The organism is Clostridium weizhouense (assembly GCF_019431045.1).
Classification (GTDB): Bacteria; Bacillota; Clostridia; order Clostridiales; family Clostridiaceae; genus Clostridium; species Clostridium weizhouense.
Genome location: NZ_JAHXPT010000006.1, coordinates 115344 through 173014, shown reverse-complemented (window position 1 = coordinate 173014; position 57671 = coordinate 115344). Strand labels below are relative to the sequence as shown.

Genomic DNA, 57671 nt, shown 5'->3' with positions numbered 1-57671 from the left:
ATACCATCTATTATCAACACTAACCCATCCAGTTACAATCAATCCATTATATAAAATTTGCCACTTACCATCTGATAACTGCTTCCATTTTATATTAGCTGAAGTATATTTATTATAATTTGTATCTGTTCCTATCATTCTTAGGTTGCCATTATTTCCTTGGAAATTACCCATTTCATCATTATTACCTAATATACTTCCCCCTGTGATTAAATTGTTAGAAGTAATATCTCCATTAATGTCATCATTTGTATTAATTGCATTGTCATCAAAACCAGAATTTACAACAGCCCCATTAATTGGTGTTTTACTCAAAACATAATCTGAGCAATGTGTAATTATAAATACTGCTTTGCCATCTTTAACATTAACATTAGATGAAACTAATTCTAACACATTTTTTGAAGGATTATAGTAATATAAATATCTATCACTTCCATCAAATTCTTCCCCAACTTTAATCTCTACTTTTGCTTTTCCTGGTAAGATACCATTATAGTTAAAATAAATATTAGCAGTATCTGCACCATTTGTTAGTCTATTAATTTTTGATGCATTTGAAGAATTATTCTCTACTTTTGAGTTAAAATTCGTCTTCATTTTAGATATATTAATTAAATCATTGGTATCAAAATTCCATGTACAATTACCTGATTCTATAACCAAACTCTTATAAGAATATTCCTTAACCAATAGAAACATCTCTTTATCAACATTTGGACTATATGAAGCATTAACATACATTTTTTCTTCACTTAATTCATCTGAATCAATTTTACCATTATCAAAATCATCATCAAAATCACTTTTCTTTGAACTTGAAGAAGAGCTTGAATACTTTTCATCAATAGAAGATGTCCTATCACTTGTTTTAGTTTCGTTTAAACTCCCTGATAATGTCACCCTTACTTTTATATAACAATCCTCATCAGATCTTTTAAGTTTATATTCACTATCAGTTGCTCCTGATATTTCTTTATATTCCCCATCTCTTTTACTTGATCTTAACCATTGATAGGATGTCTTAGGTTTAACTGATGGTTTATTATTATAATTTAATTTTGCTGTTAAGGTCTTTCCTACTCTTTCTGTTCCAGATATATAAACTGATTTTAATGTGCTTGTTGATGCACCAGGATCAGTAGGATATCCACCATTTCCTGGGTTAGTACCTGCTTTAAATGGTACATAGTGTATTATTATTTTAATTGCAGAATCATCACTTGCACCTGCATATTTAAAATAAATACTGCTATCACGTGGCTCTTCTTCATATTTAGGTACACCATTTTTATTTGCAGCCATAAAATAATTTATTGTCGCAGTATTTTCACTAAGATCTATAAAATTAGTTCCTGTAAAACTGTATGCTATTTGGTTATTACCTTTAATATTATTTTTAATTACAAGACCAAACCATTTATTAAGTGTTTTATTTGTATTTGATCTTTCACATATCCTTAATTCTTCACTTGCTGTAACAGTTATTTGATATTCATGCTTGCTACCAGTAACTTCACTCAATTTAAGTTTTTTATAATTTTCTCCCTTATCTAAAGAAAAAGTATTTATTGTTGGTGCGCCTAGTATTCCACTTTCTATATCTTCTCCTGGAACATTACCTGGATTTTCTTCACCATTATCACTAGGGTTTTTTCCATTATTGTCGTCAGAATTCCCCTTATTATTTTCTCCTAGCTTACCCCCTTGATTATCTTCATTATTCTTTTTCTCATCATTGCTTCCTGAAATTTCCCTACCTATTGCTTCTGGATTATCTTTATTATTTCCATCTATAACTTTAGCTGGATTTTGTCCTCCATCATTTTTTGAAGTTTCTTCACCTATTACTTCTGGACTTTCTTTGTTATTCTCATCTGAAACCTTAGATAAATTTCCCTCTCTATTATTTTTTGATTCTTCTTCACCCTGTATTTCTGACAATTTTTTTCCATTCTTTTGTGCTTGAACTTTATTTTCTCCATTTCCTGAATACCCTTTTTGAGTATCTTTTAGATTATTTTCTAAATTATCATTCAATGCTTCTACTGAAGATCTATTCATTTCTAAAGTTTTATAATTTTTAAGAATTTTATTCTCTATAGCTTGTCCTAAAGCTTTATCTGGATTTTCTGTACACTTTTCATTCAAAACTTGTCCTGAACCTTTGTCTAGATTTTCTGTAAAATCTTCATTTAAAGTTTGTTCTAAATTCTCCTTAAAATATTTTCTATTATATTGATCTAAAAATTTATTATGTTGATATTCTGTTTTGGCATTTCCCTTTTTATTTAAACTATTCTTTATTTGACAAGTCTTACTATCATTTGTATTACCAATTAGGCTTTTTTCTAAACTAAAATCCACTGCATTATCTGAATGTATATCTTTATTTACACATTTATTTTGATACATATCTAAATTTACATTCTTAGCAGCATATGTATCACTTGTCATATTTGCATAAGCACTATATCCATAATTTCCCATTAAATTTCCCCAATCACTAAATTGCATAACTGTAACTGTAGACAAAATAATAGCAATTGTTTTTAGGCTCATCATTCCTCTCAAATTTCTCATAACTCGAAATTCCTCCTTTACACAAACAGAATTATTCCTCTTAAAATAAAATTTACCACTCCTTTAAAAATTAAAAACCATGATTCTAAAACATGCATCTTTTATACCTTAAATGACTCTCTAGTTTTCTAATTTAAAAATAATAGTCTTTCACAATGCTAATCTTATACAAACGTTTTCATTTTAAAGATAAATAACCTATATAAATAATTATAATACCAAAATGGTAAAAAATGCACCCCTTATACTGTAAATTATTCCAAAATCACTTAACATAATAGTAAAAATACCCCAGGGGTACCCCTGGGGTATAATAAAAATTTTATTTAACTGTTACTGTATATGTGATAGGTTTTTCATATTTAACTTCCCCATCTTTATACTTACGGATAACTACTTTTACATTTACAACAGATTCTTTTTTATTAGGATTTGTTTTAATTGTACACTTTCCATCCTTTACTTCTAAATAAGCATCTGTTTTATCTGAATTAGTAACATATAAATCTTTTGTTACATAATAGTCTTCTTTTTGCTCACCTTTATATTTAAGGTCAGAACTAAATCCTGTATTAAATACAAATTCACCATTATTATCAAATTTTGCTGTATAATTATTTTCTGAAGTTTTTTGAAGCTCATATTTACTATCAGCGTTGATATTAAGTTTTAAATCTTGAGAATAGTTCTTTTCAGTTGATGAATCATTATGATGATGTGATCCACCACCACCTCCGCCACCATGTGTTCTTTCTTCGTCTTTATTGTCGCCATCTTTTTTATCTTCAGTTGTTTCTGATGATTTATTTACAGAGTTACCTGCTGCATCAAATGCTTTTTCTACTTTTGGAGTTGTTCCAACTGCTGCACCATCTGCACCAAATGTATAAACTTTGTCTCCAATCATTACATTTCCTGTTAACATTGCTCCTGTTGTTGATGCTAATACATATACTTTTCCATTAACTTCAACAACACCTGTTTGCATTGCTCCTGAAACATTTGTATAATACCAAGTTCCGTTATCATTTATCCAACCTGTTTTCATTCCGCCCCATGGTTGTAAGTAGTACCAAGTTCCATTGTCATTTGTCCAACCTGTCTTCATTCCACCCCATGGTTGTAAATAATACCAATTTCCATTATTATTTAACCAACCAGTTTGCATTGCTCCTGAACCATTTGCATAATACCAAGTTCCATTATCATTTATCCAACCTGTCTTCATAGCTCCTGATGCTTCTGTGTAGTACCAAGTTCCATTATCATTTACCCAGCCTGTTTGCATAGTACCATTGTCATCAAACTTGTACCATTCTCCATCAATAGCTTTCCATCCTGTAGCTGTTGTTCCACTTTCAGTCCAACTCCAGTTATTACTATTATCTTGTCTCCATGCTGCTGATGCTGCTACTGGAGAAACAGTTGATATAGTTGCTGCTGCAACTGCAACTGCTACTATCTTCTTCAATTTTAGACTCTTCATTATTATATAATCCTCCTCATTACAATACCCCAGGGGTACCTCAGGGGTACCCCTGGGGTATTGTTATTATTACACTATTTTTTTATCTTTCTTTTAAAAGAACATTTACCCAAAATATTATCAATGTTAGGTATCACCAAAATTAATCCTAAAATAAATAAAATCAAGCTACATTTAGATAAATTTATTAAAAAATAACTCATCACACTAGAAACTGCTTCTTTAAAATATATAGTGTTGATATTTACCTTTTCATAAACTTTTGAAATGTATATACCAAAAAATCCTGCTGATAAAATTATTCCAGCTAATATAAATCCAATAGATGTGTATTTTAATATAGAATTAATATCTCTTTTATTTACTAAAATTAATATTCCTATAAATAAGATAGGAGATAAAATAAACACTAAATTAAATCTATTAAATATTGAAGTTATTTTAGCTGCAATCTTAAGAACATTAGATTGCATTAATCCGTTTATATTTATCTTTTCAAACTCTTTATCTATAATAGCCCCTGCTTCATCTAATAACTTATTTGCTATATTATCAATCTTAGCTTGTACTGATGTAGACATATCTTTTCCATCATCTAATTTATTGTTAGATTTTGAAACTTCATTATTATCCTTGTTACCTGAATCAACTGAATTATCAGTTCCATCAGATTTCACAGAATCTTGTCCACTATTATTCCCTGATGATTCACTGTTTTTGTTACTAGATGAATTATCCTCATCAATATATCCTTCATCTTCTAACATTCTCCATACATCATCTTCAGTTAAACCTTTTTCAGCAAGCTTTTGTCTTGCCTGAGCCTCAGATAAACCCTTTTCTCTTAACATAGCTCTTCCTTGTGCTTCTAATTCAGCTCTAGATGCTAACTTTTCAGCTAATATACACTCATCCTTACATGATGATTTTTCTTTTAAAACAACCATATTATCAAATGTTGGCTTTTGCTTAGCATAAGACACATTATCAAAATCTGATTTTTTTGTATAAACCATATTATCAAGATTTAAGTTTTTATTAGACTTTATAATTCCATCATAATTAAGTTCACTTTTAACAGAAACTACATTATAAGCTTTTAAGTTATTACCATATGATACTGCATTAGTGTCATACATATTATTTGGAGCGACAAAAGATAAGTCCTTACCAAGTGAAGTATTCCCAGAAATAAAAGACTTTAATACATCTTTTACCCTATCCTTATATATATCAGTATTTACAGAAGGAGCAGTATTCTCACCAGTTTTTAAATACAATATAACATTCTCAATTGCATTATCAGCTTCTTTTTTGATATCATCCTCTGTAACTATAGATTCCTTAATATCAATATTTACACCCTTGGCACTTAATACAGAATCTATTTTTTTATATACAGACTCTGTAACCTTTTTATAAGTATTATTTTCATTAAATATATTTACATAAGTATTCTTATTTAACACAATACTATTCACAAATATAGATACTACGCCAAGCATAATACTAAACATTAATAATATCCCTAGAATAAAATTAATACATCTCTTGTTTTTTTTCATCTTATGTATTAATGCCTCCTTAAGCCTTATAATTATTTAAATCACTAACTATAGCTCACTAGTTAAAATTTTAACCCTCTAAATCATATATTAATTTTAAAAGTCTACTAAATATAAAACTAATCAACTATAATACTTAAGCATAATCATAAGATTTTTTAGACTTTGAATTTTAAATTTACTAGATTTAAACATAGAATTATCATTAAAAGTAATTATTACTATTCTAACTATTGCTTTTAATTAAAAAATCTATTTATTTTCAGCTCTAGCTTTATCTACAAAACCTTTTATTGTTTCAACATTTGCTTTTTTAAGAATATCTAAAAGATCAGTAACATTTTTAAAAGTAACTTGACCAGTTATCTCTCCATTTTTTTCAACAGATAAAGTTGTTAAACCATCCTTATTCTTACCAAAGCTTACATAATATCCGTTAAACATTGTATGTTTTACTAAATCTAAAGCAATCTTTTCTTTATCTTCTCTATATTGACCGTTAGTTTCATTATTAATTGTATTTATAAGATCTTCAGTAATTGCTATAACAGTATCATAGTCTTCTTGTGTCATTTCAGCTAACATTTTATTTCCATTGCTTGCTATATTTCCATCTTTAGATATCATACCTATATATTTCTTAAATGCTTTATTATCTTTATATTTTTCATATAAGTTATGCTTCTTTATTTCAGCTTTTATATCCTTTGTATTTGGAATAAGTGTTCCAACAGTTGTATTTTTATTAAATTCTTTATCGCCTATGTGAACTGTTTCACCTTTTATAATTTTTTTAGCTAATTCTTTCATTACCAATGTATCATTATACTCAACTTTCACATCTGGATCATTAACCTTTACATTATCTGCTGCAAATGCTGTAACTGATACAGAGCAAGTCATAGCTAATGTAAGAGCTCCTATTGATAATAGTTTTTTCATTTTCATTCTTATTCTATCCCCTTCCAATTTATAAAATATGTAGCCTTTTCTAAAGCAAAATTCCACAAAATTCACCTATTGTAATTTAGTACTACATATAGATATTTTATACTATTTTAATTTTAATTACAACTTATGCTATAATATATTTATTAAGGATAAATTTATAAAATTTTTACAAAATAATAAGTATTATAAAACAATAAATAAATAATTATTTACTAAAATAACCAAAACAACACAACAAAAACCTTTTATTAAAATCATTTTTCTAATATTTTCTTTTAAACGCATGAAATAATAGCATCCCTATAATTCCACCACAAAAATCTATAACTACATCAATGACACTTGAATTCCTTCCTGGAATATATAATTGAAAAAACTCATCTAAAACTGCTGAAAGCAAGACTATAAATAAACTATAGATAATGACATTATTCTTTTTAACATGAAAAGAACAAAATGTTAGAGCAAGTACAATAGACAATAGAAAAAACTCGAATCCATGAGCACATTTTCTAATAATAAGATTAAGTTCATCCTTTGTAAGCTTATTATTTAACTTATTAGCCAATTTATCACTTAGATTATCAACTAATTCATCACTAAATAAATTCTTACCTAATATATTATTAACTTTACTTTCATTTATTACTGTAACCACATTATCTACTAATTTGTGGCTTCTTTCATTGGATGAACTTCCTGTTTGACTTGAGTTAAAAAATATAAATCCTAAACTCAAAAAACATAAAAGACTTAAAAATATACCTTTTTTTATAACAATCAGCCCCCTTATAACCAAGCTGTTATACCTAGACTCTCCTAACATATACACACATATCCCCCTACATATACCCCAGGGGTACCCCTGGGGTATATGTAAGTAATATATTGGTATATACATAGTAATATGTAGGATAATATATGAGGCACCCCTATGAATAATATTAAAGATTATTTAATATATTTTGCAAGTATTCTGTAAAATCACCCTTTAAATCTTCTTTTCTTAATGCGTATTCTACAGTTGCTTGTAAATATCCAAGCTTATCCCCAACATCATATCTTCTTCCCTCAAAATTATAAGCATACATAGCTTCTTCATTTATAAGTTCAAGTAAAGCATCAGTAAGTTGTATTTCATTCCCTTTTCCTGGTTTAGTTCTATCTAATATCTCAAATATCTTTGGAGTAACAATGTATCTTCCTAATATTGCTGTATTAGATGGAGCCTCTTCAACTGAAGGTTTTTCAACTAATCCCTTAACTTTGCATACTCTATCCTCTATCTCTATTCCATCAACAATTCCATATTTACATACATCTTCAGCTGCTACAGATTGAACACCTAAAATGCTTGTATTATATTCATCATAACAATCAATAAGTTGTTTTAAGCAAGGAGTTCCTTCATTATATACAATGTCATCACCAAGAAGAATTGCAAAAGGTTCATTACCAACAAAAGTCTTTGCACAATTAATAGCATGTCCTAATCCTCTAGGTTCTTTTTGTCTTATATAATGAATATCAACCATATCAGATATAGTTTGAACTAAATGTAATAATTCTTTCTTATTACTCTTTTCAAGTTCCATTTCAAGCTCAACAGATTTATCAAAATGATCTTCTATACATTTTTTATTTCTACCTGTTACAATAAGTATTTCTTCTATTCCTGAAGCAACAGCTTCTTCTATAATATATTGAATTGTAGGCTTATCTACTATAGGAAGCATTTCCTTAGGTTGAGCCTTTGTTGCAGGTAAAAATCTTGTCCCTAAACCTGCTGCAGGAATTATAGCTTTTCTTATCTTTTTGTTCATATGTATCTCCTATCAACTGATTATTAATTTCAAAGTTTTTTGTTAAAAAAATATTATCATATTCATTATATATATATGTTGCAATATAATTCTTACAATAAACTTTTCAATTTAATCTGAAATTGTATTTAAAAATATAATTTAAATAAATGTAGAATTTAAATCACAATATATATATTATTTTTTAGAATATAAATTATAATACAATTATTAATATAACATAAAACATCTCCAAATAAAACGAATTTTTACATATTTATTCCATAAATTCTCAGTATTTACCCCTGGGGTACCCCAGGGGTATTTTATTGTGGAGATAAATCTGAAAATTTTAGTTATGCACTTACAAGTGCTTTAGAAATCATTCTTAATAATTCTACAGTAATAGAAAAATAGAAAATCACATAGGAAACATTGTAAATTAATCAGCTTTGTAAAAAATTTTGTGTAATCTGAATAAAATGAAATTCACTTTGCAATAATTAAGATAACAAATCATTACCCATGTCATTTTCCAATAGTCTGACATGGGTATACTTATAAAATAAATTTTTTGTATGAAAAAACAGATAGAATCCTAACTATTATTCCATCTGCTTCTATAACTATATTAATTTATCCTTCAACAACCTTAACTTTTTTCCCTTTAAATACAATGGCAAGCTTTAATATATCAGAAATACCTCTTTCCTTTAGTTCAGTTTCATACTTATTTTCTTCAATTTGATTTAAGGCTTCTTCAATTCCTTTTTCCATAGTCTTATTCATAAAATCATCTATCTTTTTAAATTCCATTATAATTCCAAGCTTTGAAGAATTCTTAGGAATTAACATAACATCATATCTTCCATATCCACTTTCTTTATTTGATTTAACCTCATATTTATCAGAAAGAGATACAATCATTCCAAGCACAAAAGCATGATAAACTCTTTCAGGTTCTTCTCCTGACACATCAAAATAGCTTAAATTATTTAAAACAAATTTTTGAAAAAAGCCACCAAATATTTCAACATCACCAGACACTAAAGCTTTTAACATAGTATTATATTTTTCATTTTTTAAACTTTCCTTAAACCACTTTTCAATTAAATTCTTATAAAAAATTAAAACCTCATTATTAGGAATTTTAAGTTCACAATTAAATTTCCCTTCACTAACTATTGAATTAACTGGCTTTAAATATCCACTTAAAGTTAAAAAGCTCCAAAGATTTTCCTCATCTTCTTCTACTTCTTTCATTACAATATGATCATCAACTATCTTGTTTATAGAATTGCCATTTATAAGTTCCTCAAGATTCTTTTTAGTATCCTCACTTCCCTTAGAAAGCAGTCTTTTTATCAAATCATTACTACTACTATTTATCCAATAAGGCATAAATCCAATCTTATTCTCACTAATATAATTAAGAACTGACCATGGATTGTAAATAACCTTTCCTCCAAATATATAACCATTGTACCACTTCTTAACTTCATCCATCTTTTCTGTAAGATTATAATACTTTAATAACTCCTTAACCTCATCTTCAGTAAATCCAAACTTATCATTAAATCTATAACTAAACATTGTATGAACTTGCATATTATTAAGTCCTGAAAAAATACTTTCTTTTGCAACCCTTAAAATTCCTGTAACTAGTGCTTTTTCTAAATAAACATTATCTTTAAGTGCAGCAGTTAACATTACTCTTATAACAGTTATAGCATCTTCATAATATCCCTTTAGATAAGATTCCTGTACAGGAATATCATACTCATCTATAAAAACCATAACATTCTTATTATAGTGTATATTCATATAATACATTAAATTACTTAAACCTTTATAGTAATCAACCATCTCAGCTTTTCCACTTAATATTTCATCAAATTTTTGCTTATCATATGATATAAGTTTAGGGCTTTCAAGCAAATTTATATTCTTTCTATATAAATCAATAATAAGAGATTTTATCCCATATTTAAACTCTTCAAAAGTACTATACTTTTCATTCTTAAAACTCATAAAAATAACAGGAAACTCACCTTGAAGATTCATTATCTCTTCTTCACGCTCTATCTTTAATCCCTTAAATAAATTCTTATTCTCTTCCTTTTTTTCTACATCAAAAAAATGCTTTAACATACTCATATTTAAAGTTTTCCCAAATCTTCTTGGTCTTGGAGTTAAAATAACCTTTGCACCATTTTCTATAAACTCCTTTATAAGCAAACTTTTGTCTACAAAATAGTGATTACAACTTATAAGCTCACCAAAATTAGATGTTCCAACCTGAATTGTCTTTTTCATTATCACACCTTCTTTCTTAACACAATTTACGAACTTTAATTATACTATTACTTCAATTATACCCTATATATATTCTTCTTAAAACAAAAATAGATAGAATCTAAAATCACATTCCATCTGATTCTATAATACACAATCAAAAAATAACAAGTCCATTTGCCATCCTATTTTTCATTACAACTTTGGACTTGTTATCTATTTTGATCTTGCTAATAAAATAAATGTTTATTTTTCTATTAAATTTGTTATAATATAAGAAAAGCCTAGTGCAGCGAACACTAAGCTAATCCTAGAACGTTTTTAAGTTTTAGGGCTATTGGATTTTTTATTATTTTGTAAGAGAACGCTTATTTGTTAGATGGGGCGTTCTTTTCTGTTGTATTAAAACTAAATTCAAAACATTTAATGCTTAATTTAATTTTTATATTACAATTCTTAGAACTATGTCCAAACCAAAAAATTTACTCTTAATTTTTATATTTGAAATAAAAAGATTATGTTTTAATATTAATTTAGGCACATGAAATAAAACAATAGATCAAAGAGGCGTTGTATATTTTTTGTCAGACAAGGAAGTAAATTTAGTTAATAGCGAGCTATTAGCTAAATTTGCTGACGCAGTATCACATAAAATAGACAAGAATACTGGTCTATTATTTTTTGAATGTGCCTTAGTAATATATATAACAAAAATTCCTTTTATAATAAGCTCTAGCATTTCCAATACCACCCCCTTAAGCTATAGTATTTCTACCAATAGCCCAAGGTGGGACAACGTACAACCACCGTAGCCCATCTCTACGGATTTTATCTTAAATACTTACATATTTTAGCACATTTGATTAATTAATCAAATAAATTTTTGCTATATAAACTACAACCCCCCTATTATACCCCTGGGGTACCCCAGGGGTATAATAGGGGGTTCTTAATTGTGCTTCGCACTTGTTTAATAGGTGTACATCTTTTGATAGTATTTTTGATAATCTCCTGATGTTACATTTTCCATCCACTGTTTATTATCTAAATACCATTTGATAGTCTTTTTAATTCCTACTTCAAAAGTAGTTTCTGGATACCAACCTAATTCTTCTTTTATCTTATCTGGTGCTATTCCATATCTTCTATCATGACCTTTTCTATCTTCTACATATTTAATTAAATTCTCAGTTACATTCTTATCAACATTTTCATTTATATAAGCTATAACAGTTTTAACTATTTGAATATTAGTTCTTTCGTTGTGTCCACCAACATTATAAACTTCACCAAGTCTACCACCATTAATAACCATATCAATTGCCTTTGCGTGATCCTCTACAAATAGCCAATCTCTTATATTCATACCATCTCCATACACTGGTAAATCCTTATGATGAAGGCAGTTATTTATTAATAATGGAATTAACTTCTCTGGGAATTGGAATGGACCATAGTTATTAGAACATCTTGTTATATTAACTGGCATTTTATAAGTATCATAATAAGCCTTAACCATCAAATCTGAACTTGCTTTACTTGATGAATATGGACTATGAGGATCTATTGGTGTTGTTTCCATGAAGAAACCTTCATCTCCTAAAGAACCATAAACTTCATCTGTTGATACATGTAAAAACTTAACCCCATCTTTAAAGCTTCCAGCTTCATTTTCCCAAGCATTTTTTGCACAATTAAGCATATTAACTGTACCTAATACATTTGTCTTAGCAAATATTTCTGGCTCTTTTATGCTTCTATCAACATGAGATTCTGCTGCAAAATGAACAACATAATTTATATCATATTTTTCAAAAAGACCTGAAACCAATTCCTTATCACAAATATCTCCTTGAACAAATAAGTATCTTCTATCCTTTTCAATTGATTTAAGATTTTCTAAATTTCCTGCATAAGTTAATTTATCTAAATTGATTATTTTAATATTTTCGTATTTATTAAGCATGTACAAAATAAAATTTGAACCAATAAATCCTGCTCCACCTGTAACCAAATAAGTCTTCATTAATATACAACTCTCCTTTTTTTAGTTTGCCATCTCAGTTTGTCTCCCCCTTTTTTTACCCCTGGGGTACCCCGGAGGTACCCCAGGGGTAAAAAAAAATAAAAACATCCTCTATTTTTATAAATTTTCTATAAATGATTTTATTGCTTCTTTCCAATCTCTCATTTCATCACCAACAGTATTTCTAAGCATCATATTATCAAGTGATGAATATTCTGGTCTTTTTGCTGGTGTCTTATATTCCTCTGAAGTGCAAGGATTAACCTCACATTTTTCCCCTGAAAGTTCAATTATCATCTTAGCAAAATCATACCAAGTACATTCCCCTTTACCTGTGCAATGATATACTCCATATTCTTCTGTTTCTATAAGTTTTAATATATGGTAAGCTAGATCATTAGCATGAGTTGGATTTCCTCTTTGATCATTCACTACATTTATACTATCTCTTTCTTTTCCAAGTTTTCTCATGGTATAAACAAAATTATGACCTACATATCCATAAAGCCATGCTGTTCTTACTATAAAATACTTTGAAGAGAATTCTCTTACATATTGCTCTCCCAAAAGTTTAGTTTTACCATAAACACTATAAGGATTAGTTAAATCATATTCAGTTAATGGAGTTTCTCCTACTCCACTAAACACATAATCAGTAGATACTTGTACTAATTTTGCTCTTACCTTTTCACAAGCTATAGCTAAATTTCTAGGTCCAAGTGAATTTACCTTAAATGCAAAATCCCTATTACTTTCACATCCATCAACATTAGTAGCTGCTGCACAATTTATAACCACATCTGGATTAAAAAATGTTATTTTATTTTCCACTTCTTCTAAATCAGTTATATCTAATTCATCTACATCCACAGCTATAATTTCAGCTTTTTTCAAACCTTTAGAAATCTCACCTATTTCTCCATATCCTTTTTTAATTATATCTTGAAGTTCTGTGCCTAATTGACCTTTGCAACCTGTTATTACTATCTTCATAATTTTTTCAAACTCCATTCTTCTCTCACTTTATAATTAATTATATTTTAAAATAAATGTTAATATATATATTGCAATTTAGATTATTTGGTTAAAGATATGTCCAAACTAAATTGAAAATTTGATTGTAGAAATCATATTACAACATATATATTATAGTTATAAGAGTAAACCTGTATCTGTCCATGAACTTTATTCTGTAGATAGCATCTATAATTTCATAAGATCTGCACAATCATGGATAATAATTTTTACCCCCTCAGTTCAAAGAAAGTTTCCCTAAGACTAAGAACTTTGTTTATACTATAATACCAACCTGTTTTAAAATATATTCTATTTATATAAAAAGTCTGGATAAATCTTTAAATCTAAATCTTTTAAATTAGGATGAACCTTATCCTTTTCAGATAAAATTATATTTTCAATTCCATCTAAAGGCCATTTAATATCTATATCAGGGTCATTCCACATAACTCCCCCATCATATTCTGGTGCATAAAAATTCGTACATTTATAATTAAACACAGCTTCATCAGAAAGAACCAAAAATCCATGTGCAAAACCTTCTGGGATATAAAATTGTTTCTTATTCTCTTCAGTTAAAATAACACCTTCCCACATTCCAAAAGTAGGTGAACCATGTCTTAAATCAACAGCAACATCAAAAACTTCACCCTTAGTTACCCTAACCAATTTACCTTGGCTATGTTTCTTTTGAAAATGAAGTCCCCTTAAAACTCCTTTAGTAGATCTAGACTCATTATCTTGAACAAAAGTCATATCAAGTCCTTTTTCTAAAAAATCTTTCCTATTATAAGTCTCCATAAAATATCCCCTATTGTCTCCAAAAACCTTAGGCTCTATTATGTAAACTCCCTCTATATTAGTTTTATTAAAATTAAAATTTCCCACGATAACACCTCTTATTCTAAAGTTACTGCAACTTCTGCTTTTGCTTTTTGAAGTTCTAATTCCTCTACAACATCCATTAAATATTTACCATATCCTGTTTTCATTAATGGTTTAGCAAGTTCAATAACATCTTTAGAAGTAATCCAACCTTTTCTATAAGCAATTTCCTCAAGACATGCTATAAATGTTCCTTGAGTACTTTGAACTGCTTCAACAAAATTAGAAGCCTTAAGCATAGAAGTATGAGTTCCTGTATCAAGCCAAGCCATTCCTCTACCTAATAATTGAACTTTTAATGTCCCTTCATTCATATAAACTTTATTTAAATCAGTTATTTCAAGTTCTCCTCTTTCAGAAGGTTTTAAAGCCTTAGCTTTTTTAACAACTGAATTATCATAAAAATAAAGACCTGGAACTGCATATTTAGACTTTGGATGTTCTGGCTTTTCTTCTAAAGAAATAACCTTATCATTATCATCAAATTCAACAACTCCAAAAGCTTTTGGATTTTGAACATAATAACCAAATACATATGCTCCATTTTCTAAACTTGCAGCTTTTCTTAAATGTTCTGTAAAGCTTTGACCATAAAAAATATTATCACCAAGAACCATTGCTACATTATCATCACCAATAAAATCTTCTCCAATAATAAATGCTTCTGCAAGACCATTAGGTTCTTCTTGAACTGCATATTCAATATTTAAACCTAAGTCTTGTCCATCTTTAAAAAGCTCCTTAAAATTAACTATATCTCTTGGTGTAGATATAATTAAAATATCCCTTATCCCTGCAAGCATAAGAACTGACATTGGATAATAAATCATTGGTTTATCATATATCGGAACCATCTGCTTTGACATTGCTTTTGTAACTGGATATAGACGTGTGCCTGAGCCTCCAGCTAGTATTATTCCTTTCATTTATACCACATCCTCAATATTACTCTATAGTTGCTGCAACTTCATCTTTAATATTCTGCACTTTATCGTTTTTAATAATATCACAAATTCTATCTACATCATCTAAATCTAAATCAGCATAAAGTGGTAATGTTAACACTCTATCTGCTATGTATTTTGCAACTGGTGTTTTTTCAACATCAAATTTACCCTTATAACATTCAAAACTATTAGTTAATGGATAAAAATATTTACGAGCAATAATATTTTCAGATTTTAATTTTTCAAATATCTCATCACGATTTAGCTTATATCCATCAAATACTACTGGAAAATAAGCATAATTGCTTTTTACTCCTGTTTTAGGTTTACATAACTTAATTCCACTGATATTGCTCAATCTTTCAACATATCTTCCTACAACAGCTTTTCTCTTTTCTATTTCTTTATCAACATGACGAAGATTACAAATTCCCATTGCTGCTTGAAATTCATTCATTTTAGCATTTCCACCAACATATTCAACTGATTCTGGTCCTGTAATTCCAAAGTTTTTTATATCGTATAATACTTTAGATAATTTTTCATCTCTGAAGGCAATTGCTCCTCCCTCAATAGTATTAAATACTTTTGTAGCATGGAAACTAAACATAGATGCATCTCCAAAATTAGAAATACCTCTTCCATCAACTTTTATTCCAAAAGTATGAGCTGCATCATAAATAACTTTTAAATTATGTTTTTTAGCTATTCGTTCAATTTCTTTAACATTACATACATTACCATAAACATGAACAGGAATAATAGCTGAAGTTTTTTCCGTTATTAAACTTTCTATCTTGTCCACATCTATTGTATAATCATCTGGATTAATATCACAAAATACTGGTTTTAATCCATTTCTTACAATTGCATGAGTTGTAGACGCAAAAGTAAATGGAGTTGTTATAACCTCTCCAGTAAGTTTTAAAGCTGCTATTATGCACTCTAATGCGAGATGTCCATTAGTAAAAAGGGTAAGATTAGGTGTATCTAAATATTTTAATAACTGCGCTTCTAATTGTTTATGTTTTACACCCATATTTGTTAGCCAGTGACTATCCCATATACCTTTAATTTCGTCCATGTATTCTTCAAAATTTGGCATTGAAGAACGTGTTACCATAATTTTTTTTTTATTTAACATTATCTTATTCCTCTCTTAATTCTTTAAATCTATTCACTGTCATTTCAAACTTATAATCCTCAAATAACCTTAAACAATCATATTGTGGTTCATATCCTAGTTCTTCTTTTGCATTGGTAATATCCATTAAAAAACCACCAGTACTTGGTTTTTCTGAGCAATAAATAATTTGAGATGGATTTTCTGAAGGTGAAAATACCTTAATTATTGTTTCTATTTGCTCTTTTAATGTTACTGGAATACCGGTTCCAACATTATAAAAACCATGTTCTCTATTAACTTCGATAGCTTTACATATCATTTGACTAAAATCATATACATGCACCATATCTTTTGCATAATTAGGATTTCCCCATAATTCAATAGGTTCACTATTTTGGGCTTTATTTATCATTTGATATACCGGACGTAATTTCTTTATCCCATTAGGATGATAGTATTGATATGGACTATAGCTATATATTGTTGGAAGCCTAAAAATAAAACTCTTAATATCATATTCTTGACGATAATGCTCAATTAACTCTAATGCAGTATTTTTTGAAATAACATATACAGCATGATCACCTTTATAACTAAAGTTTTTAGGTAAATCTGGTCTTAAAGTAGTATCTTCATTTGCATATAACGAAATATCAAATACAGTTTGTGTATATATAATTCTATCTGCATTTACTTTTCTACAATACTCAAGTACATTAAATGCTCCAATAATATTAGAATCAATATATTCCTTTGGTTTATATCCATTCATATAAGAAGGAATTTGTGCTGATAATAACAGTACTGCGTAAACATCTTCTGTTGGAAGCTTTTTAAAATCTTCCTCTTCTGTAACATCAACAGAATAATATTTTACTCCTCTTTTAGTAAAAAAATCCGTTTTTCTTCTCCCGCTTACAATAATTTCGTATTCTGATTGATCAAAATAATCTAAACAATATTTTGTTAAATATGATCCTACATTACCTGTTGCACCAAAAATAATAATTTTTTTCATTGATAAAAACCTCTCAATCTAGCTTAAGTTTATATTTATTTTAAATTTAATAATTGTTTAAGTGTATTAATTATATATTCCATATCCTCAATACTATATCTCTGATCACATGGTAATGGTAATATATTAGATGCATAATTATATGCTATACTGCATTCAGACGTATCATTCAAAACATTAGGCCATAGAGTTGAAATATATATTTTTTTATTTGCTAATTCTTTTCTAATTTTAATACCATTTTTTATATAGAATGGATATGCAAAAGCACCTTCTAATGTTATTAATTCTAATTTGTTATATTTATCAAGTTTATTTTTAAGATAAATATAATTTTCAGTTCTAATTTTACGCACTTCTTCGTAATCAATTGCTCCAAGAATATTATGTGTTAAATTTGACATATACTTAAGTTTTTCATTTTTAAAATATTCATCACTTTTTTGAAAATAACTATAGTATTCTGATGCAGTACCCTCATAACGTCCTAAAATATGTATCATTCTCTCTTTAGAAACATCAATCTTTAAATCTTCTTTAATCTTAGAATCTGTAGAAACATATGCTCCATCAGCTACACCAAAAAACTTTCTACAAGAATATACCGTATCAATATCATTTATAGATTCTTGAAAAAAAGCATGAGTATTATCTAATATAATTTGTTTAAACTGTTGCTTTAGTTTAACTATTGTTTCATTTGTTAATTGTCCATAATAATTAACAATATATAAATATTCATGTTCCCTAAGATTTTTATTAAATATAGGTTTAAAATAAGAGTCTATAGTATAATACTCAAAATCATAGCCATATATTTTTAACATATCACTTACTGAATCACATAAAAAATCTGGAATATATAATTTATTTATCTTTTTTGCTTTTAAAATATATAAAAGAGCATTTCTTCCACTATTTACCGAAATTAAACCTTTGTAATATTCATTACTTATAAGTTTTTCTAATCCAAAATAGCCACCTATTTCCTTCATTAAAAATTACCTCCTACAGTAATTTATATTGATTTAATATTTTTTTTATCTCTTCTTTTGAATTAAACATCATAACATCTATAATAGATAAATTTGCTACAAATTCATTATTAAATTGCTTATACTCAATTCTTTCTGTTTCTAAAAATTTAAGTTTTAATCCTTCAGATGAAAAATCTTCATAGGAATATAAATATTGTCCACCTATTGCATTATAATATTCATCTGCTCCAAGTACTTTGCAGATTTCTATAACTTTATCTTGACCTTTTAAATTATTATTTTTATTTATTGTTGATGAAATAATTATTTCAGTATCAATATCTAAGTACTCACAAACCTTTTTTATAGCATATTCTAAATATTTAGCTAAGTTTTTCTCATCTTGAGTAATAATATTTTCAATAATAGGAAAAATACTTGAATAATAAGGTGCTTTTTTATAACAACTTTCAATTGACTTGAGTAGTTTTTTATTATGAACTTGATTTCCTGATACCTCAATTTCATTGATAAGCTTATTAGGACTTGCACCATTCATCTGCACATTTATCACCTTAGCTTCACTATTCATTAAAATTCTATTTCTATTTATCCAGCCACCTTTTATAAAATTAACATCATCATATATTACATACTTATCTACTGCATTCATTAACTGCCAATATCCTATATAAGGGAAAAAGTATGGTTGCATTATTCCTAATTTCATATTGTCGCTCCTTTTTTGTTTTTTATCATATCTTTAATTGTATTCAATAAATATATAAAACATTCAAATTTAAATATTTTTGCCATTCCTATATATAGAATAGTTCCAACGCATATCTGAGTTATTAAAGTTAAATATATTGACATATTACTCCATTGAATACTATATGTCACACATCCCATTACCAAAGATAATATTAATGATGGAGTAATATCTTTCCATTGTTCCTTATAACTATAATTAAGTAGCTTCAAATTAGGATAAGCATTTATAAATGTAGAAATTATTCCACTAATTAATGTTCCTATAGCTATTGCATACACACCATAAAACATAGACACTCCTAATATTATAATGCCCATTATCTTTTTTATAATTTCTAATTTTAAAAAAATATCACTACGTCCTAAAGCATTGATTGCCTGCAAATTTGCAGTATGTATAGGCCATAAAGCGTATGAAAGACAAAAGACTTGTAAAAAAGGTACACAAGGTAACCATTTATCTGTTAACAAAATTTTTACTAAAGGTTCTCCTATAACCGCTAGTCCTATCATCAAAGGAAATACAATAAATGAACTTGTAACAATTGAACGTCTGACCATTTCTTTAACTCTTTGTCTATTGCTTTGCTCTGAAGATAAAGCTGGAAGCATTACTGATTGTATTGAACCATTAATATTTGAAACAATAAGTTGAGGGAACTGATCTCCCCTATTATAGAATCCTAACATAGCTGGATTATACATCTTTCCAATAATAAGACTACGTAAATTCATATAAAGAGTATCAATTAATGAAGAAATCAATAATTTCCAGCTATATGAAAACAATCCTTTAACTCTTTCAAAAGAAAATATTAATGTTGGTCTCCATTTTACTGTAAACCAAAGAATTACAGTAATTGAAAATTGATTTGTTAATTGTTGTAGCACCAAAGCCCATACACCAAAACCAGCATATGCCAAAACTATGCCAACTGTTCCTGATAGTATCATTGCACCTAAACTACTAAAAAATAACTTTTTGAATTGCATTCTCTTAGATACCACAGCATTCTGAATCGAATTAAATGCTCCAAAGAATAATGTAATTGACAATACTCTAAGTACCGGTATAAGTTGTGTTATATCATAAAAATTAGCTATAAACGGTGCAGTAATGAAAAGAAATAAATATATTAAACTAGCAACAACTAAACTTAAATAAAATACTGATGAAAAATCTGTTTCATTTGCATCTTTCTTTTGAATAAGTGCTGTATTAAAGCCACTTTGAACAAATACATTAGCTATAGTAATAAATATAGCTATAAGTGAAATTATTCCATAATCATTAGGTATAAGAATACGTGCTAATACTATTTGAACTATAAATTGTATACCTTGAGTTCCCCCTCTTTCCATATACTTCCATAGTAGAGAGGATAGAACTTTTAATTTTATATTTTGATTTTCCATTTTATATTATTTCCTCATTTCACAAGTATAATTTTTAATATTTAAAAACTAATACATTACTTTTTATCATTTACATATACAATTTAGTTTTCCTCTTAATTTTAGCTAGTTTTTCACATAAATTAGGCCAATAATATTTAGCAAAAAGTTTAATTTTCTCTTTTGTTTCAATATTTTTATAATAGTCCTCATATTGTTTACTCTTTAATTTCTTCAAATTTCCATTTATTAATGCTATATTCCCATAATGAATCAATATTTTTTTTCCTACTGAATCTGAATACTTGTATTTTGTATATTTATTAAATTCATTTAATAATTTTATATTATTATTATTATTATTAATTGCATTCAATTTTCCATTTTCATTAAAATACATCCTACTAGTCCAAGATCCTTTATCACCAATTCTATATGCTGACATAATTTCATTAATATAATATACATATCCTTTACTAGCAAGAATCATTTGAAGTGGATAATCTCCTACATGTGCATCCATATAAAATTCTGGCATATCTTCTACTAATTTCTTAGGATATATAATAGATGCAGTTGGAGAAAGTGCTCCTCCAATAATTATATTATCCTCTATCGAACTTATACAATTTTGGCTATATGGTTTTATTTTTTTACCTGTTGATTTTTTATTAATATTTACTATTTCACATGCATGAAAACACATACTACATGAAGGATTACTTTCCATATAATCTACTTGTTTTTGTAATTTATATGGATCGGTCCAATAATCATCACCTTCACATAAAGCTACATATTTACCATTAGCTCTTTTATCATTGTATATATGCATTATTCTTTTAATTCCTTTTGAATATTGATTTTCAATCTGAAATATTGGTTTTATAATATCCGGATATCTTCTTTGATATTTCCTAATTATATCTTGTGTTCTATCTATAGATGCATCATCATGTATTAGAATTTCAAATTTAAAATTTGTTTTTTGCATAAGAAAACTTTTTATTGCATCTTCTATATATTCTTCATGATTATATGTTATACAATTTATACTAACTAATAAATTATTCATAATTATTTCTAGCAAAAGTGTGTAGCAACAACTTACAAATCTACTAGTTACTCACTTCCTATCTATACATATTTTTTTATTATAAATTCTTATTATTTGTTTATTAGTTAAATTCATTATTTAATCTAATTTAACATCATAATAGTATTTACTTATTAACGCTGCTAAAATCCAAAATATAGTACTTGTTTGATATTGATAAAATATATCATTATAATAAAATAATGGTATCCAAGAAATTATTAATGCACTAAATGCATAACTCAGGCTAGTTATATTAATATTTTTTATTATTTTTATATTAAATACGCACCTTTTAAATAAAATAAATAAAATAAATAAATAAATTAATATTCCAATAATACCATTTTCAAAGTAAAATGTGTTAAGTGATGATAAAAAGTAACCATAATGTTGTAATTCTAAATATTTTTCAGATAATGGGATTTGATTTACTATTCTTCCATTACTAAAATGATTAACTGCAAAAAACTCATCCTGTAACGCTCTTCCAATGCCTATTCCTACTAAATTATTAGAAAAACTCTTTAACTCAACATCCTTTATATAATTAAAATTTTCTAATCTTCCTAAATAGAAAAGTGGATTATTATTTTTAGTAGCGTAATTAATAATTGTGTTCTTATCTGAAAATAATTTATCCATTCCATCATACCTATTTATTAATAATTTAAATGACACTATCATAGAAAAACTTATCATTAATGTAAAAAATATCTTTCTATAAAAAGAGTATTTTTCATTAAATAATATTAACATGATAATACATATTATTGGAAAAATAAAAAATGCAATTTTAGTTTCATTTATAGCACATATACTTAAAATAATAATCGCACTTAAAAGCATTTTATAAATACTTATATCTTTCTTTAAATATTTATTTAATATATAAAAAAACACTGGTATTAACAAGATAAATAAATAAGTTTGTCCATATATCCCAAAAGTCCCCCCTATCATATCTTGATTAGTATATTTGATAACTTGCATTAATAATATTGGAATTTGTAAAATAATTATAAATTTCAAATCACACAATAATCTCTGATCATTATTATTTTTTATAATTATGTAAAATGGTAAAAATCTTAAATATATTCTTATACCATTAAAAAATTCTAATAAAGAATAATTAAAAATAATCCATTTAAAAACACTTACAAAAATAAAAATTATACTTAAAATTAATATCTTATCTCTAAAAACATTATTTAAATTATATTTTTTATTTTTGAATAATATTTTAAACATAAGTATTATATTAATAATATCTATTAAATATTTTATATTTATAGGTACATTTCGTCCTGCTAACCATAAAGTATCTAGACTAAACCAGCTTAATATCATAAAATATAATGAAAATCTCATTACAGTAACTTCATTAAGTAAACTTAATATTAATATTAAAGATAAAATTATAAGTATACCAAGTATAGGTAATTGATTTAAACATAATATCAATATCAAACTCGAACAAGATGTAATAAATATAACTTTATCTATATTTTTTAAATATAAATTCATAAGAAATCTCCTAATTCTACCTATGTTTTTTTAATTAATACATCATGGATTTTATGATAAGAACTCAAAAATTGATGTTATAACTTTCGTACTTTTTCTCTCTAAATTAAACACCTTCTCATTTAAGTATACTATTATTTATTTTATAAATTCACACCATTGTTGTATTATAATTTTTAATGAAAAGTCTTTTGCTCTTTCTATTGACTTTTGAGCAATATATTCTCTTTTCCTCCTGTTTTCTATTAATTCAATTATTGTGTTAGCTAATTTCTCAACATCATTACAAGGAACTAAAATTCCATTTTCATTATTTTTGTTAATGATTTCTTTAGGACCTGAATTTTTAAACGCTATAACTGGTAAACCACATTCCATAGCTTCTGTAATTGCAAGACCAAATCCTTCCCATCTTGATGAAGAAACAAAAATTGAAGATTCTAAATAATGCTTCTTAACATTATCTGATTTTCCCAATAATATAATATTATTTTCTAAATGATATTTATATATATATTTAATAAGTTTTTTTCTATCTGGCCCATCTCCAACTATTTTTAACTGCCAATCTTCTTTTTCTTGATTAACTAAACTAAATGCTTTGATAAGTAAATCTAAACCTTTCGCTTGTTTTACCAAACGACCAACAAAAATAATACTCTTATCATTACATTTAGATTTTATTTTACTTTGAAAACTTAATGGATTATATATTACATCGCAATTTATATTTAGTTTTTCCTTATAAAGTTTACTATCTTCTTCAGTTAAAACTATACATTTATCTAAATTATGTAAATATTCCTTAAATAATTTATCTTGGTTCCAGTAATATCTATACCTGTTGTTTAAATATGCATTATATGAACTGTGTTGCCATCCTATAGTTTTGGCATCTATTTCTTTTGATATTAATCCCAATAAAAGAGAGTAATACCCCTCAGCCCCTATAATAAGATCATATTTATTATCATTTAAATATTGTGTAAGTTTTTTTCGCATTTTTCTTGGAAAATATATTTCTGTTAATACTTTATACAATATATTATTGTTAAACATACCTGTAATTCTGTTTATTCCCTTAAAAACTTTATTTATTATATTTTTATTTCTTAAACCTGTGGGGTTAACTATATTAACATTTTGATTTAAATTGTACATTTTTCTATCTATTACCAAATTATCATCTGTACATAATATATCAATTGTATGATACTTACTTAATTCACTTGCTATAACAGATAAAACTCTTTGAACTCCACCTATAGTAAAAATATTTCCTGTTAAAAAACATATTTTCATATATTGCTCCTTATAAAATTTTTGCAACTTGTCTTACTATTAAAATATATTATCAACTTTTAAACTTTTAAACTTTTAATAAAATTTTCACTTATCTTTTCCCATGAAAAATTATTTCTAATTGTATTTTTTGAATTTATCCTTAAGCTTTCAGAATAGTTTTTATCTGAACATATATTTAATATTTCTTTTGCCCACCTATCTATATTAAATTTATCAATTATAACACCATTCACCTTATTTTCTATTAATGTACTTGATCCACCATTTAAACTAGTTACAACTGGCACGCCAAAATACATTGCTTCTAATAATACCATTCCAAATATTTCTAATTTAGATGGTAACATAAAAACTTCCGCTTCTGGATATATGTATTTTAAAAATTTATTATCAATTTTATCAATAAATATGATATTTTTTCTTGCATTTTCATTTATAAGTTTCAATGATTTTTCAACATAGGATTTTTTTCCATTTCCTATAATAACAAGTTTCAATTCTGAATTTTCTTTATTTACTTTTTCAAATACTTGTAACGTAAATCTAAAATTTTTTCTTTCAATTAAACTTCCAACATATAGTATACTTTTATTTTTCTTCATAAATTCTTTTAACTTAATTACTTTTTCACTTGGATTATTGACTTTATCAAAAACATCCGTATCTAATCCAACACCTAACGTTTTAACATTCTCAAATCCTTTTTCTTTTAAATATTCTTTAGCTAAATCTGATTTAGTAAAGACTTTATCTAAACTTTTATTTAGCTTTTTAGTGAATAATAAGTCATATATTTTTTCAGTAAATGGTATTTTGAACATATTATAATATGGACCATTATATAATACTACTTTTGGATTATATCTTGTCCATAACAAAGACATAATCTGACTATATTCAGTTGTTATTATTAAATCATATTTATTCACAAATTCTTTTTTTAACAACGATGGATAAAGTCCTGTTCTTAGAATTTTATATCCTTTTCTCCATAATAAATTTATCTTATTTCCATTAATGCTATCTACATATATTTCTTCATCTTTATCTACATCTGAATAATATATTATATCGCAGTCAAACCCCTTTTTGCATAATGCTTTACAAAAACCAATTTCTTGCAAATTGTATAAATTAGGATTAACCTTATATGGACCATTCCTTACATATAATATTTTTTTCATTAATAAAATACTCCTTTCTTTAATTTATCATTCTCAGTTTCATCTCTATACTTAATTATTTTCACTGAACTTCCTACTGCTATTGCATTATCAGGAATATCTTTATTAACCAAAGTATTTGCACCTATAACGCATCCATTCCCAACAGTTACACCATCTAAAAATACCACTCCAGAGCCAATCCAACAATTATTTCCTATTTTTATCCCCTTATTAGTTACGCCTTGTAATCTTATAAGAGCATTAATATCATTAAAAATATGATTTTCAGAATGAAACCTTACGTTTTGCCCCATAATAACATCATTTCCTATTTCAATTCCTCCAGCTGCTCCGAAAAAGCAGTTTTCACCACAACCAAAGTTATTTCCAATCTTTATACCTTTACCTAAATTTCTTATAGTCCCAGTACATAGAATTCTTGAAAAATCTCCAATACTAATATTATCCCCTAAAGTAACACCATTTTTAGATAAAGCATCAATAATAACATATTTTCCAATATTAATTCCAATGCCGAACTTCATTTTTCTTTTCATTTTTAATTTACTTTTACTTCCAATAAAAATAATATTACTTTTCTTCTTAACAAATAATGATTTTATATTACCTCTAATTAAATTAATGATCATTGAAATTGCTTTACTAAAAAGATAACTTAAACTTAGGTCTTTATCTAATTTAAAATCATTTCCTTTTATTTTTTTTATAAAAAATTCTAAAATATTTAACATTCATATTGCTCCAATACTTTCTCATATATTGACTCTATATTTTTTGTATGATTGTACATATTAAATTTAAAATCATCATCTAAAACATTTTTATTTAAATCTTTTAATACAGTTCTTGCATTAATAAGCTCTATGATTTTATGCTTTAGTTCTGACTTATTTGCTTTAATAATTATCCCTTTTTTTACTTCACTACTTATCACAATGTCCTTACTTCCAACTTTATCAGTAACTAATACTGGTACCCCATAACTAAGAGCTTCTAATACAATAAACCCAAAAGTTTCATTCCATATACTAGGTACTACCAATAAATCAGTATTATCAAATATCTCATTAAGTTGATTATATGAATATCTACCATGAGCTTTAATATTATCATCAATATCTAACTCACTTATATCTCCATATAAATTTAGCTCTACCCTTGATTTGTACTGTTTATTAATTTCTTTCATAGTATCTATTAATAGATTAAACCCTTTGTATTTTTGGTCCGGTCCTAAATATGTTAATTTTAATTTATCATGATTAAAATCTTTTATCTTTCTATTATCTTTAATATGTCCATGAGTAATTGAAATTACTTGTCCACTGCATTTTATATATTGTTCATATGCTCGTTTTGCTACACTACTATTAAATAAAAAACTATCAATACAATTAAACATATCATTATAATAATCTATTAGTTTTTTATAAGAACTTCTATATTCTGTATTAATTTTTATTTCTCTATTAGCCAAATTAGAATTAACACTTTTATTGTTTTTTATCTTTTTAGCTAACGTCTTTAATTTAGGTGTAATTCCCTTATTTTTTAAAAATCTATATATAGGTGATTGAAGTATTTGTATAGTTTTCATACTATATCCCGACTTATTGCAATTTAAACACTTTTCTAGATTTCTTTTTTCACATAAACATCCTTTATTATCTATAAAATTAACTTTAGTACAAATTCCAAAATAATCATGTGTAGTATAAACTATTTTAATATCTAATTCTTTAGCCGATTCTAAAAATTCTTTATGTAATCCCATAAAAGTATGAATATGAACTATTTGTATGTCATTCTCTAATAAAAACGTTTTGAATATTTCCGTATCACAAATTTCCATAAACTCTTGTGGCTTAGAAATCCCATTTAATAATGGAACTGGTAATGGATTAACTATTTCATATGTTTTTATTCCAAATTCATTTTTATAAGACTTAATTTTAGTTTTTTCATTTAATAAAGATATTCTTCCTGGAAATAATAAGTATACTTTATCTCCATTTCTGACTTGTTCTTTCATTAAGTCAATCGAATATTTAGTTAATCCTCCAGTTCTATATGGCGGAAGACCTAATGAGTAATGTAAAATATTCATAATATCCTCCATAAAATATTAGCTAAATATCTTAATATTCACCAAATACTTTTTCATAATCATTAATTATTTTATTCCAAGTATACTCTTCACGAATTCTTTGCTTAGCATTTTCTCCATAACTAGTAACTGCAACTTCATCATAAACATCTAAATTATCAATTAATGTTGCTAAATTTCCATCTTGCTTTGTAAAATACAAAGCTCCATTTTCTCCAACTTCTCTATTAAATCCAACATCAAGTAATATATTTAAATCCGTAGTTGCTAACGCTTCTAAAAGAGATGGATTGGTTCCACCAACTTCATGGCCATGAAGATAACCATAAGCATTTTCTCTAATTTTCTTTAACAGTTCTTGATCATATACTGTACCAACAAATTTAATTCTCTTATCTTTATCAAAACCAGTTCTTTGTTTTAATTCTTCATAAAACTTATTTTTTTCTACATTCGTGATTAAAATAAAATCCTTATCTGTTTTTGATTTCATAAATTCAGATATCATGGTTTCATAATTATTTTCTGGCACAAATCTTCCAACAACAAGATAATATTCTTTTTTCTTAACGCCTTTTTCTTTATACCAATCTAATAACTTACTATCCTCATCATTTAATTTTGATTTTTCCGTATCAGCTCCATAAGCTATAAATGTTGTTTTAGGATTATATTGTTTATAATCTTCTTTTATATATTTCTCTATATTTTTAGAATCACAAACTAATAAATCAGCATGTTTAACCATAAGTTTCTCTGATATCTTCCAATACCTTCTTATTGCTGCATTCCATTTTGCTCTTTTCCATTCATGGCCATCAGGATTTACTAATAGTGTTCCACCTAGCTTTTTTAATTGATTCTTATATCTTCCAATGAAAGGTCCAATCCTACAAGCTAAAACATATACTATAGCATTTTTTATATTATTCTTCTTAATATAACTAATACTTTCTTGTAATGCTCTTACGTCATAATAAACAGCTTTAGCTGGTCCTATATTAGGTACATTTATATCGAAACATCTTGCTCCATTATGCTCAAATTCTTTAACATTATCTGATAAACAAGAAACATGATATTTTATTTCTTTGCATTTTTGTCCTTCTGTTAGCTTCTCAACAAATGTCTCAAACCCACCATATTTAGCTGGTATACCTTTTGACCCAATTATAAAAACGTGTTTCATTACTTAATCTCCTCAATTGTTACATTCTTGTTGCTGCAACTTCACTTCTAGCTTCTTCTATATTAAAAATTGCTTTTCTTCCAATAGAATGGTACTCAATTCTTTTTTCTTTTACATCATTAATTGCATAACAATTTCTCCCATCATATATAATAGGAGTATTCATAACTTCACTATATATATTTAGATCTAAAGATTTTATTTCATCCCATTCTGTAAATATGAATACTAAATCTGCTTCTTTTAATGCTTCTTCTGGAGATTTTACATACTCTATTTCTGTTGGATATATCTTTTTAAAGTTTTCTTCTCCTACTGGATCATATGCTACTACTTCTGCACCTTCATCTAGTAATCTTCTTACATTAGGTATTGATGGTGCTTCTCTTAAATCATCTGTTCCTGGTTTAAATGTTAATCCAAGTACTGCAACTTTTAATCCTTTTAAACTTCCAAATCTTTGTTTAGCTGCTCTAAATAATTTATATTTTTGATTTTGATTTACTTCAATTGTTGCTTTTATTGTCTTAAGTTCATATCCATTATCATTTGCAAGCCAGTGAAGTGCCTTAGTATCCTTAGGGAAACAAGAACCTCCATATCCTATTCCTGCATTTAAGAATTTATTTCCTATTCTTGGGTCATAACTCATACCTTTTGCTACATCTTGAATATCCGCTCCAACTATTTCACAAAAGTTAGCTATTTCATTCATAAAAGAAATCTTAAGAGCTAAAAAGTCATTTGAAGCATATTTAATCATTTCCGCACTTCTTCTATTTGTAACAACTATTGGTTGATTAAATCTTTCATATACTTCTCTTAAAGTATTTTCTGCTTTCTTAGATTCAACCCCAATTACTATTCTTTTAGCAAATAAAGTATCTTTAACTGCTGTTCCTTGTGCCAAGAATTCTGGATTTGATGCAACTTCTATATGTACATCATTATTAACATTTTCTTTTAAGAATTCTTCCACTTTATCATTAGTACCTATTGGAACTGTTGATTTAACTACAACTAAGCAATCATTTTCCACATTGTCAGCAATTTGTTTGCATACACCAAATACATAATCTAAATTAGCAGATCCGTCTTCTCTTTCAGGAGTACCAACCCCTATGAATACTAAATCTGCATCTTTATATGCACTTACATAATCTGTTGTAAAATCTAATCTATTTTCCTTATAGTTTCTTTTTAATAATTCATCTAATCCTGGTTCATATATAGGGGAAATTCCCTTTTTCATTGTTTGAACTTTTCTTTCATCTATATCAACACAAGTTACATTATGTCCCATTTCAGAAAGACACGCTCCAGTAACTAACCCTACGTATCCTGTTCCTGCAACAACTATTTTCATTTATTTATCCCCCTAACTAGCATGTTCATCACCAAACAACACAAAGAATGTTTTAAATATCAACTTTATGTCAATTAATGTGCTTCTTTCTTCTACGTATTTAACATCCAAAGCCATCCATTCCTTGAATCCAATATCGTTTCTTCCTGAAACTTGCCAGTAGCATGTTAATCCCGGTTTTACATAGAATCTTTTTTTCATCCAATCTTCAAAATGAACAACTTCATTTTCAAGTGATGGTCTAGGCCCAACTAAACTCATTTCCCCTTTTAATACATTTAATAATTGAGGTAATTCATCAATACTTGTCTTTCTTATGAACTTCCCAATCTTTGTTACTCTAGGGTCATTTTTCATTTTAAACATTGGACCACTCATTTCATTCCTGTCCCTTAGCTTCTTTTTAAGCTCTTCTGCATTTACAACCATTGACCTAAACTTGTACATATCAAATATAATTCCATTTATACCAACTCTTTTTTGTTTAAATATAATAGGTCCTTTTGATTCTAGTTTTATGCATGCAGCTACTATTAATAGTAGTGGACTTAATACTATTAATCCTAGCAAGGAACAAACTATGTCTATAGTTCTCTTTAAAAAACAATATCCTACACCAACTTCTCTTATTTGTTTTTTAAACAAAACTTCTTCTGTCCCGAGATTTAATTGTTGCACCATATCCCCCCCTTTAATTAAATCAAGACAAGCAAATTATAGGCTTGTACATATATACACATATACAAATTATGAATATTTCCTATTTTAAACACAAAAATAAATAACAATTCCAAAATTGCAATGGATATTTTCCACCAGGCAAAAAATGGATTTGTTACTTCCTATATTTATATATTTTTGCTTAAATTATAATATTTTATAGTATATTTGCCTATAATATCCTTTTTTTCATATCAATATAATAACACATATTTCTTTTTATGTTAATATTTTTTAAAATTTTATTGAATTAAATATTTTTATGAAACTTTTTTGATAATTTATTAACACATTTAACTCTATTATGTTCTATTTTATTATATATAGTATTTATGTAAAAAAAAGTTATCTGTAAAAGAATAAAATCCTAGCCTCAATCTAAAAAACAGTTCCATCTGAGACTAAGATTTTTTTATTTGCTCTTCCATGAGCTTTTTCTTTAAATTCAATATCTATACATTTAAACTTTAAATCTTTACCAAAAAATTATGCAGTTCTTTAATGTATTGAAAATTTATTATTGTAAAATATATATCTTCTAATTAAGTTATTATATTTATAAGCTAAATTATTATATTTATAAGATTTTTATAGCATATTTATAGCAAATTATCTTTTTAAAAATGAAAATATTGATTTCTTTTCTTTAATTTTTTCACCTGAAAATTCAACTGATTCATTTAATAATATTTTCATTGAATTATTTTTAAAATTTTCTTCAATTATATTTTGATTTTTCCCTAATAAATTTAATGCATTTTTTAAACCTATGCATCTATTCGTATTATTATGTGCATCAGATCCCATAAAACTATATATACCATTTGCCATAAGAATTTCAGAAGTTTTTTTAACTTTATTTCCAAATTTGCCTTCTAAACTTCCTGCATTTACTTGAAATAAATATCCTTCATTGATGAATTTATTTATAACAGAAGGGGTTTCTATAATTTCTTTATATCTTTCTGGATGAGCTATGATTGGTACAATATCTCTGATTTGAAGTTCATAAATTATATCAAATATATTTTCATCAAACTTTCTCATTGAAAATTCTATAAGCATATATCTTGAGTCATTTAAAGTTCCAATAGTTCCTTCCATATAATCTTTTACTATATTTTCAGTAAAGTAAACTTCTTGACCACTATAAACATTTATATTTAATTTATTAGTTTTTATTACTTCATTAATTTTAGCTACATGTTCTTTAACCTGATTTATATTTGCTTCTCCATATTCAAGTAAATAGTGTGGAGTAGCAATTATATCAGTTGTGCCTTCTTTTTCTGCATTTTTAAGCATATCTAAAGTCATTTCCATACTCTTAGAACCATCATCAATCCCTGGTATTATATGTGAATGAATATCTATCATAACTACTCCTTTTTTACCTTTAAATTTCCCTAATTGCTTGTCAGCAATCTTTGATTAGAAGTATGCATTAATTGGACTAATCTTTATTTTGAGAGTTATTAAGTGAGAATCCAAAAGTGAAAATCCAAATTTTATATTTGGTTATTTGAACTTTCACAGAGTGCATTTCAAATTTGATTATTCGAACTTACTCAGCAAATGTATATGAGTCGAGTTTCCTGTTTCAATTTTGTCCATGAGCTTTATCTGGATAGCTAGTATCTGTAATTTCATAACAGCTACACTCTCCTGGACCTGTTCCTCCTTGATGGTATAACGACTTCTAACCCTTCATTGAAAGATAAACTTCTTCTGAAGGCTAAGAATTCTGTTTATACTACAATATCAACACGCCTTTAAACTATAGGTAATGTTAATTTTCATATTGTAGTATAAGATCGAACTGACAACAAATCCTTTAAAACCACGTAGTGGTTTATTCCTTAATCGTCAATTGTCCATCGTCCATCGTCCATTGTCAATTGTCCATTATGAATTGTTCTCTGCATTTCCATAGTAGTAGTAATACTTACCCTTAGTGTTTTCTACTGCATGAAGTACTGTTCCTATTATATTAGCTCCAACTTTTGTTAAAAGGTTTTTTGCTTCTAATACTGCTTCTATTTTTGTTCTTTCAGCTCTTATAACAAGTATTGTTCCATCTACCTTTGTTGATAAAACTTGAGCATCTGTCACTGCTTGAAGTGGTGCACTATCTAAAATCACCATGTCATATTTTTCTTTTAGTTTTTCTATTAATTCACTCATAGCCTTTGATGATAACATTTCCGATGGATTTGGTGGTATTTTTCCTGAAGGTAATATATCTAGATTTTCATTACGTGATTGTATTGTTTCTTCTAAATTTGCCTTACCTATAAGTACTTCTGAAAGACCTACTAAGTTTGATACTTTAAAGTTTTTATGTACGGCTGGTTTTCTTAAATCACAATCTACAATGATTACTTTCTTCTCATTTTGTGCAAATGATAAAGCAAGATTTCCAGATACAGTTGATTTTCCTTCTGCTGCCTCAGAGCTTGTTACAACTATAGTTTTTATTTCCTTATCAAATGAGGAATATTGTATATTTGTTCTTAATGTTCTGTAAGATTCTGAAACTACAGATTTAGGTTTCTTTTCAACTACAAAGCCTTTATATTCTTGATTTTGAACTGCTTTTTCTAATTTTCTTCTACTAAACATACTTTTTTCCTATCCCCCTTTAATTTAACTCATCTGGTATTGCACCAAGTACAGGTAATCCAACTATTTGTTCTAATTGCTCTTTAGTTTTAAATGTGTTATTCATAAATTCTAATAAGAAAGCTAGTCCAACACTAACCATTAATCCAAGTAAAAATGCTATTGCTATATTCATTTTTTTATTAGGACTTACTGCCTTATCTGGCATCTTTACACTTTCTATTATCTTTACATTACCATTTGGTATAAGGTCTTTTGATGATTTAATGAATTGTGTTGTAATTGAATCTACTATATTTTTAGATAATTCTTTGTCTTTACTTATATATTTAATCTCTAGAATTTGAGTATCTGCTCTTGGAGTAACAGTTAAACTTTTAAGCACATCTTCTGATGATATGTTTATATTAATATTTCCACTAATAGCTGATTCAACTAAGTCATTAGTAGTTATAACTTCTGCATATGTCTTTAATAACTTTTGATACATTTGAACATCACTACTGTTATATTCTTTATTTTGGGTATTCTCTTTTCCTATGAATACCTTAGTGCTTGCCTCATATTTAGGTGATATAACAAAAAAACTAATAATTCCTGATAATAATGTTGCAATGACTGTTATTAAAACTATCATTCTCCACCTTTTGATTAGTGTATTTACTATGTCTTCAATTTTTATGATTTCTTCATTTTGTACAATTTGTTCACTCATTCCTTCTCTCCTTGTCAATTGTAATTTTAAACATTTCTTGTTATATTGTACCATTTATAATAACTTATGTTAATATTTTGTTATATTATATATTTTTTCCTTATTATTTCTTATATTTTTTGTTTGTTATATTATATATATTTTCCTTGTTATTCCTTATATTTTTTTATTTTTTATAATATCTATAGTCTTTTTGATAAATAAATTTGAAAATTTAATTATCATTTCATTTTTTTACCTCAACTATAATATATTACAACTTTTTGTGATATATTTCAACATAAGACACATCAAATAAAATAATAAATACCCCTGGGGTACCCCGGAGGTACCCCAGGGGTATTTATGGGAATTTAGATGTAAATATCCACACTTTACATTTATGGTATTATAATGGTAAATTATAATATGATAAATATTTTACTTTTTGGGAATTATATGTTAATTAATGACTTGATTGTAATAAATTTGTGTTAAATATATGTCCATATTATAACTACAATATAGACATTTACTTAAAATACATCATAAAATTTTTTAAATAAAGGAGTCTAAAAATGAAAAGTTTAAAACTAAAAAAGTTAATAGCTGCTTCATTAGTAACATTAGTGGCTATGACAACTACTTTTTCTGAGCAAGCTTCAGCAGCTTGGAGAGAAGCAGGTAATGGAAGTTGGAATTACACAAATGATGAAAATTCATTAGCTAGAGGTTGGAATTCAATTGATAATAATTGGTATTTTTTTGATTCTAATGGAACAATGAAAACTGGTTGGTTTCTTGATGGAAGCTCATGGTACTACTTAGATGAATCTGGTGCAATGAAGACTGGATGGGTAAACACTAACGGTTCTTGGTATTACATGGGAGCTTCTGGTTCTATGCAAACAGGTTGGATAAATGATAATGGTACTTGGTATTATTCTCAAACATCAGGTGCAATGAAGACTGGTTGGTTAAATGACAACGGTACTTGGTATTATTTAAATCCTACTGGACCAATGCAAACAGGTTGGATAAATGACAATGGTACTTGGTATTATGCAAACTCTATTGGTGTTATGCAAAAGGGATTAGTTGAAATAAATAATAAAACTTATTATTTAAATGATAGTGGAGTAATGCAAACTGGTAATGTTACAGTTAATGGTCAAACTTATACATTTGGAGCTAATGGTGAAAAAATAACTTCAAATGAAAATTCAACTAATACAAATTCAAACAATGCATCATCTACTGATTCAAATACTAATAATTCTAGTACAAGCTCTGCTGGTGGATCAGGTGGTTCTGGCGGATCTGGTGGTGGTTCTGGAAGTTCCTCTAAAGATAAAGACAAGGATAAAGATAAGGATGATTCTGTAAGCTATAAAAAAGTATTTGGTACTTGGAAAATTGCAAGATATATACCATCAAATATAGATGCAGATGAAAGTCTAAAATCAAAGATTTCTATAGTTGTTGGTGAAGATGTTACTATAAAAGAAGATAATATAAAGGCATCTATTTATTCTTTTGATGAACCTGTATTTAAAGCAGAGACTTTAAGTGCATCTGATTTTAAAGATACTTGGAATGAGACTTTTGAAAACATAGGTATAAAAGGTGATTCAGTTGATTATATAACAATATATAAGAACAAAAATTCTAATACAAAAGTATATGTATTATTCGATAAAAATGGTAAAGTTTATACTATTGCTAAAGGTTATGTATTCCAATTAAAGAAAATAAAATAAATTATACCCCTGGGGTACCCCAGGGGTATTTTTATCATTATGTTAACTAAACTCTAAATTTTTGAACCATTTCATTTATTTTTTGTGCTAATTCTGCTTGATGTTGTGCTGTTATTGCTAATTGTTCTACTGATTTTGCTGTATCATGCACTCCATCTTTTACTGAAATAACTTCTTCACTAGATTTTTGAGCTGTTTCAGCCATGTTTTGAATTGCTCCACTAACTTGTCCAACAGTTGCTGTAATTTCTTCTGACATAGATGCAATTTCATCTGACATTTGACTTACAAAGCTTGAAGCATTGTAGTACTCATTACCAGTTTGTCCATAAGCGTCAAATTGTTCATAAACTTTTGTATCTATAAATTTTAATATATCACTACCTGTACCAACACTGCTTTTAAATGCATTTTGAACCTTTATAATAGTTTCTTTAATGCTTGCTACTGCCTCTGATGATTGCTCTGCAAGTGCCCTTACTTCATCTGCTACAACGGCAAATCCTTTACCTTGTTCTCCTGCTCTTGCTGCCTCTATAGCTGCATTTAATGCTAGTAAATTAGTTTGTTCAGCAATACCTGATATAGTATCTGCCATAACTTTTATACTATCTACTACCTTTCCATCTTCTATAGCCTTTTCCATATTCTTTTGTTTTTCGTCATATATTTTTCTTGTTTCTTCTATTGCTTTTTGACTATTATCTTTAACTTTTATAGCATGTTCTTTAAATTCATTTGAATTATTGCTCCCAGTACTAGCTTTTGATGATAACATATTTATACTTGAATCTACTTCCTGAATTGATGCACTTAATTCCTCTGTTGTTGCACTTGACTCTTGTATTCCAGAAGCAATATTATTTATAGATTCATCAATTTCTTCTGTTTTTGATGATATTTCCTGGACTGTAGCTGAAAGTTGTTCTGATGATGCACTTATTTCTTGTAACTGATCCATAATTATTCTAACTAATTCTCTTACATTCTTTTGAGCTTTGTTTAAAGCCATCCCTGTTTGTGCAAATTCATCTTTTCTTGTAACTGCAATTGGATTTGAAAAATCATAATTTGCTAATTGTTCTGCAAATTCTTTTATTTTATTTAATGGTCTTTCTATGCCTATTGACATAAAATATCCTATTAAAATTGCAATTACAAGACCTACTACACTTAAAACTTTCATTAAAGTACTACATTTAATATATATAGAATATGTATTATCATTAACCTCTTTAGCATTATTTTCATTAATATCTATAACCTTATCAATATTATTCATCATGCTATCTTTAACTGATTGTATATTATTATACTCTTTTTGAGCTGTATCATAATCATTCACTTTAACTGCATCAATAATATTATTTCTTATTTTTCTATACTTGTACAAGTCACCTTTAAAGTTTGTCCAAAACTCTTTTTCCTCTTCTATAAAAGGTAATTTATCATACTCTTCTATATATTTATTATTCTGTTCTACTACATTATTAATATTTTTTTCTGCCTCCACAATTTTATCTGGATCTTTTTCATTCAAAATAACTAAAACTTCACCTTTTAATTCACCTAAATTTTTTCTTATATTTAAAAGTTTATCAATACTTTTAAAATTCATAGTATACATTTCTTCACTGTTTTTATACACTCTTTCAAGTGCTATTCCACCTATCATTCCTACAATACAAACTAGTATTGCCACTATTAAGAATGAACCAATTAACTTAGTTTTTACTTTTGATGTTTTCAACATAATTATGTATCCTCCCTTTTCTTCTTTATCTTAAACTTTAAATCAATATATACGTATATATATTGCAATTTAACATCTACATTTGTTTAAACACTCTTGTTGAAGATAATTTAAAATTAAATTTAAAATTTGATTGTAGAAATCATATTACAACATATATGATTATTTTTAGTGTAAATGTAAACTAGAATATATATTTTTTTATTCATGAACTTAACTTTATATCATATATAAAATGAGTAAATTACTTAATATCTACACACTCCTGAATAACAATTTCTTAGTAAAAATTATAAATTTATTTACACTAAAATATCAATATTTATTTAAAGCATACCTTGTTTTAAAAATATAAAACGTCCCATTATCACTTAACATTCAATATATTTTTTCCCAATAATATTATCAATTATATTATATCCCATAATATAGCTTTAATAAAAGTAAAATAGATAAAAATACCCCTGGGGTACCCCAGGGGTATTTTCATCATTATGTTAACTAAACTCTAAATTATTGGACTAATATTTATTTTATAGCTTCATTATTATATATATCACCTTTCTAAGATAATCTATAGTTTAAATTAAATATGGTAGATATATTTGCGTAGTAATACATTGTAAATTTTGATTTAGTGTTTCATCATTTCTGGGGTGAAATTTGTCACTGTTTGAACCTTTAGGTGAGTTTAACAAAACATCCTCATATACCTATTATTTTTCCAATCATAATCTATATAAAAAAAGAACAATTAATACGAAATGATGCATCAAGAAAATGTGCTTTAGTATTTCTTAATTTTAATATGAGTTTTACGTTAAGAATATTGTTACTGTTTGAGTGCTTGCACGAGTTTAACAATATTTAGTAAAGGTCATATTAAAATTTTAGAAATACTTAGCTCGTTTTCTAGCATCTGTAGTATTAATTGTTCTTTTTGCACTTCTAGATTATCTTATCCAAGCTCCATTTGAGCCTAGTTTATATCCATCAACAGTTGTATTTCTTGCCATAGATCCATCTGAATACATATAATACCATGTACCCATATCATCTACCCAACCTGTTAACATTTTTCCATCATCTCTTAAGTAATACCACTTATCACCCAAAAGCTTCCATCCTGTTGCCATATCTCCACTATAATTTAAATAGTACCATGAACCATTTGAAGTAACCCATCCTCTTTGCATTGTTCCAAGTGCATCCATGAAATACCATCTACCATCAATAAAGTTCCATCCTAGAGCCTTATTTCCAGATGAAATATATTGCCAATTACCATCACTAAGCATATTCCATCCATTCCCAGAAATTGTTGCTACTGAACCTAAAAGTGGTGTTTCACTTAAAACATAATCGCCTACTTTATTTATTGAAAACTCTATATCATCATCATCTACTTTAACATTTGAATCTATCAATTCTAAAGATTTTGAGTTCTTATTATAATAGTAGACATACATTTTTTTATCATTATATTCTGATCCTATATCAACTTTAACCTTTGCCTTACCTGGTAATTTACCATCATATTTAAAGTATAAGTTAACAACATCTGCACCATTTAAAACCTTCTTTATCTCTGACTCATTTGGAGATGTTGTTTCAATTGTTGTATCCAATTTACCATCCATATCAGAAACATTTTTAATATCTTTCGTTTTAAATGTCCAAGTATAGTCATCTCCTTCAAGTACTAAAGTCCTATCATCTTTATCCTTTAAATATTCAAAAACTTCTTTTTCTACTCTTGGATAATCAGAAACATCATAAGAAGCTTCATCATCTTTTGCATCCTTAATCTCGTCCTTAATTTCATCACTATCAGCAGTACTTCCTGAACCACTGCCTGATGATCTATGAGATCTGTGAGAACTTCTTTCATCAATGCTACCAGTTCTATCATTAACCTCTATTGTCTCACCATTTACTGTGACTTTTGCAATTACTTTTATATATTTATCTTCATCTCTGCTAGCTATCTTATATTCCCTATCAGTTTCACTAGAAATTCTATCAAAATCTCTATCTTTTTTCTTAGATCTATACCATTGATATTCTATTTTAGTTGGAGTTGTAATCTTGCCATTTAAATAAGCTGTTACATTAGCCTCTAAAGTCTTTCCAACTTTTTCAGTTCCTGAAATTGATACCTTTGCTGATGCATTTCTTTGAATTTCCGTTTTTAATGAAGTTTTAGCCAAAACAACTTTACCATCACTATTAAGCCATTCATATTTACAATCAGATAATGTTCCTCCACTAGGTATCCACTTATTATTACTATCTTTAGTTGCTACCTCTATATATTTAATATACTTTCCATTAATTATCTCATCATTGTTTGGTAATTTACTATCCTTAGATAAATCATAAATTTTATCATTAATTTTTATTTTACTTATACTAACTCCTGGAGATGTAGTAACTTGTGGTGTAGTGAATTGAATTCCTATATAAGCTTTATTAGATGTTGATTGATCACTTCCTTTTAATTTTTCTAATGCTGTCTTATTATCATCAGTAAAATTATTAGGCACAGTTATAATTACAGAACCAGGTGTTGTAGTCTGAACCGTTATACCAGCATTTCCATACTGTTCACTTTTAGAACATATTGTTGTTACTTGCCCTGTTTCCTTTATATCATTATTATTAATACCTTCTGCATAAGCCTTGGTATTAACTCCCTCAAATTTTTGTGCAATTCCAGTTGCTTGCACTCCAGTTATAGCTGCAAGAACCAATGCTATTGTCTTTGCATGCATATTTCTCTTCATCAATTTTCCCCCTCATAATTTCATTTAATATAAATTTTTCATACGATTTTTCATCAATACCATAATGGTACAATATATTACATTTACCTTTATAATTCCATTTACCCCTGGGGTACCCCAGGGGTATAATTTGGTGCATGTACTTCTTATATAATTATAACATTAATGTAAAATATTTTCATATAAGACATAAAAAATCCACCTAAATAGACTAATTACAATCTACTTAAGCGGACAAATTATAACAAATTTATAATGTTATCTATAAAAAAGAGACCCCCCGATTAAGGGAGTCTCCTAATCAATTGCTGATTGTACTAACAGTACATTACAATTATTATGCTATTTAACTTTTATCAGACTATCTGATCCAAGCTCCGTTAGCTCCTAAAGTGTAACCATCAACAGTTGTGTTAGCTTGCATAGCACCTGATGCATCACAGTAGTACCAGTTTCCGCTGTTATCTTGTACCCATCCAGTTTGCATAGCACCTGAAGCATTTAAGAAGTACCAAGTACCATTTGGATTAACCCATCCAGTTTGCATAGCACCTGAAGCGTTAGTGTAGTACCAAGTTCCACCAGCATTTACCCAACCAGTCTTCATAACACCAGTTGCTGGATCTAAGTAATACCAAGTTCCATTTAAGTTTAACCAACCAGTAGCTTTAGTTCCATTTTCATTAACATAAGTCCAAGTTCCATCTGTAGCTTGTGCCCATCCTTTAGTTGTTTCAGCTGGTTTTTCTGTTTCTTCTTCTTTTTCTTTATTTCCGATTAATGAATAAACTTCATCATCTTCATTCCAAGTAGCTATATTATCTTTATTATAAACTGATAATTGATCCATTGATCCGTCTACTTTGTAAACTTTATCCCAATCATCTTTATTATCCCATTTATAAAGGAATCCACCATCAAGTCTCCAAAGGTTTCCTTCAACGTCAACATCTAATGCATATCCACTATCTTTAGTGTGGTCAACATCTTCTGTAGAGTCTCCTTCACAATCAGTGTAGTACCATCCAGCTTTTGTCTTTAATGTAGCTGTTTGTGCTACTACTTCGTTTTCTGCTTGACCTTTATAAACAACTAACTTTCCATTAGATATAGTTGCATGTGCTTTATTATCTGATTTATTATTTGATTCATCATCTTTAATATCAGCTACATCATCTAATAACTTTAAGATTTTATCATAATCATCATTATGCTTGTCATCATTTTTTGCAATATCTGCATCATCACTACTTACTACATAAGTAGAAACTGTTTTAGCATATTTAGCTCCATCAATATCTCCTGAAGCTTGTTCTTTAGATATTTTTTGGATAACTGGTAATTCAACTTTATTAGAAACCAATTCAGCTGGAAGCTTTTTACCATTAACTTCAACTATTTTTTGTGCTTTTTTATCATTTTCTTTTCTTTCATCATCTTTAACTTCTAAAGTTAATATAGCATATCTATAGATGTTTTTGTCATCTTGTCCTAATACAGCTTTTTGTCTAATTGATGCTGTTAAATCTTTCTTAGCATTTCCTTCATATTCTTTATCTGTATTTTCTATGTTAACTGCTGAACAAGTAGTAGTTCCATTATTAACTTTAACTTTGATTTTTCCTAAGTTATAATCAGCATCAATGTAATGTCCTTTTGCATCTGTAAATACATTGAAATTTGTTGCTTTATCATTAGATGTACAACCTGACGCTGCTTTTACTTCAGTATAGTACCAAGATTCACCAAACTTATTTCCTGAAACTACATATAAATCATCTTTATCTCTAGATTCTTTAGCATTTTCTTCATCATATCTATCATCTGTATCATCTTTAAGAGTTTTTCTTAAAGCTGATCCAGCTTCATCTGCAAGTTCTTCTTTAATATTGTCGTCTTTTACTTTACCGTTTGTTAAATCAACGTAGTAATCTCCATCTTCAATATCGACATATTTGTCTCCATAAGCTTTAGCTATTGAATTTGAATCAATTTCTTCTAAAGGTTTAGCTTTTCCATCTTCATAGAAGTAAGCTGCTTCATCTTTACCATCTACTTCTCCATCAACGTAGAATTTACCATCTTTGTATGCTACTGCATGATAAATTTTACCATCCTTAGATTCTATTCTTTTAGTATCTGCAGCATTAACTCCTGTTGCTGGAACTAATGAAACTACAGCAGCAGCAGCTACTAATAAAGCTGTCATTTTGTTTGCTCTTTTAAACATAATTTTCTTTCCCTCCTAATTTTTCTAATTCACGATAAATTATACCATTACTACATATTATTGTAAAGTTAGATATTATCTATCCTAAATATTATTTACAATATTACATTTATTTTACTGGGTTTTTTTTCATTAAAAACCTACTTTTATCATTATATCAAAATACTTGTCCATGTCAATCTATATTTTGGTATAATGTTGTTTAATTTCAAACATATTATATATTGTTATTATTTTTTCTATTTGTGGTTTTTAATTCCATTAAACTCTCTGTTATACAATACAGTACTTTTTTTTATTTAGGGTCCTTTTTTAAAAAAATAAATTAATTTTTTTATTTTTTAAAATTCAAATACCCCTGGGGTACCCCAGGGGTATTTGAATTATTATATTATTGTTCTAGTAAATAAACACTATCTGGTGTTATCTCACCATTAGGTGTATAAAGAATCCAATCTGTTAAATCATCTAAATTTAATTGAACTTCACTATTAACAGTTAAGTTACTAATATAATAAGGCTCTTGAGCAAGAAGTCCTTTTATAATTTTAGGATCATCTATTTCTTCTACTTCAAACCAAATATGTTCTCTCTCTTCTCCAGTTGTTACTCTATCCTTCTCTCTATATTCTTCATCAACTAATAATCCAAATTTCATAATTCCACGTATATCAGGGTTTTTAATTGCTTCTTTAAAGTAATTTAACCTTTCTTTTGCTAATTTACTCATACGAATTGTTTCCTCAGTTGTAATCATCACAATTGGATTATCAGAAAGATACTTGTCTATACAAGAGACATGATGAAATTTCTTATTATCACAATCTTTTGGAGATAAATATAAATAAATTACTCCTGTATCTTTATTGTGTTCATTAAATTCTCCTATTCTATCCTTCATAGAACCAACTATATTATTATCATAAAATGTTGTAGCTAATGTCCATGAAATCCATGTTCCTATTACTGGTTGCCTATTATTAAGATAACCAATTAAAAAAGCCTCTTCTTCATCTGCAATCCTACCATTTGAAATTACTCTTTTAGCAATTGTTTGTAATATACTAAAATGATTTTTATATGTATTCTTATTAGAATTTAATATTTCAAATTCAATTGAACCACAGCGATTAAGGCCATGAGTATGGAGCCATACAGTTTCATAATCATCTGATATAGCTTGTACAGAATAAAGATAATCTGGTGATGGTGGAATGTCTGATTCAACTGCTAACTTTAACCAAACACTTGAAATTATTTTTTCTGTAGAGAAATCCACTAATCCAATCATATCAGGTAACATAGAATATAAAACTTTAAGTTGAAGATGATAAGAATCTATATTAGATTTTTTAAATTTCATAGCTGCTGTTAATCCAAAATCTGCTTTCAGCATTGCATCATAATTTTCCTCTGTAAAATTATGATTAATTATAAACATCTCAGACATCTCAAATTCTTCTGGAATTAATTCAATATCATAAATTTCCTCTTTATACTCTATTTGTACAATAATATTTTTTTCTACTTTAACTCCTATAAGGTTAAACAAAGTTGAATTTTTTAAACGCTCTATATATACTTCTGGCTCTTCTATTTCTTCTGCATTTTTAGGAACTGCCATAATATAAGAAATATCTTTCTCTATAGTTCCACTTTTAAGTTCTCTCTTTTTCTTCTTACCAAAGAATTTACCAAACATTAATACTCACTCCATTTTTTAATTTAATCTACATATTTTCCAGACTAGTTGGTAATTAGATAGTCTTAGAAAAAGCTAGTCTTAAGTCACCTTTATTTTATCGGTCTTTTTTTGTAAAAATTTACTCTTAATGGATATGTTTATTTATAAAAAAACAAATGACTTAAATATTATTTAAATCATTTGCTTTTTTAACCCACCTTATCTTATAAGTTTCTTCTAGAGTAATTTGTACCTAAATATATATTGAAATAAAAATTATTCAATAATGCATATGAAATAATCTAATAAATAAAATAATCCTTTACCAAATTTGTAATCTATCTTCTGGTTTTATATACATTTTATCATTTTCTTTAATTCCATATGTTTCATAAAATTTATCAAACTGTGCTAAAACTACGTTAGCTCTTACTTTATTAGGTGAATGTTCATCTCTTTGAAGTCTAAGTTCATTATATTCTTTTGTATTTATTTCACGCCATACAGTAGCATTACTTTCAAAGAATTCTTTGTAATTAGCATTTGGCATTTTATCTAATATATCTAATGCACAAGCTATTCCTCCTATATCGGCTATGTTTTCTCCTACAGTAGTATCTCCATTTACATTCTTACCATTATCAAATTTTACATTATTATAAAAATTTCTAACCTTATTAGTTTTCTCTTCAAACTTTTTATAATCTTCTTCAGTCCACCAGCTATTTAAATTTCCATCTGCATCAAATTTAGCTCCATTATTATCAAAAGCATGACTAATTTCATGACCTATAATAGCTCCAATTGCACCTAAATTACGTTCTTTTGAAGCATTTTCATCATAAAATCCTTTTTGAAGAATTCCTGCTGGAACTGTAATTGTGTTTTTAGTTGGATTATAAAATGCATTTAATGTTTGTGGTGGACAGTTAAATTCTGTTTGATCTATACGTTCATTTAATTTGCTTATTTGTTTTTCTTTAAAAAACTCTCCTATATTCTCCATGTTTTCCCAAAGAGATCCACCTTCTTCATAAGATCTTATCTCTAATTTAGAATAATCATCCCATTTTTCTGGACATCCAATTTGAACGCCTATCTTATTCAACTTATCAATTGCTCTTTTTTTAGTTTCTTCACTCATCCAATCTAAATTATTTATTCTCTTTTCATAAGTTTTAATAACTTCATCTGTAATATTTTGAACATTTTCTTTAGTTTTATTTGAAAAATATTTTTCACTATATATTTTACCAAATGGCATTGCCAATAAACCATTTACTGCATTTATAGCCTTTTCTTCCTTAGGAAGTTCACCTTTTGTTCCTAAAAATCCATTAGAAAATTCTTTTGCTGCTTGTTGAAAATCATCTCCTAATAATCCTGCTACTCCAGCTATATTATTAATTTCAATATAGTCTTTAATAAGGGGTAAATTCTCTTCAGTATAAATCTCATTTAATGCCTTTAACCATTTAGGATCTGTTAAGATTATCTTATTAGCATTATCTAATTTTGAATCTTTCATAAGAGTACTTATTTTTAAATTTGGTGCTAAATCATCAAGCTTATCTAATGTATAAACATTATAGATTTCATCTATTGCATTTGGATTCTTTGAACTTTCCTCTTGTCCTTTTATTGATGGTGCTATCATATATTCGAATTTGAATAAATTATCAACCTTTTCTTTTGCTTGTTCAGGAGTATATCCAACTAAAGTCAAAAGTTTTTTATAGTAATTCTCTGTTAAACCTTTATTTTTTTGGGTATTTTCTTTTGGTTTTACATATTCATCTGAATCTCCTAAGCTAAGACCAGTTGGATAAATATATGCTGCATATCTAGTTGCATCTTTAAAATCAACATTACATCCAATATTTACTATTGGATTTCCTATATCCTCTTTACTAAGAGTTGTAATATCAGCTAAAGTTTTAATATTTTTAATCTTATTTAACATATCCTTTATAGGTTCTATTCCTTGCTTATTTCTGGCTTCTGTATTTAACATATTTTTATATAAATTAATAATCTTCTTCTCATCACTATCTTTTGAATAATTCTTTTCATTTGCTAATAACTCTTTTATTATCTCTTTTTTTTGTTCAGTTAATCTCTTTCCAACTTCTTCAAATGTTGAATTAGACACTTTTCCTTCAGCAATCTTTGCAGTATTTAGCCAATTTTTATTAGTTACACTATAAAAATCATCCTGCAACCTCAAATCATCTGATACTACTTTATTACTTGTATTTACTGGTACTTCTGTTGCTTTAACATATGTCACTTGAGACATAAAAATTGAAAATGCTAAAGCACATGCTACAATTCTTGTTTTCTTTAATCTTCCCATTTCAGAATTCATCCCCATTTCTTTTTAAACTTATTAAATATATTTTCTTCAAAATTAACCCTTTTAAATATACCACTTTTTGTCTATTAAGTAAAATAAAGTAGGGCTTTTTTTAAATTTCTATAAGTTAATTGATACTCTCTAGTTTTTTAAGTCTTAACTTTAAATCAAACTAGAATGTTTTAAAAATAAAATTAAATCAAACTAGAATATAAAAATAAATTTAGTCCAAGTTAAATAATTACTATATATTTAACCTATCATTATTAATATAACTAAAATTAAGTAAAATTATTAATTAATCTTAGACACATTAAAAAAAATAATAGATCAATATGCTCATTATATTTAATCTATTATTTTATTTCATGTGCCTTATCTGCTTTATTGATTTTATAATATTTTTTTGAAATATTTACCCCAGGGGTAAAATTAATCAAATAAAAATTAATTCTTTTCTATAAATACTTTTTTAAATCTTCTAAATCGTCTATATCCAAAATATCTTCAATTATTAAATTTAAATTCTCATTATCTAAGGTTTCTATTTTTTTCTTAACAACATCATCCAACTCTTTGAACTTTTTTGTAAGTAATTTCAAAACTCTTTCTACATCTTTCAATCTAGAATTAATTTTTTCTTGCTCTATACCTTGTTCTCTTCCTTGTTCAAGACCTTGCTCAAGACCTTGCTCAAGACCTTGTTCTATTCCTTGTTCTATTCCTTGTTCCAATCCTCTTATTCTAGCAGTCTTTATTTCTGCTATATAATCCCTAATTCTTTTTAATTCACCTTCATATAATTCTCTTTCTTCTCTATCTAAATACATAACATCAAGCTTTTCAACTGCTTTTTTAACTGATTCATCTATTGCTAATTCTTCTGGCATTTTATCCTTCTCAAGTTCATAGGCTCTATTTAAAAATACTATCCATCTATCCAAAGTTGTCTTTATATCTTTAAAATCCTTTTTAAATTTATTTAATTCTATAAAATGCATCTCAAATACACTTGATAATTCTTTTTTGCTTTTTTCATTATAAACTTTGTATACATTATGAAAATCCTCTTCATCTATATAATCAAAATCTAGTATATTTATAGATATAGTTTTTCTTAAATTATCATAATTATATCCACCTTCTAATTGATCTGAATATACCTTTGCCCAATAGTAAAAGGCCCTTTTTTCATAAAAAACCTGTTCAGAAAGTTGCATCTCTATATCATACCAAGTTCCTTTTTCATCTACTGCTTTTATATCAAGTATGCTCATCTTGTCACTTTTATAATTTGCTATATTATAAGGATTTTTAAGGACTATATCTTTTACCTTTTGATCTTCTGATAATATAGAATTTATAAATGCCATAAGTATATCTTTATTTTCTTCACTTCCAAATAACTTTTTAAATGCAAAATCTACTTTTGGGTTCAATCTACACATAAAATTCACTCCTTAGTATTTTTTATTATTATCTACTATATCTTAATTATACCTAAGTATTAATTCTATATAAATCCTAATTAGTATTAAGGCCTATAAAGGAAAATAACGAGTCCAAAATGCCCTGATTATTTTCCTTTAACTATACTATTATTTCAATTATACCCTATCTTTTATCTTCTTAAAATAAAAAAAATCTTAAACTTATCTCTGTATTTAAGTTTTAAAGAACTAGTAATTCATTAAACTTTAAATATAGTAATCACTTTTCCTTCTGGAATTTTATCACCAAATTCACATAATTCTTCATTATTCTTACCATCTTCACATAACTCAGTACTATCATCATCTTCACATAGTTCAATATTATCATCATCTTTCTTCTTTGATTTACATTTCTTTTTCTTACTACTACCTTTACTAAGCACAAATTCCTTTTCTACATTCATTTTATCTTCTGAATTCACTTCATTTCCTAATAAATTCTTGTCCAAACTTGATTTATCAACTGGCTGTTTTATATTATTCGTAATTTCTAATTTATCAAAATCTTCAACTAAAACTGAATTATCTATATTATCATATTTTATCTTCATATTATCCTTTATCCTAATACCATCTTTTAAATCAATATCAGTTTTAGGTGTACTTTCAAAATCTATCACTTTACTATTATTAAGTTTACTTTTTTCAGTTTCTAAAATATCAACTTTTTTCTTAGATTTAATATTTTGATGCTTAACAAAATTTTTAACTCTATAAACATTACCTTCAGTTAATTCAATCATTTCTAAATCCATAAATACCTTTAAAGCTAATTCCACCTTTTCAAAACTTCTATTAAACTCTAAAGCTAGAGTTTCTATTGTATAAGGAATACTTTTTGAAAGATATAAATGCCCCTCTAAATTAACCTTACCAGCTAAAGTTAAAAGTCTAGTCCAAATATAATGAATAACATCCCTCTCCTCCATAGTATCAATTATCTTAAATTTAGTATCACTATACATATCCACCCTTAATTTTACTATTTTTCTTTCTGACATATTAAAAACACCCCTTCTAATTTTTTATCATATACATTAATTTTTCGCTGTGTTTTAAAACAGTGTTGATATTTTAGTATAAGGGCGAACTGACATTGGAATTTACTTTTTAGAGCTCTTAAGTAAGAGTCAAAATTTTATATTTTGCTACTCGAACTTACTCAGCGAATGTATATGAGTCGAGTTTCCTTTTAGTCTTACAATTAATTGCTTGTCAGCAATCTTTGATTGGGAGCATGCATTAAATTGGACTAAGCTTTATTTTAGAGTTCTTAAAGCAAATTCCCCTGTCCATGAGCTTTATACTACAATATCAACATTCACTTAAAACATAGCCTAATTTTTATTTATTAATTTAATACACTTCTTTATATAAGTTATGTAACTTAATCTTCTAAATAATATATATGCATTAGAAACCAATATTCTAAGAAAATATAAAAATTTTTTAAATAAATTTTAAAAAAGAAGCCAGAGCTTTCACTCTGACTTCTTTTCCATTTAAATAAACTCCTCCAACAAAATATACAATGCTTCTTTGATCTATTATTTTATTTCATGTGCCTTATTCTATAATTACCCTTCAACAACCTCAATTTTTTTACCTTTAAAGACAATTGCAAGTTTTAATATATCCGAAATACCTCTTTCCCTAAGTTCTGCTTCATACATATTTTCCTCAATTTGATTTAAAGCTTCCTCAATACCTTTTTCTATGCTTTTACTCATAAAATCATCAATCTTTTTAAACTCCATTATAATTCCAAGCTTTGAATTATCCTTAGGGATTAGCATAACATCATATCTTCCATATCCACTTTCCTTATTTGACTTAACTTCATATTTGTCAGAAAGAGATACTATCATACCAAGTACAAAAGCATGATACACCTTTTCTGGTTCCTCTCCTGATATATCAAAATAGCTTATATTATTTAAAACAAAATTTTTAAAAAAGCCACCAAAAGTTTCAACATCTCCAGTTATCAATGCATTTAACATAACATCATACTTTTTGCTTGTTAAACTTTCCTTAAACCACTTCTTAATTAAATTTTTATAAAAAATTAAAACTTCATTATTAGGTATTTTAAGATCACATTCTAACTCACCATCTATTAATTCTTTCTTAACTGGCTTCAAATATCCGCTTAAAGTCAAGAAACTCCATAAATTTTCCTCATCATCTTCTACATCTTTCATAACAACATGATCATCTACTATCTTGTTTATAGAATTTCCTTTTATAAGCTCCTCAAGATTTTTCTTAGTATCCTCACTTCCCTTAGAAAGCAATCTTTTAATCAAATCATTACTGCTACTATTTATCCAATAAGGCATAAATCCCATTGTATTGTTTTTAATATAATTTAAAACTGACCAAGGATTATAAATAACCTTTCCTCCAAATATATATCCATTGTACCATTTCTTAAGCTCATCACTTTTTTCTAAAAGTTTATAATATTCTAATAAATTTTTAACCTCATCTTCAGTAAAGCCAAACTTATCATTAAAATTAAATCCTAAAATACTATCTACTTCTATATTATTAAGCCCTGAAAAAATACTTTCTTTCGCAACCCTTAAAATGCCAGTAACCAAAGCTTTTTCTAAATAAACATTATCCTTAAGTGCAGCTGTTAAAATATTTCTTATTAAAACAATTCCTTCTTCGTAATACCCTCTTAAATATGCTTCCTGAATTGGCACATCATATTCATCTATAAGTACAATTACTTTTTTATCATAATGCTTGTTAAGCAGTCTCATTAAATTGCTTAAACCATTTAAACATTCTATAGGAGTTACTTCTTTAGCTATAAATTTTTCAATTTCTTTTTTATCAATATCCAATATTTTATTACTTTCTAATAAATAATCATATTGCCTATATAAATCTGAAAATAATATTGTTACTCCCTCTTGAAGATTTTCAAAACTAAGATGTTTTTCATTCTTAAAAGTAAGAAAAATAACTGGATACTCCCCTTGCATCTTCATTATCTCTTCTTCATTCTCTATTGCTAATCCCTTAAATAAATCTTTATTCTCTTCTCTTTTTTCTACATCAAAAAAATACTTTAACATACTCATATTTAAAGTCTTACCAAATCTTCTTGGTCTTGGTGTTAATATAACATCTGCCGAATTTTCTATAAACTCTTTTATAAGTAAACTTTTATCTACAAAATAATGTTCACACTTTATTAATTTTTTAAAATCTGATGTTCCAACCTGAATATTCTTTTTCATTACCGCACCTTCCTTCTAAAAAACATCTATACTATAAATTCTTAATTGAGGTTTTATTCATATATCTTATCTTATATTATAACCTATTTATAATGTACTTAAAACAAATAAGAGTATTCAAACTTGTACCTGTAAAAATTTACGCCCCATGTGTAAAAGTTATGTATCTTAAGGTTCTAAATAATATATATATTAGAAAGAAATATTACATGAAAACATAAAAATTTTTGTAAAAAAATAGATAAGACTCTTAAATCTTATCTGTGATGGTGACAGTCACCCTCTTTAAATTTTTCCCAATTTTATACCCCATGGGTGATTTTATTTTTGTCCAATTTTCATAGCAATATATCTAACTGCAAAGTTAGGTAATAAACTTAAAAGTACTTTTATATTTTTATCTTCTAATGATCTTTTAAAAACATATTTAGCTAAAGCTACTCCACTTTCATTTCCTTTATATTTCATTAAATAAGAATTTTCCTTGAAAAATACTCCTGTATCAAAATACCTTTTATAAAGTTGTTTTAATGTAAATATATGAGAATGATATACTTCAGAATCTGCACAATACTTAATTCTATATCCTGCATGTATTAATTTATGTGCAAAATACATATCTTCATTTATTATTATATTTTTTCCATCATAAGCATTAAGTTCTTTATAAACCTTAGCATTAACTGCTGATGAAGCATCTGAATAAAAAAATGTTAATAATCCATACTTTTCTATATCATTTTTAGATACTATCCTAGATTCTTCAGGATAGTTTTTTTCCCTAGTATATTTTTCTATACTATTGTTCTCACATATTTGCCTACTAAAACTTGCCTCACATTCACCATTTATTATTGGAGCAACTAAATTTTTAAGCCATAATTTATTCTTCATCTTTACATCTTGAGATATAAAAATAATTATGTCACCAGTTGATTTCATTGCCATCATCTCTCTAGTTCTGCTATGAGAAAAATCCTTTGGCTCTATTATGCAATAATTACAGTTTAATTCTTTTAATATTTCTTCACTCTTATCTTTACCTTTAGTTAAAACATATAATATTTCTAACTCTTGCCCAGATTCTAATTCTTGACTTAATATGTTTTTGTTTAATTTAGTTATGTACTTTTCTGCATTGTATAATGGACAGATTATTGATATTTTCATAATTAATATCCTTTCTTACACGGTATATATCAACTGTTTTTAATATTTATGAGACTATCTTAAACAAGATTTTATATATCATACTTAATATATATTTTTTATATTATACTGTTAGTTCATCACAAGCACTATTAATTATCATTATTTATAAAATCCACTATATCCAATTAAAATACTTACATGCATATTCAATACCATCTTTATTAGATTTTTTTGTAATAAAAGATGCTCTTTGTTTTATTTCCTCACATGCATTTCCCATAGCAATAGTATTTTTAGCATATTCAAACATACTTATATCATTTAAACCATCACCAAAAACAACAATATTATCTAAGTGTACATTATATTTGTTTCTTATATATTCTATACCTTTTTCTTTAAACTCAAATTCAACAGATGAACAAAATACATTATTATAAATAGTATATTCTTTTATAGATTGTACCTTTTTTATGTGCCTATAATTATAAAAAATTAACTTTTGTGTAGATTTCTCCAAAAATGTTTTTTCATCTACAACTTTAATATTCATGTAAGAATTAAGTGCAATTCCATTAACAGATCCAATTTTAAAAAATCTTGTTTTTGAAAGAATCTTCATTAAAAATATATATGGTAAAAGCTTAATTCCTTTATATGTTGTATAGCATTTTTCATTACTTACACTAACTATTATTATATTGTATTTTTTACATTCATATAATATATTTTTTAATTTATCTTTAGCAAAAAATTCTTCTTTCTCTATATTATTATTAATAACAACAGTGGCCCCACCTGCACAAACAGCATTTTCAATATCCAGTTCTTTCATTAAAAACTTTATTTCATTATATCTTCTACCGGTAGCTAAAAATATAATATTACCTAATTCTTTTAATCTTTTAATAGTATTTCTAGTTGATATAGATATATTCCTGTTATAAGGTTTTATAGTTCCATCAATATCAAAAAAAAATATTTCATTTTTATTACACCCTCTTTTAAGCTTACTTTTTAGTTACTTCTATACATTTTCTTTCTAACATATATTAACTTATGTGTAAAATACATATATTCATTTATTATCTATTAATATATTTAAATATTAATAAAACGGATGATTTTAATTTTCATCCGCCATAATTATTTCTATATTTACTTTAAACTTAATTTTTATATTTTTCTAAAGTTAATTCATACTCATAGATTTAATAAATAAAATTATTAATCCTCTTATTTTACTTATTATTTCTTAAATACAATAAATTTACTTAATACATAATTTAATATTATTACTATAATATTAACTATACATTTTGCTATAAAATCATTCATTATCATAATTTCTACTAGTAACATCAATAATACTGTATCTACAATAAAAGTTGCTAGTCTAGATCCCAAAAAAGCAATTATTTCTCTTGTAATCAATTTAAAATTCCATGTTCTAGACTTAAAAACATATATTTTATTAGTAATAAATGCAAAAAGTATACTTAATATAAATGCTATTGTATTACTTATAACATATTGTATTCCTAATTTATTTAAAAACAAATAACTTATAATATTAATAAGAGTGGTTAATACACCAAAAATAATATACTTTATTCCTTCACTATTTAATATTAGTATTATCTTTTTCATATGTATTTATCCTATCTTTAGATTTAAATATATTACTTTCTTTAATAATATAAATAGGTCTATTTTTAGTTTCTATATAAGCTTTCGCCAGATACTGACCTAAAATTCCAGTACAAAATAATTGAATTCCTCCAACAAAAAATATAATACAAACTAATGATGGCCAACCTGCAACTGGATCTCCTACTATTAATGTTCTTACTATAATAAAACAAATCATTATAAATGATATAATAAAAAATATTATTCCAATAAAAGATGAAATTAATAATGGTGAAGTTGAAAATGCTACTATTCCTTCAATAGAATATTTGAATAATTTCCAAAATGACCATTTAGTTTCTCCTGCAACTCGTTCTATATTTTCATATGCTATCCATTTTGTATTAAAGCCAACCCAACCAAATATCCCTTTAGAAAATCTATTATATTCTTTCATTTGTAAAATAGCCTCTACCATTTTACGTTTCATAAGTCTAAAATCTCTTGCTCCATCTACTATATCTGTATTAGATATTTTGTTAATAAGTTTGTAAAAACATCTGGCAAAAAATGAACGAATAGGTGGCTCACCTTTTCTATCTACTCTTCTTGTTGCTATGCAATCATAATCTTCATTAATCAAACTATTATACATTTGTTCTAATAATTCAGGTGGGTCTTGTAAATCTGCATCCATAACCGCTATATAATCACCTGTTGAATTTTCTAAGCCTGCATATAATGCTGATTCTTTACCAAAATTTCTACTTAACGATATGTATTTTACCCTTGTATCTAAATTAGCATAATCTTTCATAATATTTAATGTGTTGTCATTTGAGCCATCATTTACAAAGATTATTTCAAATTCTACATTGTTCATTTTTTTAGTTACTTCATTTATCTTTTCATAAAAAAACGGTAATGATTTTTCTTCATAATAACATGGAACTACTATTGATATTTTCTCCATTTTACTCCATCCTTTATTTAGATTTAAAGTTAATTATTTCATGTATTTTTTTCCTTTCTTTATCCAATATTCTTCAACATATTTTGTTGTTAAATAAGATACTATACATGTACATATTAATACCAATGTTCCCACAAAGATATAACTTAAATATTTATTTGAAGTAATTTGTGTTATATATTTTATAACACCTAATTTATTTAATACCTGTACTGTAATCATATGAAAAAGGTATATAGAATAACTTATGTTTCCTAAAAATTTAGTAATCTTGTTCACTACTATGAATGAATATCCGTATATAGCTCCTCCAATAATCAATGAAAAAGTTATCAACATTCCAATATCTCTATTAAATAATTTAGTTAACACTACACCTAATACTACTACACCAATTAAAAATGGTATTTCTATGATGTACCAAATATTCTTATTCTTTTTTATATTTTTAATTACTGGTATACTTCTGTATAAAACTCCGCCCATAAAGAAATATGACAGATATATTAATACATTTATATGTGAATTAGGTATACCATTTCCTATCAAATTAGTATAATTATAAGTTATAATCATACTAATAATTAATGAAATTATTAATGATAATTTATTTTTTACAAGCAGAAGAAATAAAGGGAAAATAATATAAAATACACATTCTATTCCAACAGCCCATGATGCCCAAACTAATTCTTGATTTGCTGGCAATAAGCCAAATAAAAATGTAATCGACATAATTATATTTGAAATACTATAATATTGATGATTAAGAAAATAGCTTAAACATATTTGAATAATTAATACTAAATAGAATACTGGTGCAATTTTAAAAAATCTTTTTATATAAAAATTTCTTAATGAAAATTCACTGTTTAATAAAGTTTTTTCATAACCGCATAGTAGTGCAAAACCACTTAATATAAAAAACATCCTAACTAATGAATCAAAATTACCTACTATACTATCTAATATTGGTGAAAATTTTGCAAATCCACACAATGCCCAAACATGAAAATATACTATTAAGCATGCTGCAATACCCCTTATCGATTCCAATCCTGAAATAAAAATTTTCTGGTTTTTATTAGTCGTCATATTTTATCTCCTTAATTTAATAATATTAAATTAATTAACTTCAATTTTATTTTTAGTATACATTATATAATTACTGTTATTTTCATTATCTTTAATGCATACACCTATTACATATGTACCATTTTCTATTATTTTCTTAGCATCTGATATATCAAGTAAAAATCCAGTATCTTCATACTTGCTATTATTATAATATTCAGATACATCTTTTCTTTTATATTTATTAGTTATAAATTTATATGTTTTGCTATCGGATTTTAATAATATACTAATATCATTATTCTCAGATTGCATATTCTCAATTGCAGCCCATCCTATAACTTTTAATTGTTTTTCTGTTTGATTATATTCTACATAATCCATACCATTCATAATTTCTATATATTTAGCATTCAATTGCGATTCATCTATTGTATATAAATCTTCAATCGAAAAAAATACTTTTATCTCAAAATATCTTTCCAAGTGCTGTAAATTTGATTGTATATAATCTTCTCTTGTATTTAAAATTCTATTGTTTATATTATTATATGGTGAAATTTTAACACTACTTTGATTGCTTTTTTTAGCTTCTTGTATAACACTATAATTAGTGTTTATGAATTTATTATATGCATCATATGTCTTAAAAATTGTTATATTTTCTTTTACAGTTAATATTATTAATATCCCTAACAATAAATATGTAATAGCACTAATAAATTTATTGATTTCATTAATAATTTGAATACTAAAATAAATAATACATCCAATCATAAAAAAATCTATTAAAAAGAACGCTCTTGTTTCAACATAAGGTGCACCAATTAATGCACCTGCCGATAATGCAGATGATAA

At 26.6% G+C, this 57671-nt stretch carries 44 protein-coding genes (2 of these 44 cut by a window edge); 1 reads left to right on the top strand and 43 read right to left on the bottom strand.

Annotated features, from left to right (window positions below):
- From KYD98_RS09395 to KYD98_RS09255, 29 genes are all read right to left on the bottom strand, one after another.
- On the bottom strand, nucleotides 1-2583 hold the 5' portion of the coding sequence (locus tag KYD98_RS09395) for a hypothetical protein (RefSeq protein ID WP_219779519.1). The gene continues 261 nt to the left of window position 1, outside the view; 2583 of the gene's 2844 nt are visible here — the first part of the coding sequence; its start codon is at nucleotides 2581-2583; the stop codon falls past the left edge of the window.
- A gap of 322 nt (nucleotides 2584-2905) precedes the next feature.
- On the bottom strand, nucleotides 2906-4069 hold the full coding sequence (locus KYD98_RS09390) for a cell wall-binding repeat-containing protein (RefSeq protein WP_219779516.1): 1164 nt from the start codon (nucleotides 4067-4069) through the stop codon (nucleotides 2906-2908).
- 74 nt (nucleotides 4070-4143) lie between these two features.
- Nucleotides 4144-5634 (bottom strand): hypothetical protein, encoded by a 1491-nt coding sequence (locus KYD98_RS09385; RefSeq protein ID WP_219779514.1) that lies wholly within the window; start codon nucleotides 5632-5634, stop codon nucleotides 4144-4146.
- Nucleotides 5635-5886: 252 nt separating this feature from the next.
- Nucleotides 5887-6582: a hypothetical protein gene (locus KYD98_RS09380; RefSeq protein WP_219779512.1), complete on the bottom strand. Its 696-nt coding sequence runs from the start codon at nucleotides 6580-6582 to the stop codon at nucleotides 5887-5889.
- A 265-nt stretch (nucleotides 6583-6847) separates the two neighbouring features.
- Nucleotides 6848-7411, bottom strand: coding sequence for a VanZ family protein (locus tag KYD98_RS09375; RefSeq protein ID WP_219779570.1), 564 nt, complete (start codon nucleotides 7409-7411; stop codon nucleotides 6848-6850).
- Between the two features lie 118 nt (nucleotides 7412-7529).
- Entirely contained in the window at nucleotides 7530-8408 is an 879-nt protein-coding gene (galU, locus tag KYD98_RS09370; RefSeq protein WP_219779510.1) for a UTP--glucose-1-phosphate uridylyltransferase GalU, read from the bottom strand.
- Between the two features lie 615 nt (nucleotides 8409-9023).
- The gene (locus KYD98_RS09365; RefSeq protein WP_219779508.1) at nucleotides 9024-10703 is read right to left on the bottom strand and encodes an AAA family ATPase; all 1680 of its coding nucleotides are present in this window, start codon (nucleotides 10701-10703) and stop codon (nucleotides 9024-9026) included.
- Nucleotides 10704-11241: 538 nt separating this feature from the next.
- Nucleotides 11242-11427: a hypothetical protein gene (locus KYD98_RS09360; RefSeq protein ID WP_219779506.1), complete on the bottom strand. Its 186-nt coding sequence runs from the start codon at nucleotides 11425-11427 to the stop codon at nucleotides 11242-11244.
- Between the two features lie 225 nt (nucleotides 11428-11652).
- A complete protein-coding gene (rfbB, locus tag KYD98_RS09355) occupies nucleotides 11653-12708 on the bottom strand; it encodes a dTDP-glucose 4,6-dehydratase (protein ID WP_219779504.1) in 1056 nt (351 codons plus the stop codon).
- 117 nt (nucleotides 12709-12825) lie between these two features.
- Nucleotides 12826-13701 carry a dTDP-4-dehydrorhamnose reductase gene (rfbD, locus tag KYD98_RS09350; RefSeq protein ID WP_219779502.1) on the bottom strand — a complete coding sequence of 292 codons (876 nt, stop codon included), beginning with the start codon at nucleotides 13699-13701 and terminating at the stop codon, nucleotides 12826-12828.
- 333 nt (nucleotides 13702-14034) lie between these two features.
- Nucleotides 14035-14613, bottom strand: a complete 579-nt coding sequence (rfbC, locus tag KYD98_RS09345; protein WP_219779500.1) for a dTDP-4-dehydrorhamnose 3,5-epimerase — start codon at nucleotides 14611-14613, stop codon at nucleotides 14035-14037.
- A gap of 11 nt (nucleotides 14614-14624) precedes the next feature.
- Nucleotides 14625-15536, bottom strand: a complete 912-nt coding sequence (gene rfbA / locus KYD98_RS09340) for a glucose-1-phosphate thymidylyltransferase RfbA (RefSeq protein ID WP_219779498.1) — start codon at nucleotides 15534-15536, stop codon at nucleotides 14625-14627.
- A gap of 19 nt (nucleotides 15537-15555) precedes the next feature.
- The gene (locus KYD98_RS09335) at nucleotides 15556-16701 is read right to left on the bottom strand and encodes a DegT/DnrJ/EryC1/StrS family aminotransferase (RefSeq protein ID WP_219779497.1); all 1146 of its coding nucleotides are present in this window, start codon (nucleotides 16699-16701) and stop codon (nucleotides 15556-15558) included.
- Between the two features lie 4 nt (nucleotides 16702-16705).
- Nucleotides 16706-17701, bottom strand: a complete 996-nt coding sequence (locus KYD98_RS09330; protein WP_219779495.1) for an NAD-dependent epimerase/dehydratase family protein — start codon at nucleotides 17699-17701, stop codon at nucleotides 16706-16708.
- Between the two features lie 35 nt (nucleotides 17702-17736).
- The gene (locus tag KYD98_RS09325; protein ID WP_219779493.1) at nucleotides 17737-18696 is read right to left on the bottom strand and encodes an aspartate aminotransferase family protein; all 960 of its coding nucleotides are present in this window, start codon (nucleotides 18694-18696) and stop codon (nucleotides 17737-17739) included.
- Between the two features lie 13 nt (nucleotides 18697-18709).
- Nucleotides 18710-19408 (bottom strand): WbqC family protein, encoded by a 699-nt coding sequence (locus tag KYD98_RS09320; RefSeq protein WP_219779491.1) that lies wholly within the window; start codon nucleotides 19406-19408, stop codon nucleotides 18710-18712.
- Nucleotides 19405-20868 carry a lipopolysaccharide biosynthesis protein gene (locus tag KYD98_RS09315; protein ID WP_219779489.1) on the bottom strand — a complete coding sequence of 488 codons (1464 nt, stop codon included), beginning with the start codon at nucleotides 20866-20868 and terminating at the stop codon, nucleotides 19405-19407. The genes KYD98_RS09320 and KYD98_RS09315 overlap by 4 nt, the downstream gene beginning before the upstream one ends.
- 70 nt (nucleotides 20869-20938) lie before the next feature.
- Entirely contained in the window at nucleotides 20939-21922 is a 984-nt protein-coding gene (locus KYD98_RS09310) for a glycosyltransferase family 2 protein (RefSeq protein ID WP_219779487.1), read from the bottom strand.
- Between the two features lie 120 nt (nucleotides 21923-22042).
- A complete protein-coding gene (locus tag KYD98_RS09305) occupies nucleotides 22043-23473 on the bottom strand; it encodes a hypothetical protein (RefSeq protein WP_219779486.1) in 1431 nt (476 codons plus the stop codon).
- A 138-nt stretch (nucleotides 23474-23611) separates the two neighbouring features.
- Entirely contained in the window at nucleotides 23612-24775 is a 1164-nt protein-coding gene (locus tag KYD98_RS09300; RefSeq protein WP_219779484.1) for a glycosyltransferase family 4 protein, read from the bottom strand.
- Nucleotides 24776-24834: 59 nt separating this feature from the next.
- A complete protein-coding gene (locus KYD98_RS09295) occupies nucleotides 24835-25962 on the bottom strand; it encodes a glycosyltransferase family 4 protein (RefSeq protein ID WP_219779482.1) in 1128 nt (375 codons plus the stop codon).
- Nucleotides 25962-26696 carry an acyltransferase gene (locus KYD98_RS09290; RefSeq protein WP_219779480.1) on the bottom strand — a complete coding sequence of 245 codons (735 nt, stop codon included), beginning with the start codon at nucleotides 26694-26696 and terminating at the stop codon, nucleotides 25962-25964. The genes KYD98_RS09295 and KYD98_RS09290 overlap by 1 nt, the downstream gene beginning before the upstream one ends.
- A complete protein-coding gene (locus tag KYD98_RS09285; RefSeq protein ID WP_219779479.1) occupies nucleotides 26690-28072 on the bottom strand; it encodes a glycosyltransferase in 1383 nt (460 codons plus the stop codon). Before KYD98_RS09285 ends, KYD98_RS09290 begins: the two co-directional genes overlap by 7 nt.
- A 31-nt stretch (nucleotides 28073-28103) precedes the next feature.
- A complete protein-coding gene (gene cps2T, locus KYD98_RS09280; protein WP_219779477.1) occupies nucleotides 28104-29261 on the bottom strand; it encodes a beta 1-4 rhamnosyltransferase Cps2T in 1158 nt (385 codons plus the stop codon).
- A 19-nt stretch (nucleotides 29262-29280) separates the two neighbouring features.
- On the bottom strand, nucleotides 29281-30627 hold the full coding sequence (locus tag KYD98_RS09275) for a UDP-glucose dehydrogenase family protein (protein ID WP_219779475.1): 1347 nt from the start codon (nucleotides 30625-30627) through the stop codon (nucleotides 29281-29283).
- A 12-nt stretch (nucleotides 30628-30639) separates the two neighbouring features.
- Nucleotides 30640-31305, bottom strand: coding sequence for a sugar transferase (locus tag KYD98_RS09270; protein ID WP_308462451.1), 666 nt, complete (start codon nucleotides 31303-31305; stop codon nucleotides 30640-30642).
- A 651-nt stretch (nucleotides 31306-31956) separates the two neighbouring features.
- Nucleotides 31957-32724 (bottom strand): tyrosine-protein phosphatase, encoded by a 768-nt coding sequence (locus KYD98_RS09265; protein ID WP_219779471.1) that lies wholly within the window; start codon nucleotides 32722-32724, stop codon nucleotides 31957-31959.
- 528 nt (nucleotides 32725-33252) lie between these two features.
- Nucleotides 33253-33969, bottom strand: coding sequence for a CpsD/CapB family tyrosine-protein kinase (locus tag KYD98_RS09260; RefSeq protein WP_219779469.1), 717 nt, complete (start codon nucleotides 33967-33969; stop codon nucleotides 33253-33255).
- A 19-nt stretch (nucleotides 33970-33988) separates the two neighbouring features.
- A complete protein-coding gene (locus KYD98_RS09255; protein WP_219779467.1) occupies nucleotides 33989-34684 on the bottom strand; it encodes a YveK family protein in 696 nt (231 codons plus the stop codon).
- A 557-nt stretch (nucleotides 34685-35241) separates the two neighbouring features.
- Between KYD98_RS09255 and KYD98_RS09250 the strand changes: the two genes are divergently transcribed.
- Nucleotides 35242-36423, top strand: coding sequence for a cell wall-binding repeat-containing protein (locus KYD98_RS09250; RefSeq protein WP_219779465.1), 1182 nt, complete (start codon nucleotides 35242-35244; stop codon nucleotides 36421-36423).
- A gap of 46 nt (nucleotides 36424-36469) precedes the next feature.
- Here KYD98_RS09250 and KYD98_RS09245 read toward each other — a convergent pair whose 3' ends face one another.
- The 14 genes from KYD98_RS09245 to KYD98_RS09180 form a co-directional block, all read right to left on the bottom strand.
- Nucleotides 36470-38176, bottom strand: coding sequence for a methyl-accepting chemotaxis protein (locus KYD98_RS09245; RefSeq protein ID WP_219779464.1), 1707 nt, complete (start codon nucleotides 38174-38176; stop codon nucleotides 36470-36472).
- Nucleotides 38177-39129: 953 nt separating this feature from the next.
- A complete protein-coding gene (locus KYD98_RS09240; protein WP_219779462.1) occupies nucleotides 39130-40962 on the bottom strand; it encodes an N-acetylmuramoyl-L-alanine amidase family protein in 1833 nt (610 codons plus the stop codon).
- A gap of 361 nt (nucleotides 40963-41323) precedes the next feature.
- Nucleotides 41324-43192: an N-acetylmuramoyl-L-alanine amidase family protein gene (locus KYD98_RS09235; RefSeq protein ID WP_219779460.1), complete on the bottom strand. Its 1869-nt coding sequence runs from the start codon at nucleotides 43190-43192 to the stop codon at nucleotides 41324-41326.
- Nucleotides 43193-43583: 391 nt separating this feature from the next.
- Nucleotides 43584-44894 carry a DUF4026 domain-containing protein gene (locus KYD98_RS09230; RefSeq protein ID WP_219779458.1) on the bottom strand — a complete coding sequence of 437 codons (1311 nt, stop codon included), beginning with the start codon at nucleotides 44892-44894 and terminating at the stop codon, nucleotides 43584-43586.
- Nucleotides 44895-45198: 304 nt separating this feature from the next.
- Nucleotides 45199-47232 (bottom strand): M13 family metallopeptidase, encoded by a 2034-nt coding sequence (locus tag KYD98_RS09225; protein ID WP_219779456.1) that lies wholly within the window; start codon nucleotides 47230-47232, stop codon nucleotides 45199-45201.
- 458 nt (nucleotides 47233-47690) lie between these two features.
- On the bottom strand, nucleotides 47691-48680 hold the full coding sequence (locus tag KYD98_RS09220) for an Rpn family recombination-promoting nuclease/putative transposase (RefSeq protein WP_219779454.1): 990 nt from the start codon (nucleotides 48678-48680) through the stop codon (nucleotides 47691-47693).
- 242 nt (nucleotides 48681-48922) lie between these two features.
- Nucleotides 48923-49726 (bottom strand): phage replisome organizer N-terminal domain-containing protein, encoded by an 804-nt coding sequence (locus KYD98_RS09215; protein ID WP_219779453.1) that lies wholly within the window; start codon nucleotides 49724-49726, stop codon nucleotides 48923-48925.
- A 576-nt stretch (nucleotides 49727-50302) separates the two neighbouring features.
- Entirely contained in the window at nucleotides 50303-51982 is a 1680-nt protein-coding gene (locus KYD98_RS09210; protein WP_219779450.1) for an AAA family ATPase, read from the bottom strand.
- A gap of 321 nt (nucleotides 51983-52303) precedes the next feature.
- Nucleotides 52304-53152: a glycosyltransferase family 2 protein gene (locus KYD98_RS09205; RefSeq protein ID WP_219779448.1), complete on the bottom strand. Its 849-nt coding sequence runs from the start codon at nucleotides 53150-53152 to the stop codon at nucleotides 52304-52306.
- A gap of 157 nt (nucleotides 53153-53309) precedes the next feature.
- The gene (locus tag KYD98_RS09200) at nucleotides 53310-54116 is read right to left on the bottom strand and encodes a Cof-type HAD-IIB family hydrolase (protein WP_219779569.1); all 807 of its coding nucleotides are present in this window, start codon (nucleotides 54114-54116) and stop codon (nucleotides 53310-53312) included.
- A 266-nt stretch (nucleotides 54117-54382) separates the two neighbouring features.
- Nucleotides 54383-54784 carry a GtrA family protein gene (locus KYD98_RS09195; RefSeq protein WP_219779446.1) on the bottom strand — a complete coding sequence of 134 codons (402 nt, stop codon included), beginning with the start codon at nucleotides 54782-54784 and terminating at the stop codon, nucleotides 54383-54385.
- Nucleotides 54756-55739: a glycosyltransferase family 2 protein gene (locus KYD98_RS09190; RefSeq protein WP_219779444.1), complete on the bottom strand. Its 984-nt coding sequence runs from the start codon at nucleotides 55737-55739 to the stop codon at nucleotides 54756-54758. Before KYD98_RS09190 ends, KYD98_RS09195 begins: the two co-directional genes overlap by 29 nt.
- 33 nt (nucleotides 55740-55772) lie before the next feature.
- Nucleotides 55773-56834: an acyltransferase family protein gene (locus KYD98_RS09185; RefSeq protein ID WP_219779442.1), complete on the bottom strand. Its 1062-nt coding sequence runs from the start codon at nucleotides 56832-56834 to the stop codon at nucleotides 55773-55775.
- 30 nt (nucleotides 56835-56864) lie between these two features.
- A protein-coding gene (locus tag KYD98_RS09180) for a DUF6056 family protein (RefSeq protein WP_219779440.1) crosses the window boundary here: on the bottom strand, nucleotides 56865-57671 show its 3' end. It continues 981 nt past the right edge of the window; only the last 807 of its 1788 coding nucleotides appear in the window; its start codon lies beyond the right edge, outside the window — the gene reads right to left on this strand; its stop codon occupies nucleotides 56865-56867.

What these genes read in the sequence shown, in the direction of transcription:
- rfbB (WP_219779504.1), bottom strand. Translation starts at nt 12,708, where the DNA reads ATGAAGACTTATTTGGTTACAGGTGGAGCAGGATTTATTGGTTCAAAT.
- KYD98_RS09285 (WP_219779479.1), bottom strand. Translation starts at nt 28,072, where the DNA reads ATGAATATTTTACATTACTCATTAGGTCTTCCGCCATATAGAACTGGA.
- KYD98_RS09300 (WP_219779484.1), bottom strand. Translation starts at nt 24,775, where the DNA reads ATGAAAATATGTTTTTTAACAGGAAATATTTTTACTATAGGTGGAGTT.
- KYD98_RS09190 (WP_219779444.1), bottom strand. Translation starts at nt 55,739, where the DNA reads ATGGAGAAAATATCAATAGTAGTTCCATGTTATTATGAAGAAAAATCA.
- KYD98_RS09325 (WP_219779493.1), bottom strand. Translation starts at nt 18,696, where the DNA reads ATGAAGGAAATAGGTGGCTATTTTGGATTAGAAAAACTTATAAGTAAT.
- KYD98_RS09195 (WP_219779446.1), bottom strand. Translation starts at nt 54,784, where the DNA reads ATGAAAAAGATAATACTAATATTAAATAGTGAAGGAATAAAGTATATT.
- KYD98_RS09250 (WP_219779465.1), top strand. Translation starts at nt 35,242, where the DNA reads ATGAAAAGTTTAAAACTAAAAAAGTTAATAGCTGCTTCATTAGTAACA.
- KYD98_RS09380 (WP_219779512.1), bottom strand. Translation starts at nt 6,582, where the DNA reads ATGAAAATGAAAAAACTATTATCAATAGGAGCTCTTACATTAGCTATG.
- KYD98_RS09320 (WP_219779491.1), bottom strand. Translation starts at nt 19,408, where the DNA reads ATGAAATTAGGAATAATGCAACCATACTTTTTCCCTTATATAGGATAT.
- KYD98_RS09265 (WP_219779471.1), bottom strand. Translation starts at nt 32,724, where the DNA reads ATGATAGATATTCATTCACATATAATACCAGGGATTGATGATGGTTCT.
- cps2T (WP_219779477.1), bottom strand. Translation starts at nt 29,261, where the DNA reads ATGAAACACGTTTTTATAATTGGGTCAAAAGGTATACCAGCTAAATAT.
- galU (WP_219779510.1), bottom strand. Translation starts at nt 8,408, where the DNA reads ATGAACAAAAAGATAAGAAAAGCTATAATTCCTGCAGCAGGTTTAGGG.
- KYD98_RS09245 (WP_219779464.1), bottom strand. Translation starts at nt 38,176, where the DNA reads ATGTTGAAAACATCAAAAGTAAAAACTAAGTTAATTGGTTCATTCTTA.
- rfbD (WP_219779502.1), bottom strand. Translation starts at nt 13,701, where the DNA reads ATGAAGATAGTAATAACAGGTTGCAAAGGTCAATTAGGCACAGAACTT.
- KYD98_RS09375 (WP_219779570.1), bottom strand. Translation starts at nt 7,411, where the DNA reads ATGTTAGGAGAGTCTAGGTATAACAGCTTGGTTATAAGGGGGCTGATT.
- rfbA (WP_219779498.1), bottom strand. Translation starts at nt 15,536, where the DNA reads ATGAAAGGAATAATACTAGCTGGAGGCTCAGGCACACGTCTATATCCA.
- KYD98_RS09230 (WP_219779458.1), bottom strand. Translation starts at nt 44,894, where the DNA reads ATGTTTGGTAAATTCTTTGGTAAGAAGAAAAAGAGAGAACTTAAAAGT.
- KYD98_RS09215 (WP_219779453.1), bottom strand. Translation starts at nt 49,726, where the DNA reads ATGTCAGAAAGAAAAATAGTAAAATTAAGGGTGGATATGTATAGTGAT.
- KYD98_RS09225 (WP_219779456.1), bottom strand. Translation starts at nt 47,232, where the DNA reads ATGGGAAGATTAAAGAAAACAAGAATTGTAGCATGTGCTTTAGCATTT.
- KYD98_RS09335 (WP_219779497.1), bottom strand. Translation starts at nt 16,701, where the DNA reads ATGTTAAATAAAAAAAAAATTATGGTAACACGTTCTTCAATGCCAAAT.
- KYD98_RS09210 (WP_219779450.1), bottom strand. Translation starts at nt 51,982, where the DNA reads ATGAAAAAGAATATTCAGGTTGGAACATCAGATTTTAAAAAATTAATA.
- KYD98_RS09255 (WP_219779467.1), bottom strand. Translation starts at nt 34,684, where the DNA reads ATGAGTGAACAAATTGTACAAAATGAAGAAATCATAAAAATTGAAGAC.
- KYD98_RS09275 (WP_219779475.1), bottom strand. Translation starts at nt 30,627, where the DNA reads ATGAAAATAGTTGTTGCAGGAACAGGATACGTAGGGTTAGTTACTGGA.
- KYD98_RS09220 (WP_219779454.1), bottom strand. Translation starts at nt 48,680, where the DNA reads ATGTGTAGATTGAACCCAAAAGTAGATTTTGCATTTAAAAAGTTATTT.
- KYD98_RS09310 (WP_219779487.1), bottom strand. Translation starts at nt 21,922, where the DNA reads ATGAATAATTTATTAGTTAGTATAAATTGTATAACATATAATCATGAA.
- KYD98_RS09315 (WP_219779489.1), bottom strand. Translation starts at nt 20,868, where the DNA reads ATGGAAAATCAAAATATAAAATTAAAAGTTCTATCCTCTCTACTATGG.
- KYD98_RS09235 (WP_219779460.1), bottom strand. Translation starts at nt 43,192, where the DNA reads ATGTTTAAAAGAGCAAACAAAATGACAGCTTTATTAGTAGCTGCTGCT.
- KYD98_RS09290 (WP_219779480.1), bottom strand. Translation starts at nt 26,696, where the DNA reads ATGTTAAATATTTTAGAATTTTTTATAAAAAAAATAAAAGGAAATGAT.
- KYD98_RS09330 (WP_219779495.1), bottom strand. Translation starts at nt 17,701, where the DNA reads ATGAAAAAAATTATTATTTTTGGTGCAACAGGTAATGTAGGATCATAT.
- KYD98_RS09365 (WP_219779508.1), bottom strand. Translation starts at nt 10,703, where the DNA reads ATGAAAAAGACAATTCAGGTTGGAACATCTAATTTTGGTGAGCTTATA.
- KYD98_RS09260 (WP_219779469.1), bottom strand. Translation starts at nt 33,969, where the DNA reads ATGTTTAGTAGAAGAAAATTAGAAAAAGCAGTTCAAAATCAAGAATAT.
- KYD98_RS09305 (WP_219779486.1), bottom strand. Translation starts at nt 23,473, where the DNA reads ATGAATTTATATTTAAAAAATATAGATAAAGTTATATTTATTACATCT.
- KYD98_RS09185 (WP_219779442.1), bottom strand. Translation starts at nt 56,834, where the DNA reads ATGACGACTAATAAAAACCAGAAAATTTTTATTTCAGGATTGGAATCG.
- KYD98_RS09240 (WP_219779462.1), bottom strand. Translation starts at nt 40,962, where the DNA reads ATGAAGAGAAATATGCATGCAAAGACAATAGCATTGGTTCTTGCAGCT.
- KYD98_RS09295 (WP_219779482.1), bottom strand. Translation starts at nt 25,962, where the DNA reads ATGAAAAAAATATTATATGTAAGGAATGGTCCATATAAGGTTAATCCT.
- KYD98_RS09205 (WP_219779448.1), bottom strand. Translation starts at nt 53,152, where the DNA reads ATGAAAATATCAATAATCTGTCCATTATACAATGCAGAAAAGTACATA.
- KYD98_RS09390 (WP_219779516.1), bottom strand. Translation starts at nt 4,069, where the DNA reads ATGAAGAGTCTAAAATTGAAGAAGATAGTAGCAGTTGCAGTTGCAGCA.
- KYD98_RS09385 (WP_219779514.1), bottom strand. Translation starts at nt 5,634, where the DNA reads ATGAAAAAAAACAAGAGATGTATTAATTTTATTCTAGGGATATTATTA.